At 62.9% G+C, this 42861-nt stretch carries 47 protein-coding genes and 1 pseudogene; 18 read left to right on the top strand and 30 right to left on the bottom strand.

Features of this window, described 5'->3' with window-relative positions; genetic code table 11:
* Positions 1-37 precede the first annotated feature (37 nt).
* The 14 genes from nirB to FJ973_RS16040 all read right to left on the bottom strand — a co-directional run bounded on the left by nirB (position 38) and on the right by FJ973_RS16040 (position 14990).
* Positions 38-2488, bottom strand: a complete 2451-nt coding sequence (gene nirB / locus FJ973_RS15975) for a nitrite reductase large subunit NirB (RefSeq protein ID WP_140556648.1) — start codon at positions 2486-2488, stop codon at positions 38-40.
* A 20-nt stretch (positions 2489-2508) separates the two neighbouring features.
* On the bottom strand, positions 2509-3810 hold the full coding sequence (locus tag FJ973_RS15980) for a nitrate/nitrite transporter (RefSeq protein ID WP_140556650.1): 1302 nt from the start codon (positions 3808-3810) through the stop codon (positions 2509-2511).
* Positions 3811-3878: 68 nt separating this feature from the next.
* Positions 3879-4199: a hypothetical protein gene (locus tag FJ973_RS15985; RefSeq protein ID WP_140496176.1), complete on the bottom strand. Its 321-nt coding sequence runs from the start codon at positions 4197-4199 to the stop codon at positions 3879-3881.
* Positions 4200-4409: 210 nt separating this feature from the next.
* On the bottom strand, positions 4410-5636 hold the full coding sequence (locus FJ973_RS15990) for a CmpA/NrtA family ABC transporter substrate-binding protein (protein ID WP_181170919.1): 1227 nt from the start codon (positions 5634-5636) through the stop codon (positions 4410-4412).
* Positions 5637-5638: 2 nt separating this feature from the next.
* A complete protein-coding gene (locus FJ973_RS15995) occupies positions 5639-6241 on the bottom strand; it encodes an ANTAR domain-containing response regulator (protein ID WP_140556653.1) in 603 nt (200 codons plus the stop codon).
* A gap of 126 nt (positions 6242-6367) precedes the next feature.
* A complete protein-coding gene (locus FJ973_RS16000) occupies positions 6368-6700 on the bottom strand; it encodes a hypothetical protein (protein ID WP_140556655.1) in 333 nt (110 codons plus the stop codon).
* A 112-nt stretch (positions 6701-6812) separates the two neighbouring features.
* Positions 6813-7613, bottom strand: a complete 801-nt coding sequence (locus FJ973_RS16005) for an endonuclease/exonuclease/phosphatase family protein (RefSeq protein ID WP_140549708.1) — start codon at positions 7611-7613, stop codon at positions 6813-6815.
* Positions 7614-7720: 107 nt separating this feature from the next.
* Positions 7721-9184 (bottom strand): phosphatidylserine/phosphatidylglycerophosphate/cardiolipin synthase family protein, encoded by a 1464-nt coding sequence (locus FJ973_RS16010; RefSeq protein ID WP_140496171.1) that lies wholly within the window; start codon positions 9182-9184, stop codon positions 7721-7723.
* A gap of 120 nt (positions 9185-9304) precedes the next feature.
* Positions 9305-10330: an ABC transporter ATP-binding protein gene (locus FJ973_RS16015; protein WP_140556657.1), complete on the bottom strand. Its 1026-nt coding sequence runs from the start codon at positions 10328-10330 to the stop codon at positions 9305-9307.
* A gap of 9 nt (positions 10331-10339) precedes the next feature.
* A complete protein-coding gene (locus tag FJ973_RS16020; protein ID WP_140556658.1) occupies positions 10340-11182 on the bottom strand; it encodes a carbohydrate ABC transporter permease in 843 nt (280 codons plus the stop codon).
* Complete coding sequence (locus FJ973_RS16025; RefSeq protein WP_140496454.1) at positions 11179-12099, bottom strand: sugar ABC transporter permease; 921 nt, start codon at positions 12097-12099, stop codon at positions 11179-11181. The genes FJ973_RS16020 and FJ973_RS16025 overlap by 4 nt, the downstream gene beginning before the upstream one ends.
* A gap of 23 nt (positions 12100-12122) precedes the next feature.
* A complete protein-coding gene (locus FJ973_RS16030) occupies positions 12123-13367 on the bottom strand; it encodes a sugar ABC transporter substrate-binding protein (protein WP_140496168.1) in 1245 nt (414 codons plus the stop codon).
* 79 nt (positions 13368-13446) lie between these two features.
* Positions 13447-14235, bottom strand: coding sequence for an SDR family oxidoreductase (locus tag FJ973_RS16035; RefSeq protein ID WP_140556660.1), 789 nt, complete (start codon positions 14233-14235; stop codon positions 13447-13449).
* The gene (locus FJ973_RS16040) at positions 14232-14990 is read right to left on the bottom strand and encodes a FadR/GntR family transcriptional regulator (RefSeq protein WP_140556662.1); all 759 of its coding nucleotides are present in this window, start codon (positions 14988-14990) and stop codon (positions 14232-14234) included. The genes FJ973_RS16035 and FJ973_RS16040 overlap by 4 nt, the downstream gene beginning before the upstream one ends.
* A 133-nt stretch (positions 14991-15123) precedes the next feature.
* Between FJ973_RS16040 and FJ973_RS16045 the strand changes: the two genes are divergently transcribed.
* Genes FJ973_RS16045 through FJ973_RS16060 form a run of 4 tightly spaced genes read left to right on the top strand, consistent with a single transcriptional unit; the run spans position 15124 to position 18360 of the window.
* Positions 15124-16263: a mandelate racemase/muconate lactonizing enzyme family protein gene (locus FJ973_RS16045; protein ID WP_246671676.1), complete on the top strand. Its 1140-nt coding sequence runs from the start codon at positions 15124-15126 to the stop codon at positions 16261-16263.
* 52 nt (positions 16264-16315) lie between these two features.
* Positions 16316-17182 (top strand): DUF6772 family protein, encoded by an 867-nt coding sequence (locus FJ973_RS16050; RefSeq protein ID WP_140556704.1) that lies wholly within the window; start codon positions 16316-16318, stop codon positions 17180-17182.
* Positions 17182-17517 carry a hypothetical protein gene (locus tag FJ973_RS16055; protein ID WP_140496164.1) on the top strand — a complete coding sequence of 112 codons (336 nt, stop codon included), beginning with the start codon at positions 17182-17184 and terminating at the stop codon, positions 17515-17517. The genes FJ973_RS16050 and FJ973_RS16055 overlap by 1 nt, the downstream gene beginning before the upstream one ends.
* A gap of 54 nt (positions 17518-17571) precedes the next feature.
* Positions 17572-18360 (top strand): SDR family oxidoreductase, encoded by a 789-nt coding sequence (locus FJ973_RS16060; RefSeq protein ID WP_140556663.1) that lies wholly within the window; start codon positions 17572-17574, stop codon positions 18358-18360.
* A gap of 141 nt (positions 18361-18501) precedes the next feature.
* On the opposite strand, the gene FJ973_RS16065 is transcribed toward FJ973_RS16060, so the two are convergent.
* On the bottom strand, positions 18502-18804 hold the full coding sequence (locus FJ973_RS16065; RefSeq protein ID WP_140556665.1) for a DUF982 domain-containing protein: 303 nt from the start codon (positions 18802-18804) through the stop codon (positions 18502-18504).
* 409 nt (positions 18805-19213) lie between these two features.
* Between FJ973_RS16065 and FJ973_RS31160 the strand changes: the two genes are divergently transcribed.
* Positions 19214-19399 (top strand): hypothetical protein, encoded by a 186-nt coding sequence (locus tag FJ973_RS31160; RefSeq protein ID WP_140686584.1) that lies wholly within the window; start codon positions 19214-19216, stop codon positions 19397-19399.
* Positions 19400-19491: 92 nt separating this feature from the next.
* Here the strand turns inward: FJ973_RS31160 and FJ973_RS16075 are convergent, their stop codons facing one another.
* From FJ973_RS16075 to FJ973_RS16090, 4 genes are all read right to left on the bottom strand, one after another.
* Positions 19492-19956, bottom strand: coding sequence for an Hsp20 family protein (locus FJ973_RS16075; protein WP_140496161.1), 465 nt, complete (start codon positions 19954-19956; stop codon positions 19492-19494).
* 354 nt (positions 19957-20310) lie between these two features.
* Positions 20311-22080, bottom strand: coding sequence for a thiamine pyrophosphate-dependent enzyme (locus tag FJ973_RS16080; RefSeq protein ID WP_140556669.1), 1770 nt, complete (start codon positions 22078-22080; stop codon positions 20311-20313).
* Positions 22081-22129: 49 nt separating this feature from the next.
* Complete coding sequence (locus tag FJ973_RS16085) at positions 22130-22570, bottom strand: DUF2267 domain-containing protein (RefSeq protein ID WP_140556671.1); 441 nt, start codon at positions 22568-22570, stop codon at positions 22130-22132.
* Positions 22571-22717: 147 nt separating this feature from the next.
* Positions 22718-23320 carry an alpha-ketoglutarate-dependent dioxygenase AlkB gene (locus tag FJ973_RS16090; protein ID WP_140556672.1) on the bottom strand — a complete coding sequence of 201 codons (603 nt, stop codon included), beginning with the start codon at positions 23318-23320 and terminating at the stop codon, positions 22718-22720.
* A 164-nt stretch (positions 23321-23484) separates the two neighbouring features.
* On the opposite strand from FJ973_RS16090, the gene FJ973_RS16095 reads away from it, so the two are divergent.
* From FJ973_RS16095 to FJ973_RS16115, 5 genes are all read left to right on the top strand, one after another.
* Positions 23485-25872: a phosphoketolase family protein gene (locus FJ973_RS16095; RefSeq protein ID WP_140556706.1), complete on the top strand. Its 2388-nt coding sequence runs from the start codon at positions 23485-23487 to the stop codon at positions 25870-25872.
* 18 nt (positions 25873-25890) lie between these two features.
* On the top strand, positions 25891-27081 hold the full coding sequence (locus tag FJ973_RS16100) for an acetate/propionate family kinase (RefSeq protein ID WP_318013749.1): 1191 nt from the start codon (positions 25891-25893) through the stop codon (positions 27079-27081).
* A gap of 106 nt (positions 27082-27187) precedes the next feature.
* A complete protein-coding gene (locus FJ973_RS16105) occupies positions 27188-27646 on the top strand; it encodes a DUF2231 domain-containing protein (protein ID WP_140556674.1) in 459 nt (152 codons plus the stop codon).
* A complete protein-coding gene (locus tag FJ973_RS16110) occupies positions 27633-28979 on the top strand; it encodes a sorbosone dehydrogenase family protein (RefSeq protein WP_140556675.1) in 1347 nt (448 codons plus the stop codon). Before FJ973_RS16105 ends, FJ973_RS16110 begins: the two co-directional genes overlap by 14 nt.
* Before the next feature lie 173 nt (positions 28980-29152).
* A complete protein-coding gene (locus FJ973_RS16115; RefSeq protein WP_140496155.1) occupies positions 29153-29350 on the top strand; it encodes a hypothetical protein in 198 nt (65 codons plus the stop codon).
* Between the two features lie 100 nt (positions 29351-29450).
* Here FJ973_RS16115 and FJ973_RS16120 read toward each other — a convergent pair whose 3' ends face one another.
* Positions 29451-31154 carry an HAD family hydrolase gene (locus tag FJ973_RS16120; RefSeq protein ID WP_140556677.1) on the bottom strand — a complete coding sequence of 568 codons (1704 nt, stop codon included), beginning with the start codon at positions 31152-31154 and terminating at the stop codon, positions 29451-29453.
* A 269-nt stretch (positions 31155-31423) separates the two neighbouring features.
* Here FJ973_RS16120 and FJ973_RS16125 point away from each other — a divergent pair, with 269 nt between their 5' ends.
* Positions 31424-32233: a nucleotidyltransferase family protein gene (locus tag FJ973_RS16125; RefSeq protein WP_140496153.1), complete on the top strand. Its 810-nt coding sequence runs from the start codon at positions 31424-31426 to the stop codon at positions 32231-32233.
* Positions 32226-32975 (top strand): metallophosphoesterase, encoded by a 750-nt coding sequence (locus tag FJ973_RS16130; RefSeq protein WP_140556678.1) that lies wholly within the window; start codon positions 32226-32228, stop codon positions 32973-32975. The genes FJ973_RS16125 and FJ973_RS16130 overlap by 8 nt, the downstream gene beginning before the upstream one ends.
* Positions 32976-32999: 24 nt before the next feature.
* Here the strand turns inward: FJ973_RS16130 and FJ973_RS16135 are convergent, their stop codons facing one another.
* Positions 33000-33185: a hypothetical protein gene (locus FJ973_RS16135; protein WP_140496151.1), complete on the bottom strand. Its 186-nt coding sequence runs from the start codon at positions 33183-33185 to the stop codon at positions 33000-33002.
* Positions 33186-33387: 202 nt separating this feature from the next.
* Here FJ973_RS16135 and FJ973_RS16140 point away from each other — a divergent pair, with 202 nt between their 5' ends.
* Both FJ973_RS16140 and FJ973_RS16145 read left to right on the top strand, forming a co-directional pair.
* Positions 33388-33561, top strand: a complete 174-nt coding sequence (locus tag FJ973_RS16140; protein ID WP_140496150.1) for a hypothetical protein — start codon at positions 33388-33390, stop codon at positions 33559-33561.
* Positions 33562-33682: 121 nt separating this feature from the next.
* Complete coding sequence (locus tag FJ973_RS16145) at positions 33683-34120, top strand: CBS domain-containing protein (RefSeq protein ID WP_140496149.1); 438 nt, start codon at positions 33683-33685, stop codon at positions 34118-34120.
* Between the two features lie 54 nt (positions 34121-34174).
* Here the strand turns inward: FJ973_RS16145 and FJ973_RS16150 are convergent, their stop codons facing one another.
* The 3 genes from FJ973_RS16150 to FJ973_RS16160 all read right to left on the bottom strand — a co-directional run bounded on the left by FJ973_RS16150 (position 34175) and on the right by FJ973_RS16160 (position 36705).
* The gene (locus FJ973_RS16150; protein ID WP_140556680.1) at positions 34175-35365 is read right to left on the bottom strand and encodes an NADH-quinone oxidoreductase subunit D; all 1191 of its coding nucleotides are present in this window, start codon (positions 35363-35365) and stop codon (positions 34175-34177) included.
* A gap of 77 nt (positions 35366-35442) precedes the next feature.
* Positions 35443-35829, bottom strand: a complete 387-nt coding sequence (locus FJ973_RS16155) for a hypothetical protein (RefSeq protein ID WP_140556682.1) — start codon at positions 35827-35829, stop codon at positions 35443-35445.
* Positions 35830-35991: 162 nt separating this feature from the next.
* Positions 35992-36705: an MgtC/SapB family protein gene (locus tag FJ973_RS16160; protein WP_246675889.1), complete on the bottom strand. Its 714-nt coding sequence runs from the start codon at positions 36703-36705 to the stop codon at positions 35992-35994.
* A gap of 151 nt (positions 36706-36856) precedes the next feature.
* Here FJ973_RS16160 and FJ973_RS16165 point away from each other — a divergent pair, with 151 nt between their 5' ends.
* The 3 genes from FJ973_RS16165 (at position 36857) to FJ973_RS16175 (ending at position 38557) form a co-directional block, all read left to right on the top strand.
* Positions 36857-37474, top strand: a complete 618-nt coding sequence (locus FJ973_RS16165; protein ID WP_140556684.1) for an NAD(P)H-dependent oxidoreductase — start codon at positions 36857-36859, stop codon at positions 37472-37474.
* Positions 37475-37497: 23 nt separating this feature from the next.
* Positions 37498-37872: a hypothetical protein gene (locus tag FJ973_RS30930; RefSeq protein WP_181170916.1), complete on the top strand. Its 375-nt coding sequence runs from the start codon at positions 37498-37500 to the stop codon at positions 37870-37872.
* Positions 37873-38218: 346 nt separating this feature from the next.
* Positions 38219-38557, top strand: coding sequence for a DUF427 domain-containing protein (locus FJ973_RS16175; RefSeq protein ID WP_318012459.1), 339 nt, complete (start codon positions 38219-38221; stop codon positions 38555-38557).
* A 77-nt stretch (positions 38558-38634) separates the two neighbouring features.
* On the opposite strand, the gene FJ973_RS16180 is transcribed toward FJ973_RS16175, so the two are convergent.
* From FJ973_RS16180 to FJ973_RS16190, 3 genes are read right to left on the bottom strand one after another with little or no spacing between them, the layout of a single operon-like run.
* Positions 38635-39051, bottom strand: coding sequence for an HD domain-containing protein (locus FJ973_RS16180; RefSeq protein ID WP_140496143.1), 417 nt, complete (start codon positions 39049-39051; stop codon positions 38635-38637).
* Between the two features lie 14 nt (positions 39052-39065).
* Positions 39066-40121, bottom strand: coding sequence for an ATP-dependent DNA ligase (locus FJ973_RS16185; protein ID WP_140556711.1), 1056 nt, complete (start codon positions 40119-40121; stop codon positions 39066-39068).
* Positions 40073-40489 carry a GFA family protein gene (locus FJ973_RS16190; protein ID WP_140556685.1) on the bottom strand — a complete coding sequence of 139 codons (417 nt, stop codon included), beginning with the start codon at positions 40487-40489 and terminating at the stop codon, positions 40073-40075. Before FJ973_RS16190 ends, FJ973_RS16185 begins: the two co-directional genes overlap by 49 nt.
* 237 nt (positions 40490-40726) lie before the next feature.
* Here FJ973_RS16190 and FJ973_RS16195 point away from each other — a divergent pair, with 237 nt between their 5' ends.
* A complete protein-coding gene (locus FJ973_RS16195) occupies positions 40727-41335 on the top strand; it encodes an isochorismatase family cysteine hydrolase (protein ID WP_140556686.1) in 609 nt (202 codons plus the stop codon).
* A 19-nt stretch (positions 41336-41354) separates the two neighbouring features.
* On the opposite strand, the gene FJ973_RS16200 is transcribed toward FJ973_RS16195, so the two are convergent.
* The 3 genes and pseudogenes from FJ973_RS16200 to FJ973_RS16205 form a co-directional block, all read right to left on the bottom strand.
* Positions 41355-41798: a PPC domain-containing DNA-binding protein gene (locus tag FJ973_RS16200; protein WP_140513575.1), complete on the bottom strand. Its 444-nt coding sequence runs from the start codon at positions 41796-41798 to the stop codon at positions 41355-41357.
* A gap of 145 nt (positions 41799-41943) precedes the next feature.
* Positions 41944-42108 carry a hypothetical protein gene (locus FJ973_RS30935; RefSeq protein WP_181165226.1) on the bottom strand — a complete coding sequence of 55 codons (165 nt, stop codon included), beginning with the start codon at positions 42106-42108 and terminating at the stop codon, positions 41944-41946.
* A gap of 101 nt (positions 42109-42209) precedes the next feature.
* Positions 42210-42861, bottom strand: a pseudogene (locus tag FJ973_RS16205) (EmrB/QacA family drug resistance transporter); the annotation flags it as partial.

The following is a 42861-nucleotide window of genomic DNA, read 5'->3' on the forward strand; positions in this document are numbered from 1 at the left end:
CCGGCGGGACAGAGGGTGGCTCGCGCGAACATCTCCATCACTCCGCCGCCTCCGCGAACCCGACCGAGGCCATCGGCCGGAACTCGTGCTTGTCCTTGCCTGACACGCGTTCCGACCACGGATCGACCTGGGCGAATTTCTGGGAAAAGACGAAGCGGTCGTAGAAGGCCTTGCGCTTGTCGCCATCGTCCATGATCTGGCGCTTGATCTCGGCGATGCCGACGCGCTTGGCCCATTTGTAGATGCGTTCGAGATAGCGGGCCTGCTCGCGGTACATCTGCGTCAGCGCCACGATATGCTCCAGCGCTTCGTCCTCGGTCTTGACCAGGCCAAGCACTTCGGTGCCCTTGATGTCGAGGCCTGCCGCACCCGCGAAGTGGATCTCGTAGCCACTGTCGACGCAGATGACGCCGACGTCTTTGCAGGTCGCCTCGGCGCAGTTCCTCGGACAACCCGAAACCGCCATCTTGACCTTGGCCGGCGTCCACGAGCCCCACATGAATTTCTCGATGCGGATGCCGAGACCGGTGGAATCCTGCGTGCCGAAGCGGCACCAGTCGGAACCGACGCAGGTCTTCACCGTGCGCAGACCCTTGGCATAGGCGTGGCCGGAGACGAAGCCGGCCTGGCCGAGGTCGGCCCACACCGCCGGCAGGTCTTCCTTGCGGATGCCCAGCATGTCGATGCGCTGGCCGCCAGTGACCTTCACCATGGGGATCTCGAACTTATCGACGACATCGGCGATGGCGCGCAGTTCGGCGGCATTGGTGACGCCGCCCCACATGCGCGGCACCACCGAATAGGTGCCGTCCTTCTGGATGTTGGCGTGGACGCGCTCGTTGATGAAGCGCGACTGGTAGTCGTCGGCGTATTCGTCCGGCCGGTCGCAGACGAGATAATAGTTGAGTGCCGGCCGGCATTTGGCGCAGCCGCAGGAGGTTTTCCATTCCAGTTCCTGCATGATCGCGGGAATGGTCTTCAGCCCCTTGGCCTTGATCAGCCGGCGCACCTCGTCATGGCCGAGCGTGGTGCAGGAGCACATGGGCTGTACGGCGGCCGGGTTGTACTTGTCGCCGATGGTCAGCACCATCAGTTTTTCGACCAGGCCGGTGCAGGAGCCGCAGGAGGCCGACGCCTTGGTGTGGGCGCGCACGTCGTCGAGCGAGGTCAGGTTCCTGGCCGTGATCGCGCCCGTGATCTTGCCCTTGCAGACGCCGTTGCAGCCGCAGATTTCCGCATCATCCGGCAAGGCTGCAACGGCCGCCATAGGGTCCAGCGGGGCACCCCCCTGGTAGGACTGGCCGAAGATCAACGTATCGCGCATCTGCGATATGTCTGTTTGCTTCTTCTTGAGGTCGTTGAACCAGGCGCCGTCTGCGGTCTCGCCGTAGAGCACGGTGCCGATGATGCGGTCGTCCTTGAGCACGAGGCGCTTGTAGACGCCGGCCGCCGCGTCGCGCAGCACGATCTCCTGGCGGTCCTCGCCATCGGCGAAGTCGCCGAGCGAGAACAGGTCGATGCCGGTGACCTTGAGCTTGGTCGGCGTGTCCATGTGGACAAAACCGGCCGCCTCGTCGCCGGCGAGCTGGCGGGCGGCGACGCGGGCCATCTCGTATAGGGGGGCGACCAGCCCATAGATCTGGCCGTTGACCTCGGCGCATTCGCCGAGCGCGTAGATGTCCGGGTCGTTGCTGCGCATGCCGGCATCGACGACGATGCCTCTGTTGACGGCGATGCCCGCCTCCTTCGCCAGCGCTGCGTTCGGCCGGATACCGACGGCCATCACCACCAGCGTCGCGGGGATGACGGTGCCGTCGACGAGTTCGACCTGCTCGGCCTTGCCGTTGCCCGTGATCGCCTTTGTATTGGCCTTGGTGACAACCTTGATCCCGCGCTGCTCGACGGCGCGCTGTAACAGATAGCCTGCCGCCGGATCGAGCTGGCGCTCCATCAGCGTCGGCATGACATGCAGCACGGTGACGTCCATGCCTTGCGCGTTGAGGCCCGCTGCTGCTTCCAGTCCGAGCAGTCCGCCGCCGATGACCACAGCCTTGGCGCGCGACTGGGCCGCGAGCATCATCGCCTGGACGTCGTCGAGGTCGCGATAGGTGAGAACGCCGGGCAGGTTGTGGCCGGGCACCGGGATGATGAACGGCACCGAGCCGGTGGCGATGACGAGCTTATCGTAGGGTTCGGTGACGCCGTGGTCCGACGTGACGGTCTTCGCTGCGCGGTCGATGGCGACGATCTTGTGGCCCTTGTAGAGGGTGATGTTGTTGGCGATGTACCAGCCGTCGCCATGGATGATGATTTCTTCGTAGGCCTTCTCGCCCGAGAGGACCGGTGACAGCATGATGCGGTCGTAATTGACGCGCGGTTCCGCGTTGAAGATGGTGACGCTGTAGCGGTCCGGCGCCTGTTCCAGCAGGTGCTCCAGCATGCGCCCGGGGGCCATGCCGTTGCCGATGATGACGAGTTTTTGGGTCATGTTCCTAATCCGCTCCGGTGTCACTCTGCAGCATAGGAAAGGGTCGACGCCTTGGTTGATGCGGCCCGCCCCATCCGCCTGACGCTGACATGCATCCAGGCAAAGCAGGCGACGACGAGGACGAAGAGCAGCATGAAGCAACTCGACCAGACGCCGGTGAGATCGTTCAGCGCGCCAAAGGCGATCGGCAGGATGAAGCCGCCAAGGCCGCCGATCATGCCCACGACGCCGCCAACGGCCCCGACGCTCTGCGGATAGTAAGCCGGGATATGTTTGTAGACGGCGGCCTTGCCGAGGCTCATGAAGAAGCCGAGCACGCAGGCGACGGCGATGAAGGCGAGCGGGCCGATCTCGAAATGGAAGGCGATCGGCCCGCTGATGCCGCGCACCACATAGTCTGCCGAGGGGAGAGACAGCACCAAGGTCGCGACGGCACAAACGGAGAAGGTCCAGTAGAGTACGGTACGAGCGCCGACGCGGTCGGAAAGCACTCCGCCATAGGCGCGGAAGATGCTCGCGGGAATCGAATAAGCCGCGCCGATCATGCCGGCGGTCGCCAGCCCGAAGCCGTAAACGCCGATCAGGTAGCGCGGCAGCCACAGCGACAGCGCCACGAACGCACCGAAGGAGAAGAAGTAATAGAAGGCGAAGCGCCAGACCTGCGGGTTCTTCAGCGGCGCGAATTCCTGCCAGAAGCTCCTCGCAGGCGTGGTCTTGCCGGCGCGGCGCTCGCGAATCACGGGATCGTCGCCGGTCGTGAACCAGAAGATGGCGGCCATGATGACGAGTGCTGCCGCCCAGATCAGCGCGACCGATTGCCAGCCCCAGGCGAGAAGCACGAAAGGCGCCAGGAATTTGGTGACAGCGGCGCCGACATTGCCGACACCGAAGATGCCGAGCGCCGTGCCCTGCCTGCCCGCCGGGAAGAAGCGCGAGACATAGGCGACGCCAACGGCGAAGGAGCCGCCGGCAAGCCCGACGCCGAGTGCAGCGATCAGCATCTGTCCGTAAGTGTGCGCAAAAGCGAGCAGGAAGGTCGCTACCGCCGCAGCGAGCATGGTGGCGGTGTAAACCAGCCGTCCGCCATAGCGGTCGGTCCAGACGCCGAGCACCATGCGCACGAGGGAGCCGGTGAGGATCGGCGTGCCGACGAGCAGGCCGAACTCCGTCTCGTTCAGCCCAAGTTCCTGCTTTATGCGCACGCCGATGATGGAAAAGATCGTCCACACCGCAAAGCAGACTGTGAACGCGATGGTGGACATCAGGAGCGCCTGCCGGGGGGCATTGTCCTGGCTGGGCGCGGCTGGGAGGATTGCGGTCATGTCAGGCTCCGGTTTGCGATGGAGAAGCACCGCGCGTGTTTTCTTGATCGATGGTCAGCGGCGCGGCATCAGCGCGGCGAGCTTGGCGCGTTCACTTGGGCACCTTTGCCCTCGGCCACGGCGCCAACCGGGAACAGCATCTTCGCTGCGACGAACAGCGCCGCCGCCAGCGCGCTGCTGGCGACAAAATCGCGGCGCGTGAAATCCTTGAGGGTTGTTCCAGTTCCGATCCGTTTCGTCATCGTCGTCTCCGGTTGGGCGCTGCCTGGGACCAGCACCGTCGATTGCGTGTTCGGCCAAACAAAAAAGCCGCCGGCCAGGTCTTCGCGTCCGGGAATCCGGATCGCGTCTTGACCTGAGCGGCAGCTTTGCCTGTGGGCGCCCGCCATTGGACGCCTGTTCCGTGACCCACTAAGGGTCCGGTTATTTCAATGCAGGAACCGTGCCAGTCTCGCCTTAGAAAGGAATTTCGAATGAATTCAGCTGAATAGCCGATTCACGGGCAGATCCGGCCACCAGGTGACAAGGCCAAACATTGGTCAGCTATGCGATCAGTCCGCATAAATTTTGTGCAATGCACAAGAACGGCGCGGAAATGATCACCCTGGCCGCTGCGCCCCGATATAAGCGTCGATCTGGTCCGGATCGAAGATGCGGCCGTCGAAGAAACCGTCGGGGCCGAGCACCAGGCTTGCCCCGGCCGAGCCGACGGGCGTTGCGATCTTCAACGCCCCCTCGACCTTGGCATTGGCGCCCGGCAGCGCCACGCCGAGCGGCTTCAGCGCCGCCCGATAGAGGTCGGGCCGGTAGCAGTCGCGGGCGACGGCGAGGTTTTCAGGCGTGTGCGCGATATCGCCCCAGCGCACCATCTGGGTGTAGAACCACAGCGCATGGCTCTTCCAGGGAAAGTTCGCCGCCTTGTCGAACGGAACGAAGAAGTCCTCGACGTTCCGCTCGGCGCCGCTGCCGAGGCGGAGATGTCCGGTCAGGACCGGCATCTGGATCTCGGTGAACTGGCCCAGGAAGCCGGGCTGCGCCATCAATGCCGCCAGTTCGCCTCGATTGGCCGGGTCCTGGCACCAGCGGGCGGAGTGGTGCAATGCCCTGAGCAGCGCCGCCAGCGCCTCCGGCTGCGCTTCGGCCCAGGCCTTGCGCGCGCCGATTACCTTTTCGGGACTGTTGCGCCACAAAAGCGCTTTGACGGTGACGATATGGCCGGTGCCGGCCGCGACGGACGCACTGTTCCAGGGCTCGCCGACGCAATAGCCGTCGATGCGGCCGGCGGCCAGCGCGTCGGCCATGAAGGGCGGGGGCACGATAACAATCTCGATCTCGCCGTCGGGGTCGATGCCGCAGGCGGCGAGCCAGTAGCGCAGTTCGTAATTGTGCCCGGAATGCGGATGCACGACGGCGAAGCGCAGCGGGTCGCGGCCGGCCGCCGCGCGTTCGCGGATAAACGCGCCGAGCGCCGTGCCGGCGCGGGCCGGATCGAGATCCGATACGGCGCCATGCGCCGCCATGCCTTCCCAGACGGCGTTGGAGATGGTGACGCAATTGCCGCCGAGGCCGAGCGAAAAGGGCACGATCGTCTCGGATGCCAGCGGCGTGAGCCCGAGGTTGCAGGCGAGCGGCATCGGCCCAAGCATATGGGCAAGGTCGAAATGGCCTATGGCGATGCGGTCCCGGATGTTGGCCCAGGAGGTCTCGCGGTGGAGGACGAGATCGACGCCTTCGCGCGCGGCAAAGCCCATTTCGCCGGCCGCGACCAGCACGGCGCTGTCGAACAGGGGCATGAAGCCGGCGGTGATCTGATGCGCAGCTGTCATGCTCATTCATCCTCCAGCGGCCCGAGCAGCCCGGCTGTCGTCACCAGGCTATGGGCGATGTCGCTGATCTTGCGGTTCTGGTTCATCGCCGTCTTGCGCAGCAGCGTGTAGGCCGCGTCTTCGCTCAGACCCCGCGATTTCATCAATATCCCCTTGGCGCGGTCGATGACCTTGCGGTTCTCGAGTTCGCTGCGCGCTTCCTCCAGTTCGCGTGCCATGCGCGAAAAGGCGTTGAAGCGGCTGACGGCCATGTCGAGGATCGGCTTCACGCGTTCCTGTCTGAGGCCATCGACGACATAGGCGGACACGCCGGCATCGACCGCGGCCTCGATAGAGGCCTTGTCGGAACGGTCGACGAACATGGCGATCGGGCGCTTCACCGCGCGCGACAGCTGGAACATGTTCTCCAGCATGTCGCGGTTGGGGTTTTCGAGGTCGATGACAATCACGTCGGGTTCGATCTCGGCGATGCGGCGCGCAATGCCCGCCATGTCATGGACGACGGTCACCCGCTGATGGCCGGCCTCGCGCAGTCCCGCCTCGATGATCGAGGCGCGGATACGGTTTTCGTCGATCACCAGGACGGCTAGGGAAGATAGGACCATGCCCCGCATTGTGGGCAAGGTCGCGGAATTGTGCAATGCGGCATAGCCAGTGCAGCAGAAGGGGGCGTGGCCGCAGCTTACCGCATTGCAATCAGGCCACGCAGATGCACTTCAGCGATCCTCGGGTCAGGTGCAGACACGAACCTCTTCGATCACCCTGTGATGGTGGCGCCAGTGTTTCACCAACTCGATGTGGCAGCGGTGGTGACGATGGTAGCGGCGGTATTCGCGGTCGCTGTAACGAACATCGCTGTCCTCGTCGTCGTTATAGCGATTGTCGATATAACGCTGGCGATCATAGTGGCGGCGCACGACGACCTCGCCATTGTCATAGTCGTCGTCGGGCGAATACTGGGGCTCGTCGCCGGACTGGATGGTGACGCTCGCGGCCTGCGTCGGCGCAATGACGGAAGCCGAAGCGGCCAACGCCATCATCGAGGCCAGGAAAAAGCTTCTCATGTCTCGTCCTCCTGTTGTCCAAGCCATATCAACTCGCAAAAGGAGCCGCCGTTCCGATACCGCCCTACACGCTTTCCAACGCGGTCGACATCAAGGCGTTATCGGCGCGTGGCTACAGGCGGACAAAGGCGGTCAGCGGCAGATGGTCGGAGGCGACCCGCGACAGCGGCGTGTCATGCGCTTCGACGGCCGCGATCATTCCGTGCCGGTTGGCCATGATGCGGTCGAGCGCCAGCAGCGGCAGGTTCGAGGGGAAGGTGGGAACAGCCGGAGGCAGCGGTCCAAACGTCAGATGCAGCGTGTTCAGCGCGGAGCGGTTTCCGAGGCGCCATTCGTTAAGGTCGCCGAGCAGCAGCGTCGGCTTCTCGTCGGGGCTGTTCATGATATCCAGGACGACCTGTGCCTGCTGCGACCGCGAACGGCGCAGCAGGCCCAAATGCGCCGCGATGACGCGCAGGGACTGGCTTCCGTCGAGATCGATTTCCGCCACCAGAGCGCCACGCGGTTCCAACCCGGGAAGCCTGATCTGATGCACGTCGCGCACGACGCCCTTTTTGAAAAGCAAGACGTTGCCGTGCCAGCCATGGCCCTTGCCGGTCGCCGAAATCGGCACCGGCACCAAGCCGGTTTCCAGTTCGAGCCGGGACAGGTCGAGAAGTCCGGTCCGGTCGCCGAAACGGTTGTCCGCTTCCTGCAGGGCGATGACATCCGGGTCGATCTCGCGGATGACGCGACTGGTGCGCTCGGGATCGAACTTGCGGTCGACGCCGATGCATTTGTGGACATTGTAGGAGGCGACCAGCGTTCCGGTGGCGTCCGCCTTGTTGGTCGACGTGGCATTGGCCTTCCGCATCCGCTTGTCGCGAATGGACAAAAGCATGCTTGCCGGCAGGCTGCGCCCGTTCACCCGCATCGTTTGCCCGCCATTCCTGCTGCTTGCACCATGCACCTCAAAAAATAGAACCTTTCGGCATCTGTTCCATCATCGATTTCAAGCTATCTGGCAAACACGTCCTTTTGTTAAAGATAGGGCGAGCCCAGCCACAGGATGCGATCGAACAGACGGATGACGAATGGCCGCGCCCGCAATGCTTCCAGCGTGACAGGGACGGCCGTCTCGATCGCCGCCGCGATCCGCTTTTCGACCTCGCTGGCGAAGCCGGCGTCGAGTACCTCCAGGTCGATCTCGAAATTGAGCCGTAGCGACCTGGCGTCAAGGTTGGAAGACCCGATATAGGCCCATGCGCCATCGATCGAAAGCAGCTTCGAATGGTCGAAAGGTCCTTCCGTGCGCCAGACGCGGCAATAGTGCTTCAGAACCTGGTCGAATTGCGCCGTCATCGCACGGTCGACAAGGAAAAGATTGTTCACCGCCGGCACCACGATATCGATTTCGACACCGCGTCTTGCCGCGGTCGTCAGGGCGCTGATCAGTTCGCGGTCCGGCAGGAAATAGGGCGACATGAGGCGGATCGATTTGCGCGCGACGGAGAAGGCGCCGATCAGCAGCTTGTGATTGGTCTCGACGCTGGCGTCCGGGCCGGACGCGACCGCCCGCACCAGCATGGGCGTGGCGGGCGCCGGCGACAGCGGGGCAATTCGCCAGGCATCGCCCTTCAGCGCCTCGTTGCTGGCGAAACGCCAATCTTCGGCGGCAACCGAAAAGAGGTCGGCTACCACTGGACCGGTCACGCGAAAATGCGTGTCCCTGGAACTGTTGGAGCCGGCAAACTCGGCGGAAAAGCCCTTGCGAATGTTCATGCCGCCGGTAAAGGCAACCGTGCCGTCGACCACCAGGATCTTCCGGTGGGTCCTCAGATTGGCATAGGGCAGGTGCAGGCCCATGACGATGTTGCCGTTGAAGAGCCCGGCGGTGATGTCGGCGCCGCGCAGGTGGCCCAATATGCTGGGCACGGAATAGCGGGCGCCTACGGCGTCGATCAACACGCGCACGCTGACGCCGCGGCGGACCGCCCGGGCAAGGGATTCCACGAAGAGCAGGCCGACGGGGTCATTGTCGAAAATATAGGTTTCGAGCAGGACGCTGCGTTCGGCGCCGTCGATGGCCGCACACATCGCGGTGTAGGCTTCGTCGCCTGTTTCCAGGACCGTGATGGCATTTCCCGGATGAAGCGCGCGCCGCGCCACCCTGTCGCCCAGCGTCCTGAGGCCGATGAAGCGCGGCCCGTATCGTTCGACGATCAGGGCCTCCTCGGCGGCAATGTCGCGGTCGTGCCTGGCGGACGCCAGATCGCCGGCAAGCGAGCGCTGTGCGCTGATCGAGGCGCGCCGGATGCGGTTGATGCCGGCCACGGCATAGATCAGCACGCCCAGGATCGGCGACAGCACCATCACGCCGACCCAGCCGGTGGCGGCCCGGACGTCCTCCTTGGTCATGACGGCATGGGCAATGCCAACGCTGGCGATCATCACCGAGATGATCGCCAGGATTTGAGGCCAGTGAGTCGTCAGGCTCTGCAGCATGGCCGGAACTATCCAGCGAGCGGGTACAGAAGGCAATGCGGCGGGTCATTCGCCCGTTCTCATGCTTCCGCGGGTTATCGGGTCCGCACGCCGGCTACGCGCTGGCCATTCCTGATCGCGTCAGACCGCGCGGCCCTCGCCGTCGAAGAAGTGCAGGTTCGTCGGGGCTGCGTCCAGGCCGATCTCGGCGCCGATCTCGGGCGCCGTTCCTTGATTGTGGATGACAAGACAAGTCTGGCCCGCGTCCAATTCCACGTGGATGAGCGTGACGGCGCCAGTGTATTCGGCAAGCTTTACCTTGCCGCGCAGCGTGGCGGACGAAGGCTGGGCCAGCGACAGGTGCTCGGGCCGAACGCCGATCGAGATGGCCGCCGCAGGCACGGACGCCCCGTGGGTGATTGGCCGCCCATCGGCGAGCGGCAGGATGTTCATCTTCGGGCTGCCGATGAACTGGGCGACGAAAATGGTTCGGGGGCTGTCGTAGAGCTCGCGCGGTGAGCCGACCTGTTCGATCCTTCCGTCGCGCAACACGACGATCTTGTCGGCAAGCGTCATGGCCTCGATCTGATCGTGCGTCACGTAGATCATCGTCGTCGACAGGCGCTGGTGGAGCGCCGCGATCTCGGAGCGCATGTGCACACGCAGTTCGGCGTCGAGGTTCGAAAGCGGCTCGTCGAAAAGGAAGACGTCGGGATTGGCGACGATGGCGCGGCCGATGGCCACGCGCTGGCGCTGCCCGCCCGATAGCTGACGCGGGAAACGGTCGAGCAATGGCTCGAGCTTCAGCGTCGCGGCGGCCTCCGAGACGCGCCGGGCTCGCTCGCCGGCCGGCACTTTGCGGACCTTGAGGCCGAAGCCCATATTGTCGCGGACGGTCAGGTGAGGGTAGAGCGCGTAGGACTGGAACACCATGGCCACGCCGCGCCTGGCCGCCGGAACCTCATTGACCAGACGGCCGCCAATGTGGAGTTCGCCCTCGCTGAGATGCTCGAGGCCGGAGATCAGCCGCAAGAGCGTCGACTTCCCGCATCCCGACGGGCCGACGAAGACGACGAACTCGCCATCCTCGATCTCGAGATCGACGCCACGGATGACCTCGACCGTTCCGAACCGCTTGCGGATGTCCTTGAGCAGAAGCTTTGTCATGACTCCCCCTTATCCCTTGACGCCGGAGAGGGCGAAGCTCTCGATGATCTGGCGCTGGGCGATCAGATAGATGATGAGGATGGGAACCACGGCCAGGCTGGTCGCCGCCAATTGCAGATTCCACAAGGGCAGGCCGTAGCTGTCGTTGAAGTTGGACAGCGCCAGCGGCAGCGTGAATTTTTCGAGCGAACTGAGGAAGATCAGCGGCTCGAGGAAGAGGTTCCACGAATGCAGGAAGGTGATGATAGCAACCGCGGCGAGCGCCGGCCGCGCCATGGGCAGGGCGATCTTCAACCAGACTCCGAACCGCGACAGGCCATCCATCTTGCCGGCTTCTTCGAGTTCCCTGGGCAGCGCCAGGAAGAACTGACGCATCAGGAAGGTCGCCACCACGCCCTGCGGGCCGAAGACCGGCAGAAGGATGAGCGGCCAGTGCGTGTCGATCAGGCCCATGGCGCGGATCAGGAAGAAGTTAGGGATGATGGTGACCTCTTCCGGCACCATCAGCGCCATCACCAGGAACAGCATCAACAGCCCGGCGCCGGCAAAGCGGATGCGCGCCAGCGCGTAGCCCGCGAGCGAGGCGATGGACAGGGTCAGCACCGTCACCGTCGCGGCGATGTAGAGCGAGTTTAAATACTGCCGCGCGAAGGGCTGATAGGTGAACACTTCCGCGAAGTTCTCGAAGCGCCAGACGCGGGGAATCAAGGTCGGCGCGCCGAAGATTTCGGTGGTGCTCTTGAAGCCGCCGGAAATCATCCACAGGAACGGGAACACGAAGGGCACGGCCAAAAGCAGCAGCGCCATGGTCCAGCAGATGCGATAGAGAATCTCGGTCCGGCGCTGGGTCACTCCATCTCCTTCCGCCGCAACATCACCTGCACGAGGGTGAGCGCCATCACGATGACGAACATGATCAGGGCCAGCGCGGCCGCGTAGCCGACGTTGAAGAATTTGAAGCCTTGCTGATAGATGTAGAAGGCCAGCACCAGGGTGCCGTTTTCCGGGCCGCCGCCGGTCATCTGGTAGATGTGGTCGAACACCTTGAACGAGCCGATCGTCGTCAGAACCATGATGACCAGCGTCGTCGGCGCGAGCAGCGGCCAGGTGATCATGCGAAAGACCTGCCAGCGCGAGGCGCCTTCCAGCGCCGCTGCCTCCTCGTAGTCGCGCGGTATCGATTGGAGCGCGGCGATGTAGAGGATCATGTTGAGGCCGACCATCTTGATGACTCGGGTGACGATGACGGCCGCCATCGCCCAGTTGGGCTCGCGCAACCAATTCGGGCCATCGATGCCGATCCAGGCGAGCATCTGGTTCACGGCGCCGCCTTCGCCCTGCAGCATGAATTTCCAGACGATGGCCCAGGCGATTGCCGATGTGACCACCGGCGCGAAGAAGACCGTGCGAAAGAAGACGACACCGAAGAACGGCCGCGAAAGCGCCAGCGCGAGGGAGAGCGCCAGCGCCATGTTCAGGGGAACGAGCCCCAGCGCGAAGATCACGGAATTGCGCACGACATGCCAGAAGTCGGGGTTCTCCAGCAGCGCATTCTGGAAATTGCGAAGCCCGACGAAGGTCGCCTGCTGGCTGAGCAGGTTCCACTCGGTCGTCGAATAATAGAAGATGGCGACCAGCGGCCCAAGGAAGAAGACCAGGAAGCCGATCAAGGTCGGGCTGACGAACAGCCATGCCTCGAGCATCTCCCTGGCCTTCAAGCTCAGCCACGGCGCGCTGGCAGGGCGCGCCGCATTGTCCCGGGATGCCATGCCGGCCATGAACCGAAATCCTGTCAGAGCAATGGCTGAATGGCGGCGCAGACGCCCTTCAGCGCCTCTTCGACATTGGCGTCGGCCCGCCACAGCGCGTCGACGCGCGGCGCCATCGCGGCGAATATCTGCGGCACATGCTCATGCGAAGGGTGAACGCGGCCGTTGACGATCGCTGCGGCGACGCTTTTCATCTGCTCGGGCGGGATCAGCTTGTTGGAGTTGACGAAGGCGTCGCTCTCCAGGACGCTCTTGCGGGCCGGCGGAAAGAACTGGGCCATGACAGCCACATTGTCCTTGCTGGTCATGTCGGCCACCAGTTGCGCGGCAAGCTCCTTGTTCTTGCCGGACGCAAAGACTGTCAGCGCGGCCTGGCCGATGACCGGAGCTTCGCCGGCGGGTCCCGAAGGCAAGGGGGCGATGCCCCATTTGAAGCCTGCCTCGGGCATCTTCGAGGCTCGCGAGATCTGGTTCACGGTCATCGCCGAATTGCCGGAGAAGTAGTCGCCCTGCTCTCCCGGCGGCACGATCGACCTGTCCTTGAACACCATATCATGGAGCTGCTTGATGGCAGCCACCGCTTCAGGCTTGTCGAGGCCGCACTGGCCGTCGGCCCACAGATCACCGCCGTAAGCGCGCACGGGCGGCAGCAAGGCGTGCGTCATACGCGATGCGTAACCTTCGCCATCCTTGAATTCGAAGCCCCATTTGCCGGGATTGGCCTCGGTGATCTTCTTGGCGACCTCCTGGAATTTCTGCATGTTCCACTCGCCCTTCGCGGCGAGCTGGTTGGGATCTTCGACACCTGCTTTGTCGAACATGTCCTTGTTGTAGTAGATCAGGAAAGGCGAGGTGGAGAAGGGCACGCCGTAGACCTTGCCGTCCTTCTGCCAGAGCGCCATGGCGGGCTGGGAGAAATCGTCGAAATTGTATCCCTCGGTCGCCTTGAGCGTCGGGCCGATGTCCATCAGCAGCCCGGCGTTCTCGAAGGCGGGTGCGGCATCCTCCATCATCCAGGCGATGTCGGGGGCGTTGCCCCCGGCGACCTGGAAAGTGAGCTTCTGCGTGTAGTCGGCGACCGGAACGGTCTCGAATTTCACCGTGACGCCCGGATGCTTGGCGATGAAGCCCTGGGCGATGCCGTTCAGCATCTTGAGGTGGGCCTCGCTGCCCGTCCACACGGTCACTCGGAGTTCCTGGGCCAGCGAGTGCGCCGACAGGGCGCACAGCGCCAAGGTCGATAGTGCAAGCTTTATTGCGGTCTTCATGGTTTCCTCCCGAAACGCCGATGGTCCAATCAACAACTGCGGGCGCGCAACGAACGGGCCGGCAGGCGGCGGCGACTTGTCATGCCGTTGTCCCCGGCAGCGCGCCGGGCGCGTCGCCGATCGTCCAACCGCCGTCAACGGGCAGGTCAGCCCCGGTGACGTAGCGGGCGGCGTCGCTGCACAGAAAAACGAAGGCGCCGACGAGGTCGTCGGCCTGGCCGTGGCGGCCGGCGGGAATCTTCGCGGCGACCGCTTGGCGGAAGGCGGCGTCCCGGTAGCGCTCGGCCGTTGCCTCCGTCTCGATCGCGCCGGGCGATACCACATTCATGGTGACGCCATGCGGCGCAACCTCGCGCGCCAGGGCGCGCACCGCCGTAAGTTGCGCCGCCTTCAGCGAGGCATAGACGATCGTTTCCGCGCGCGGACGCCTCGCCATCACGCTGCCGGTCGCGACCACGCGTCCCCATCCGCGCTTGGCCATGGCGGGAACGAACCGCGTGGCCAAGGTGAGCAGGGCCGTGAAGTTTGCCGCCACATGGGCCTGGATATGCGCTTCGTCGATCTCGCTCCATGCACGGCGCCGCTCGATCGCGCCGTTCGAGACGAGGATGTCGATGGGCCCGGCGCCGGCGGCTTCATCGGTAAAGGCCGACATTGACTTGCTATCGGTGAAATCGGCCTCGAGAACCGCGGTGCCCGGGCCGATAGCGGCAGCCGTTTCGCGCGCGCCGGCGGCGTCACCGAAGTGATGCAGCGCGACGCTGGCGCCATGCTGCGCCAGGGCGATCGCAACCGCGCGCCCGATGCCGGAGCTGGCGCCGGTCACCAGCGCCCGCCGTCCGGCAAGGGAAAAACGGTCCTTGCTCACGGCGACGGCTCCCCGAGCTTGCCGGCCACCTCGAACGAGGCGATGTCGGCCGCGTCGAAATGCTCGTGAATGCGCCGGTCCGCGAGATCGGTGTCGCCCGCCATGATCGCGTCGTAGATCGCCTGGTGCCGTTCGACGGTGGCCCTCCAATCCGTTTCCGTGCGGTTGGAGCGCTGGGAGAACAGTTCCGAAACCTCGCGTTGGACAGACCGCATCCCTTCCATCTGAATACGGATCATGGAGTTGCCCGTGGCCGTCGCGAGGCCGAGGTGGAACAGAATGTCGGCTTGCGTGAAATCGCCAGGGCTCCCGATGCCGGCGTGCATGTCGAGCACGGCCTGGCGCATCATTTCCAGGCCGCGCGGATCGCGGCGCTCGGCGGCCAGCCTGGCTATGCCAACCTCGATGACGCGGCGCATCTCGTTGGCTTCCTGAAGCCGCGTCAGGCTCGAACGGACCGCATAGGCGTAGATGCGCTCCATCGGCTCGCCGCTGAGTGCCTTGGCGCGGGCAACTTTTCCTTGCTGCGTCGAAACGAGGCCGGCGCTGGTCAACTGGCGCAGCGCCTCGCGTGCGATGGGCTTGGAGACGCCGAATTCCCGGGCGATCTCGCCTTCCGGCGGCAGCGCTTCGCCAGGCGCGATGCGTCCGTCGAACAACGCCGCGGCGATCGCATCCGAGACGCCGTCCGCGAGGCGGGAAGGGCTCGCGAGTTTCGCGGAGAAAATCGGCTTGCGTGCTTCGTCCAGGGGCATTCGGAATCCTTTCCGAGCTCACTAGCACGGTTTTCCCGAACATAGCAACTAAGTTTTTTGGTTGCTAAGTTTACAAGTGAAAGCTATGAAGGCGGTGCGAGAGGACCAAGGGAGAAATCTGGAGCCGATGCACGTGAGCGATCCAATCGCGGCGGGGCCGCTGAAGATTGCCGAGGTGATTGCCCATCCCCTCAGCCAGACATTGCCCCGGCCCACGGTCACGTCCTGGGGCGTCTATGAAAAGGTCTCGCTGGTCCTGGTCGAAGTGCGCACGAGCGAGGGCATTGTCGGCGTAGGCGAAACCCTGGCGCGGTTCTCGCCCAAGGCTTATGTCGAGCTGATCGAAAGCTCGCTCAAGCCGCGCCTGCTCGGCCAGGACGCGCGCAACATCGGCGCCCTATGGCAGTCCATGCGCCGCGTGCTTTCGGGCAGGGCGGGCGGCGTGCTGATCGAGGCCATCGCCGGCGTGGACATCGCGCTATGGGATATATTGGGCAAGGCGACCGGGCAGCCGATCGCGAAGCTTCTCGGCGGTGTCGGACGCGACCGCATCGACGTCTATGCCGCCGCGGTCAACTGGGTCGACGACGATGCCGCCGACGCTGAACTCGATCGTTATCTCGGCGAGGGCTTTACGCGCATCAAGGTTAAGATGGCGCGGCCCGTGCGCGAAGCCTGCAAACGGATCGAGCGCATCCGCAAGCGCGCCGGCGATGCGATCGGGCTCTGCGTCGATGCGAACTGGGCCTACAATCTGGACGAGGCGGTCGAGGTAGGTCATGCGCTTTCGGCAAACGGCTATTTCTGGTTCGAGGAGCCGCTGCAACCGGAAAACGAGCAGGGTTATGAGGAACTGCGCCGGCGCTGCGACGTGCCGCTGGCCGCGGGCGAGAGCAATTTCACGTTGGACCAGGCGCAGCGCCTGATCGCCAACCGGACGCTGTCCGTGCTGCAGCCCGACGTGGCGCGCGCGGGCGGCATCTCCGAGACGCGTCGCATGGCCGACTACGCCGCCGCGCATGATGTCCGCTACGCGCCGCATATCGGCATGTCGGGCATCGTCTGCGAGACCGCAAGCGTCCATCTGTCAGCCGCGATGCCGAACTTTGGCGTCATGGAGTGCGAGTGCGACGCCAGCCCGTTCAAGGCCAGCCTGGCCGATCTCGCGCCCGGTTGCGTCAGGCAGAAGAACGGCACGCTCGACGTCCCGCAGAAACCCGGGCTCGGCATCGAGATCGACTGGGACGCCGTCAAGAAACTGAAAGCCGGATGAGGCCGAGATGAAGAACCAGGTTCCAAACCAGGGCGCTGACCTCGCCGAGGCGATGCGGCTGGCGTTGTTGCGCGCGGACCCCGCGCTCAGCCGCTTCGACCCGCTGCCGCGGATATTGTCGTTCGACGATTTCGCGCGCGGCCATTGCGGCTGGTCGCAGCTTGTCGGCAACTATGAGAACGATCTGGACACCATGCTGCCGGGCTACGCGCAACATACCAGCGCGATGCTGTCGACGCTCGCGCACTGGGACGCCGGCTCACACGGGGGGATGGATTCATCCTATGCGTTGAAGGTTGCGACACGTCCCCTGCCGGGAGCCCGCAACGTCGCCATCAAACGCCACACATTCAGGAAGCGCGGACCGATCCGCTTCGAAATGTATTTCACCTTCAAGCCCGAAGCCAATGCGCTGAAGCTGTCCGAAACCGATGTGCGCTCCGTCGGCTTCCTGTTCGACCTGCAGGGCGGAGACCAGGATAGCAACAGCGATCGGGTCATGCCGCATCTGCGCTTTTTGAACGCGCTCGACGGCCAGCACTTGCAAAAATGGCAATACAAGCGTGAGACCGAGAAGATCATCCCGATCGGCAGCGACGACAAGACGATCAGCCACTATCACCTGTCGCCGGAGGGATGGCTCGACCTTCCCGGCGGATCGCAGCGCCTGTGCTACAACGAGATCCCCACCAAGGTGAACTGGACTTATCTGTGCTTCGATTTCGATCTGGAATCGATGACGGCGCTCGGGCTGCGCTGCAACGATCGCAGCTTCGATCTCTCGGGATTCGATTCGATCCGCATTCCGGCGATGAAGAACCTGTGGTGCATGCTCAATTTCGGCCTCTTCGCTGAAACCGACGTTGCCAAACGGGCCTTCCTCTATGTCGATTCCATCTGCATTTCCGGAGACTTCTGATGCTGCCCGAGAACATCACCGCGGTCGTCTCGCGCAACGAGCGCTGGCGCGGCGAGGCCGCCAGCGAGCCTTACGAGGCAGGATGGGCGCGCGAGGCGATCTTCTTCGTGCGCGCGTTGAAGCAACCTGTCGGCCCTGCGGCAACGGCGTGGATCGAGATCTCGCCGGATGGAATGCACTGGCTGCGCGAAGGCACCGAGTTTGTCATGCCGGCCGAGCGCGACGGCATGGCAATGGCGCGGCTTAGCCATTTTGGCAACTGGCTGCGCGTCGCGGCGCGTTTCGACAGCGGCGCGGAGTGCAGCGTGCTCGTGACACTGCACCTGAAGGCCTGAACACGCCGTGCCAAACCTTGCCGCCGGCCAACCCTTACTGTTCACGGAGACATCATGATCGATCCCTATCCGACGTTTGCCCAGGACAGTTTTGCCGGCAAGACCGTGCTGGTGACCGGTGCCGCGAGCGGCATGGGTTTCGAGACCGCCCGTGCCTTTCTCTCCAAGGGCGCCGAGGTCGTGATGTGCGACCGCGATACCGAGGGGTTGGCGAAGCGCCATGACGAATTGAGCGGAACGGCCGGGACACCACCGCACAAGGTGGTGGCCGACATGGGCGACCCCGACAGCATCGCGCGCATGTTCGACTATTGCGACGCCAAGCTGGCGCGGCTCGACAACGTCGTGACCTGCGCGGCGATCATCACTGCCAAGAGAATCGCGGAGCAGGATTGGGCGCACTGGCAGCGCGTCCTCGGCGTCAATCTGCTGGGCACCTTCTTCACCGTTCAGGGGGCGGTGCAGCGCATGCAAGGCAATGCCGGCGGGGGGAATATCGTGTGCGTGGCCTCCGACGCCGGTGTGCATGGCGGCGGCGGGCTCATCGCCGACACCGCCTATGCGGCGTCCAAGGCCGGCACGCTGTCGCTGGTGAAGTCGGTTGCGCGCGAATTGGCGGGAAAGAAGGTGCGCATCAACGCCCTCAATCCGGGGCCGACCGATTCGCCGATGCATTCCCATATCGACCAGGCTCTCAAGGACCGCATCGCGGCCAATTTGCCGATGCGCCGCATGGGCCGGCCCGACGACATGGCCGCCGCGATCCTATTCCTTTGCTCGGACGCCGCGAGCTTCGTCTATGGCGCGGCGCTCGACGTTGATGGCGGCTCGATGTTCCGCTGACCGGCACCGCCAAGCATGGTGACCGGCGTTAGCACCGGTCACCGCACCCTGCCGGCGGCACGACCTACGGAATTAGGCGCTCTCCATGACTTTGCTCGGAACCTGACATACTTGAAACCGAAGGTTCGGCGAACGTTCTCCTCAGGCGGAAATGCGGCCTCTGCCCGTCTTGATCCCCGCCATCCAGGGTATGGAGGTCGAGACGTCTTCAAGGATCCTGGCCGAGCGCGCAAAGCCGGCAAAAGCATCGCGTGCCAGCGAAGCTGGGACATGGCCGTCATAGGCGCGTTGACACGCGCGCAGGGCGGTTTCGAAAATCGGGCCTCTGCGGTTCCGGCGCCAATTCTGCAGAAACTCGAATGCATCTTCGAGGCACGCTACTTCCTCGATCATGAAATCCCCGTTCTTCACCAGAACAGGCTGCTCGAACATTTTGTCATTCATGAACTTCCTCCATTGGCTGGATGCTTTTGAGGGGTTGGCCCCAACCCCTTCATTGGGGCAGTTCATCGTTTCACGAGACGCCGAACTGCTCTAACTGTTTGTTTCTACGTAATTTCCAAGGAAAAAGCGGTATGCGCTTTTCCCGGGATTGCTCTAGGCTGCTTCAGGTTCCGGCAGGGAAAATGCCCCGCCACCGCCTGCCCTCGGCGGGATCGCCGCGCAGACCGGGCTCGGAGGTGGATCGTCATCATCGTCTTCACCTCGGATGCCCGCGATCCAGCGGGACCAACTCCCTCGACGGAAGCGGCCGAAAGACCGCCGCTGGGACCGAGACGCCGCCCTGTGCGGCGGATGCCCTTGCTCGCGCTCATCCAGTGCCTTCAGCGCGCGAAGGATCTCATCCACATTCATGACCGAGCCGTCATCCAGCCTGCGCAGCGACGGAGCGTCGTCAACCGCATGCGCGTCCGAGGCCCATGAGGCAAGCAAGGCACGCTTCGCCTCAAGGCTCATGGTTGAGCAGTTGAGAACGTCGCCGGGGTTTTTCGGCACCGGCGAGACGTCGATGCGGGTCGGTTTTCTTGTGCCGGCTTGAAGAAAGATATCAGCTTCGCTTCTCATCTCCGTTCTCCGCAATCTTGGCTTCCCGGCGTTGCCGGGAGGCGGACCGCAGGTTGTTGCGACATTCTAGGCCGCCTTGCGCGACACATCCTGGCTTATCGACTTCGTTGTATTTTCAGGGTCGCGGACGCCAATCTCGATGCGACGCGGCTTGAGTTCCTCGGGCACCTCACGCACGAGCTCGATGGCGAGCAAACCGCAGTTCAGCGTCGCAGCCTTCACCCTTACGTGGTCGGCCAGCCTGAAGGCCTGTCTGAAATTACCTATCGCAAGGCCTTGGTGGAGAACTTGCCGCTGCTCTGGATCGGGCTTCTTGCGTCCGGTAACGCACAGTTCGGCGCCGTTCTGCACGAGTTCGAGCTCGTCCAGGTCGTAGCCTGCTACCGCCATGGTGATGCGGTAATTGTTCTCATTCTTCTTTTCAATGTTGTAGGGAGGCCAGTCCGAGCGAATGCTGCTGTCGAGCATGTCGAAAAGACGGTCGAAGCCGACCGTCGTGCGGTAAAGGGGTGCAAAATCCACGCTTCTCATATCCATATCCTCCGAAAAGCAACATGGGACGCCGCAGGTGTCGCGACGCCTTTTTCATCGAGCCGAAGCCTCGACGCGAAACGATCTGGGAACGGCCAGAAATCTCTTCAAGAGGGGTCCCAAAAATTTTTTGATGCTAAGTTGCCATGCAAGAACAGTGGCTTGCGGTAGTTTTGCCGCACGACCCTTTCACTCTTGCAACAGCAGGATCTGCCCCGAAGCGGTACATGGCCCGAGACTTCCGCGATGGTCGGGGCGCCGATACCGATCCCACGGACTCGGTAGAAGTATCCCTATGCAGTGTCGCCGCGCACGTCGCCATCCGTCGCGGACGTGGGGCGAGATCGGCTGTGCCTACGCTTCCTCGGAAACTTCGTTCATCATGGACTTCAGCGGCTCCTCGCCGACATTGTCCTCGATCTGGTCGTGTCCAGGCGTGTCCGGCAGCGCCTTGCGGAAATTCCTCGCATAATCCGGCGGCATCCTGGGCGGCATCATTGGCTCATAGGCGTCCACGACGGCCTCGATGATCACCGGTCCCTGCGTGGCGAAGGCCGCCTCAAGCACGCCCTCGACCTCTTCCGGCCGCGAGACGCTGTAGCCGATGCCGCCCATGGCCTCGGCGGCCATGGCGAAATCGATGGGCTGCAGCTCGCAGCCGAATTGCGGATTGCCAAGGAACATCATCTGCTCCCAGGCGATCTGGTTCAGCATGCCGTTCTTGAGCACGAGGACCTTGAGGGGAATGCCGTGCCGTACCGCAGTCGAGAATTCGCCGAGTTGCATGGCAAGCCCACCATCCCCAACCACTGCGAAGATAGGGCGCCCCGGAAAGGCAATGCCGGCGGCAATCGCATAGGGAAGGCCGCAGGCCATAGAGGCGAGCGCTCCAGAAACCCCGAATGCCTGTCCGGCCTTCATGTCGATGTGCCTGGCAGCCATCTCGGTATTCTGTCCTGAATCGGCTGCCAGGATCGCGTTCTCAGGCATACGCCTGCCGAATGCCTTGACCACGAGTTGCGGCTTCAGCGGCACATCCGGCTTGGCTTCGGATAATGCCATTGCATCGCGCCAGCGGGTCATTTCCTGCCGCGCCTTTCCCAGGAAGGAGCGGTCGCTCTTGCGCTCGAGGCGTTCGTTGAGAAGACGCAAGGTTTCGGCGGCATCGCTTACGAGCCCTGCCTCGACGGGATACCGCAGGCCGATCCTCTGCGCGTCACGGTCGATCTGGACGCCGCGCGCCTTGCCGGGTTCAGGATAGTATTCGATGTAGGGGAAGGTCGATCCGACGATCAGCAGGGCGTCGCATTCGCTCAGCGCATCCTGCGAGGCGCGGGTGCCGAGAATGCCGATGCCGCCGGTCGTATTCGGATGGTCGTCGGGCAGCACGGCTTTGCCGAGCAGCGCCTTGGCGACGGGCGCCGCGAGCAGGTCCGACGCGCGTTCAAGTTCTTCGCGCGCGCCGAGTGCGCCGCGCCCGGCCAGGATAGCGACTTTTTTCGCCGCATTGAGAATCTCAACCGCCTGGTCGAGCTGGTCGGCAGCCGGAAGCCGGCTGCCTTCGAACCATCGATCGGGGGTGTGCGAGGGCCGGTTTCGCTTCGAGCGGTCTGCCTCGGGCAACTCGTTTTCCTGTACATCGCTGGCAATCGACAGATGGGCGACGCCGCGCCGGGCAAGAGCCGAGCGGCAGGCGAGACTGGCCAGGTTTTCCATATGGGCGGCATCGGAGACCTGCGCGTTGAAGATCGCGACGTCGTTGAAGGCGCGGGTCAGGTCGACGTCCTGCTGCGTAAAAGTCTCGATAAGGTCGTGGAACTGCATGCCGGTGATGGCAAGCACGGGAGCCTGGTCGAGCTTGGCGTCATAGAGGCCGGTAAGGAGGTGTGTGCCCCCCGGTCCCGAGGTGGCCAGGCAGACGCCCAACCTGCCGGTCCATTTGGCATAGGCGCACGCCATGAATGCGGCAGATTCTTCGTGCCTGACCTGGACGAACCGGATGCGGTCCTGACGGGTGCGCAACGCCTCCATGATGCCGTTTATGCCGTCGCCCGGCAGGCCGAAGACGACCTCCACTTTCCAGTTGATCAGCGTGTCGACGAGGATTTCGGCGGCATTGGGCATGGCGGATTTCCTTTATTGAGCACGCCGCCCTCTCGAACCGAGAGGAGGTTCAGTGTTTCGTATCGGGATCGGGACAGAGCTGCCGTACGTCCTCAGGCAGCGAGGCGCGGACCTTTCTGATCTGACCAGGGTCGATATGATGAAAGAGGACCTTGAAGACCGATTGAACCGCGGCTTTCGGGTCGACGGGACGCCTATCGTTCATGCCCTGCTCAACGGGGCCGAGAAACTCTTCAAGAGAACGGCTCTTTTGCGGCAGGCGTGACGGCTCGAACTGCTCATAGTAGGTGCCGCGCACGAGCAGCGGCAACTGCGCTCCAAGATGCGAAGCCATGTCGACCGGCAGCCGGTCCCTGACGGTGCGCAGGACGACGCCGAGCAGGTGCCAAGCGAACTGGCGATCCTGTCCGTGGTCGGCCATGATCTCGTCCAGCCAGACGTTGGTGGTTTGGGTGGTCTTGTCGAAAATCTCGAGTCCGGTAGCGCTCATCGCCGCCTCCTCAATCGAATCGCTCACCCGCAAAACCCGTCGGCAAAACCATCGGTGGCAGGGAAAGTTTCATGCCGGGCCGAAATTTCTTCGCTTCGGCAGTTCACGCGAGATGCTGCACCGGCTGTCGCAGTCGCTGTCCGACGATCACAACGGCCGGAGCGTCCGCAACGTGATCGAATAGCGATGCTCTTTCATCGGCGGTATGCTGTGCTCCCACTCGGTCCGGGAGGCGCCCGCCATCAGATATGCGGATCTCGGCTCGACCGTGACGGTTTCGCGGTCCCATTTCGCACCGTTCCTGCGGCGCAGGCGGAAACTGCAAGCAGCCAACAGCGACACTCCGGCGACAATGCCGAAGTGCGGCTTGTCGCGATGCCATCCGATGCCGGCGCCCGGCCGATATTCGTTGATCAGGACCTGCACGAAATCGGCGGCAGGCAGGCCGGCAAAGCCGGCTACCTTGTCCCTCAAGGGCAGCAAGAAACCTGGTATGGGCGGCGCCTCCATCACCTGGCGCCGCTCATAGTCGTAGCGCAGGCCGAAGCCTGCCACGCGCCTATTGGCGAGATAGCCGTGGAAATCGAATGGCTGGAAGGACAGGCTCTCGAGCTCCCGCACCAGTTCAGCTTCCTGCGCCGGCGTGATCAGTTCGGGCCGGTAACGAAATCCTTCCGGCAAGCTGTCGGGCGCACCAAAGAGGTCGTCCTGGCGAGGATCCGTGGGATTGCTGGTTCCGGGCGATGGCATCGCCTTTAGATGGTGAAATCCGCGGCTGAGGCAAGATTTCCCCGGCCGGCCGCGTGGGGCGGCTCGCATTTGATGGGAACCTCGACTTCGCTGTCGGATTATTCAATGCGGGCGGGACGCATCGTATTACAACCAGCTTTGCCAAGGAGAAACTCGTGCGGGCAATGCGTAGCCGGCCTGAACAAGGAGAGCTCGATCTTATCGACCGTTATTGGCGGGCGGCGAATTTTCTGTCGGTCGGGCAGATCTATCTGATCGACAATCCGCTGCTGAAGGAGCCGTTGCGGCCGGAGCACATCAAACCTCGCCTGCTTGGCCACTGGGGTACTACGCCCGGCCTGAATTTCATCTACGTCCATCTCAATCGCATCATCAGGCAGCGTGCTGCCGACGTGATCTACATTTGCGGCCCAGGCCACGGTGGACCGGGGATGGTCGCCAATACCTATCTCGAAGGGACCTACAGTGAAATCTATCCCGAGGTCAGCCGCGACGAGGATGGGCTGCGCAAGCTCTTTCGCCAATTCTCCTTTCCGGGCGGCATCCCGAGCCATGCCGCCGCGGAAACGCCGGGGTCGATCCATGAGGGCGGCGAACTCGGCTATGCGCTGGCTCACGCCTATGGCGCCGCGTTTGACAATCCGGACCTCGTCGTGGCCTGCGTGATCGGCGACGGCGAGGCGGAAACGGGGGCGCTGGCAGCCTCCTGGCATTCGAACAAATTCCTCAATCCGGTCCATGACGGCGCTGTCCTGCCGATCCTTCATCTCAACGGCTACAAGATCGCGAATCCGACGGTGCTCGCCCGGATCGAGGTGCAAGAGTTGCGGAGCCTGCTGGCTGGATATGGCTATGAACCTTTTTTCGTCGAAGGCGACGAACCGCGGGCGATGCACCGGCTGATGGCCGAAACGCTCGATACGGTCTTCGATCGGATCGATGAAATCCAGAAGGAAGCGCGCGAGACCGGCAGAGTGGATCATCGGCCCCGCTGGCCGATGATCGTGCTGAGAAGCCCGAAGGGGTGGACCGGTCCGAAGGAGCTGGATGGCAAGAAGGTCGAGGGGTTCTGGCGCGCGCACCAGGTGCCGATCACCGACCCGCGAAACGATGCAGGCCATCTCGCAGCTCTGGAAAGTTGGATGCGGGGCTATCGGCCCGAGACGCTTTTCGATGAAGCGGGCAGGTTTCGAAACGAGCTACAGGCCCTGGCGCCGGACGGCGAGCGGCGCATGGGCAGCAATCCACATGCCAATGGAGGGATGCTCAAGCAGGAGTTGCGATTGCCGGATTTCCGCCACTTCCGGGTCGCGGTCCCGAAACCCGGCGGCGCAAGGGCCGAGGCGACGAAGCTCATGGGAGCGTTCATCGAGGAGGTCATACGGCTGAATGCCGATGCCCGCAATTTCAGGCTCATGGGACCGGACGAGACATCGTCAAACAGGCTGGACGCCGTGTTCGACGCGACCGAGCGCGTCTGGATGGAAAAGATCGAGCCTTATGACGAGCATCTGGGGCGCGACGGCCGCGTCATGGAGGTGCTGAGCGAACATCTTTGCCAAGGCTGGCTGGAAGGATACCTGCTGACCGGCCGGCACGGCCTCTTCTCATGCTACGAGGCGTTCATCCACATAGTCGATTCCATGTTCAACCAGCACGCCAAATGGCTGAAGGTCTCGCGCGAACTTGCCTGGCGGCGGCCAATCGCGTCGCTCAACTATCTGTTGACCTCCCATGTGTGGAGGCAGGACCACAATGGCTTCAGCCATCAGGATCCCGGCTTCGTCGATCTCGTCGCCAACAAGAAGGCGGACATCGTGCGCATCTACTTCCCGCCGGATGCCAATACGCTGCTCTGGGTCACGGATCACTGCCTGCGAACCTACAATCGGGTCAACGTGATCGTTGCCGGCAAGCAGCCGGCTTCCCAGTGGCTGCCAATGGACGACGCCATACGTCATTGCGAGGCCGGCATCGGGATCTGGGATTGGGCGGGAACCGAGCGTGGAGAAGAGGATCCCGACGTGGTGATGGCCTGCGCGGGAGACGTGCCGACGCTGGAGACGCTCGCGGCTGTCGACCTTCTTCGCCAGGCGATACCGGATCTCGCCATACGCGTCGTCAACGTAATGGACCTGATGGCGCTGCAACCCAAGGAGCAGCACCCCCACGGCCTGGCGGACGCGGAATTCGACAGGCTGTTCACGACCGGCAGACCGGTGGTCTTCGCCTACCACGGCTATCCCTATCTCATTCACCGGCTGACCTACAAACGGGCCAATCACGACAACTTCCACGTTCGCGGCTACAAAGAAGAGGGCACGACGACCACGCCCTTCGACATGGCGGTGCTCAACGAACTGGACCGTTTTCACCTAGCCATCGAGGCGATCGACCGGGTGCCGGGGCTGAGCGCCAGGGCAGCCGATGCGAGGGCCCGATTTGCCGACGGCCTGAACGAGCACACGCGCTATGTTCGCGAACATGGCGAGGACATGCCCGAGATCCGGAACTGGGCCTGGCGCGACAAAGCGGGCGCGGCGGATGGTTAAGGCTGTGCCCGCCGGGGAGTGCCGCTCGTGACCAGCGCAATACTCGCCCTCAATGCAGGCTCGTCCAGCCTGAAGTTCGGCCTGTTCGAAGCCGGATCACAGGAGGGGCCGGTGCTCACGGTGAGCGGTGCGTGCGAAGACTTGGATGACGAGCCAAGCCTCGTCGCCAAGGACGCGTCGGGCAAATCCATCTTCAAACGCGCCGTCAAGCCCGCAAGCCCGCCCGTAGAGGTTCTCCTGCGGGACTTGTTCGATGTCCTCGATCCGTATCTTGCGCAGGCTCCGCTGAGCGCGGTCGGCCATCGCATCGTCCATGGTGGCAAGCGGTTTTCGACTCCGGTCCTGCTGACCGGCGAGATCGTCGAGGCGCTCGACGCGCTGACGCCGATGGCACCGCTCCACCAGCCGGCCGGCCTGGCGCCGGTTCGTGCGATCTCCAAACTGCTGCCCGGCCTACCCCAGATCGGTTGCTTCGACACCGCCTTTCACCGCACGCTGGAGCCGCCCGTCAACCGCTATGCGCTGCCGCGCGAGTTCGAGGAAAGCGGGATCCGCCGTTACGGCTTCCACGGCCTTTCCTACGAATTCGTCGCAGGCCAGCTGCAGGCGCTTTCGCCCGGACTCCGGGGCAAGCGTTGCGTGGTCGCGCATCTCGGCAGCGGATGCAGCCTGTGCGCCATGCGCGAAGGCAGAAGTCTCGACACCACCATGGGGTTCACCGCGCTTGACGGGTTGATGATGGCCACGCGGCCGGGCGCCATCGACCCCGGCGTGCTTCTCTACCTTCAGCAGGCGCGCGGCATGTCCGTGAAAGAGTTGGAGACCTTGCTCTATCACAAGTCCGGCCTGCTCGGCGCTTCGGGAGTGTCGGCAGATGTGCGGACCTTGCTTGGCAGCAAGGATCCTCGTGCGGCGGAGGCGATCGATCTCTTCACGTTTCGGATCGCCCGCGAGATCGCGGCGATGGGAGCCACGCTCCAGGGTATCGAGGCGCTGGTGTTCACGGGAGGGATCGGAGAGCATTCCTGGCAGATCCGTGAAGCGGTTTGCGAGCGCCTGCGATGGCTGGACGTGTTGCTCGACGCGAATGCAAACCGGTCGGGAAAAGAGCGGATCACCGGCGAGGGCAGCGCGGTCGATGTTTACGCAATCGCCACTAACGAAGAATTGATCATCGCCCGCCAGGTGCTGGCGACCGTGCCGATCTGACCGCTGAACTCGGTCCGCGGCGACCCGCCGGGACCATGAGGCAGGAACCTCCGGCCTTGGGGATTGTTTATGGGCCAACCGAGAGTTGATATGGAAGGACTTCCTCATGGCAAGGGAGAATCCGGCTTCCACGGCCAGCATCGCCGGCCATCCCATCCATCCGATGCTCGTGCCCATTCCCATCGCCTGCTTCGTCGGCGCATTGCTGACGGACCTGAACTACTGGCGGACGGCGGAGATGATGTGGGCGAATTTCTCCGCCTGGCTGCTGACGGTCGGCGTGATCGTGGGCGTGCTGGCCGCCATTGCCGGCCTCACCGACTTCCTGGGCGATCGCCGGGTGCGCGCACATAAAACCGCGTGGCTGCACATGCTGGGCAATGCGGTGGCGGTCATACTGTCCTTCTTCAACATGCTCATACATACCCGTGATGCCTGGACCTCGGTGATGCCGACAGGCCTTATCCTGTCGGCGCTGGTGGTACTCATCCTGATATTCACCGGCTGGCTGGGCTGGGCCCTTGTCTACCGCCACCACGTGGGAGTGGCCGATGAAACCGTTTGATCGATCCGGCAAGCGACGCGCTTATGGTACAGGGCTTGCGTTCCTTTGCTTTGCGACGCTCGGCGCCGCGGGCTGCAGCAACGATGCCGCCGACCCAAGCACTCAGATAGGCCCCAACCCGAATTTGCCGGAGATAAAGCAATATCTGTTCCCGCCGATGCATCTTGCATCCGTGGTCGGCTGGAAGAAGGATGAAACGCCGACGGTAGCGCAGGGCCTGCAGATCCATGCGCTGGCGACCGGGCTTCAGCATCCGCGCTCGCTCTACATCCTGCCGAACGGCGATGTGCTGGTCGTCGAATCGAAGGCCCCGCCGGAACCGCCAGCCAAACGGCCGAAGGATATCGTGATGGGCCTGATCGAATCGCTTGTCACCTCGGGCGGCGATACGGGACCGAGCAACCGCATCACCTTGCTGCGTGACAGCAATGGCGACGGCGTGCCTGACGTCCGGGATGTGTTCCTCGATCACCTGAATTCGCCCTTCGGCGTCGCCCTGGTGGGAAACGACCTCTATGTTGCCAACACCGACGCGATCATGCGCTACCCCTACAAGCCAGGCGACACCAAGATCACCGCGCCGGGTGTCAGGTTGACGGAATTGCCGGGCGGTCCGATCGATCATCATTGGACCAAAAGCCTCGTCGCCAGCCCGGACGGTTCGTTGCTCTATGTCGGCGTCGGTTCGAACAGCAACATCACCGAAAACGGCATCGGCGCGGAAAAGGATCGTGCCGCGATCTGGCAGGTGGACAGGGCCACCGGACGATCGCGCATTTTTGCCAGCGGATTGCGCAATCCGAACGGCTTGAGCTTCGAGCCGCAGACCGGAGCACTCTGGACTGTCGTCAACGAGCGCGATGAACTTGGGCCAAATCTGGTTCCAGACTACATGACATCGGTGAAGGATGGCGGCTTCTACGGCTGGCCGTACAGCTATTACGGCCAGCATGTCGATCCCCGGGTAATGCCGCAGCGCCCCGATCTGGTCGCCAAGGCGATCGTTCCCGACTATGCGCTGAGCTCGCATGTGGCACCGTTGGGCATGGCCTTCTACACCGGAACCAGCCTGCCGCAGACATATCGAGGCGGCGCCTTTGTCGGCGAGCACGGCAGCTGGGACCGTCCCGGGCTGAATGGCTACAAAGTCGTCTTCGTGCCATTCAGCGGTGGCCGTCCGAGTGGCATGGCTCAAGACGTCGTCACAGGTTTCCTCAACGACCAGGAGGAGGCGCGTGGTCGGCCGGTCGGCGTTGCCATCGACAAAACCGGAGCGCTGCTGATCGCGGACGATGTCGGAAACACAGTGTGGCGCGTCACACCCTCGGGGTGATGATCGCTGCTTCAGGCCTGTCGCTCTCCCGCGGGTCGGCATCAAGCTCGGTCCGCCTTTGTCCCTTTGGCAGGATGTCACGAAATATTACGTGAGGGAACGTCGGCGCCGAAATCTGCATTCTCCGGGGGAGACGACCGTCGTCTCGAAGTTGGATTGAAAGGAGAATTACCATGCCCAATCAAGGTGGTAGCCACGAGCAACATGTGAAGGCGGGCCAGCAGAGCCACAAGAACACGGAAAACAAGAACCGCCAGCAGCAACAGGCCGCAGGCAACAATGAGCGGCAACAGGGCGACGGCTCCAACATGCGGGGCGGCTCGCACGAACAACATGTAAGAGCGGGCCAACAGAGCCACAAAAACCGCTAGGGCATTTCAGCCAGGCGCGCTGACGCTCGCTCCGTATCATGACATGAGAAAGGTCCATCCCGAGGAATCGGGATGGGCTTGTGTCTACCCCGGCTCAAGGTCAGTCCGCGGGAGCAGTGTAACGGCGGCCAATGGCCTCGGCGATGGCCGCGCGGCTCTCCTGCATGTCCGTGCCGGTATCCGTTTCTATGTCCGCCACCTCGTCGGCGAGGTTCTTGTCCTTGATCTTGCTGCGGAACCATTTCGAATAGTCGCCGGCGCGCAGGTGATGTTCCCAGGTGCGATCGTCGATGCCTTCTGCGATGTGAAGGAACATCATCAGGTTCTGCGCTTTCAGGTTAAGCGCTCCGTCCGGCCCCCGGAAATAGAAGCTGTTGTCGCCAAGGTCGCCCTCGGCATATTTGCGCATGTGCCGCTTGCGAACCTGGCGGGGCCGTTCGACCTTGACCGTCCTGATCGGCTCGCCCGATGATCGGTTCCAAAACAGGACTTCGTCCTTTGGCGGCGGCACGGCGCCGTCGGGAACGTCTATGCCGGTGGCGGCACAGAAGCTTGCGACGATCTTGTCGGCTTCCGGTCCAAGCGCCAGAACGGTTTCGACGCCAGCCAGGACGTCGCGCGAAACCAGATCGGGGTGCACGGTGATCAGGATGGTCGCGGGGAGGCTCTTGGGCAGCGCGAAAGACGCGCCGTCACGGGCCTGGGGCAAAAGATGATGCGCCTCATCGATGATCAGCCAATGCGGTCGGCCGGTGCGCGCGCGAATGCTAGCCATATCCGGCAGCAGCTTGGCAAAATTGCCGGGCCGTTCGGCGGTCTTCAGCCCCAGCATGTTAACAGCGACATTGTTGGTTGGCTTGGACAGAAGATCGAAGACCTCACGCGAGATCGGCGGGGTCTTGGCGTCGCCAACCACCACCACATTCTCGAGTTCCTGATAGTCGCCTTCGGGGTCGAGAACGCAAAACTGAAAGCCCTTCTCGACAAAGCGCTCGGTCAACGCGGTGGCAAGCGTGGATTTGCCGATGCCGGACGTGCCGGCCAGCAGCACGCCGCCGCCATGCGGTGAAAGGTGCACCTGCGCGCCCGCTATGTCGGTTCCCACTTCCACGTGTTGGCGAGCCGTCTCCACGAAGCCGGCATCGCGCGATATGAGCTGTTCAATCAGTTCCACCACGCCGGCACCTCGAGGGCTGGCTGTGACGAAATCCGCCGTCTCCTTAACGGTCGGCAATGCGTTGGCCACGGCGACGCCGAAGCCGACGGCGCGCAGGAATGCATGGTCGTTCTCGGCATCGCCGACACCGACGACGTTGTGGGCGGAAAACCCCAATTCCTCGAGTGCGCAGGCAAGGCCGGTGGCCTTGTTGACCCCGCTTGGCAGCACCATCACCGCGCCCTTGTTGAAGATGATCTCGAGCTCAAGTCCAAGCTCCTTGATTTCCGACAGCACGGCGGCTTCCTGTGGTTCCCAGGTGGCCACGACGCAGCGTCCGACCGACAGGGGCGCGACCCCGCGACGCTTCAGCCTGTCGACGAATTCAGCCGGGGGCGCCGGCGCCAAAAGCCGTTCCTTCTTCGAAGCGGGCGTATAGATCAACGCGCCGTTTTCGGCGACCACCCTGTCGAAGATGTCGAGTGCCGGAAAGACCCGCTCGAGATCGGCAAGCTCGCGGCCGGTCACCATGATCAGCTTGCGGCCCGTCTGCTTCAGCCGTTCGAGCGCAGCATAGGTCGCATCGGAGACGACCCCGTCTTCGGCGAGCGTGCCGTCATAGTCCGTCGCTAGGGCAAGAACATACATCCTGGATATCGTCTGCGCTTGAAACCAGACACCCCGATCGCCCGAAGGCAGCTTCGGCTGTTCGGGCTAACGATGCCGAATGGCGATGGTTCCATGCAGGGAAACGGCCCTTGCAACCATATTGAAACCCAGGACTCCGCGGGTAATTTTGCCCGTGGCGCCCGATTTCCTTCAGGCCGCAACGCGACCGTGGCGGAACCAGGCAGGGTTCCCGCTGTTAACAACGCGGGCGATCAATCGGTTGCCGATGTGTGGGAGCCATGCGTGCCATGATCAACGATCCGTTGCCGGGAACTGTTCCGGCATCCCTTCCCGCGATCGACGCAAAGGCCGCCCCGACGCTCAAGAACGCCGAGGCGGAGGTGTTCTATACCGAAGCCATTCGCGAACTCGCCGCCACCGACATTCCTTTCCTTGTCGCCGGAACCTACGCGGTAAGCGCCTACACCGGCGTCATCCGTCAGACCAAGGATCTCGATATCTTCTGCAAGGCAGGCGACTTCTCGCGCATCCTGGCCCATTTCAAGCAGCTCGGCTACGCGGTCGAAATCGAGGACGACCGGTGGCTTGGAAAGGTCTTCAAGGGCACGCATTTCTTCGACATCATATTCGCCTCGGCGAATGGAACGATGCCGGTAAGCGACCAGTGGATGGAGCATGCCCGCCAAACCGAACTGCTGGGAAGCCGGGTGAGGATCGTCGGCCCGACCGAGCTCATATGGTCCAAATGCTTCATCCAGGACCGAGGGCGTCATGACGGGGCGGACATCGCCCATACGATCCTCAAGGCGCAGGACCAGATCGACTGGCACAGGCTGCTCTCCTACCTGGAAGTCCACTGGGAAGTGCTGCTGATGCAGATTCTCAGTTTCAGATGGATCTATCCGAGCGAGCGCGACCGCATCCCCACATGGCTGCTTGACGAACTGCTCGACCGCCTTGCCAAGCAGCGCCAATTGCCTTCCCCCAGAATGAAGATCTGCCGCGGGCGCCTGCTTTCGCAGACCGACTACGAAATCGACGTCAAGGAATGGGGCTTCGCCGGCGTCGGCGGTACAGGAGAATTTCGTGATGGCTGAACGGACCGAAGACGCTCCGGCGATGGAGGGCACCGCCACGATCAAGGTGGCGGCCGTTGGCGACCTGCATGTGAAGGAGGACGCCCAGACATCGTATCGCGATCTCTTCGGCGAAATGTCGCGCGAGGCCGATATCCTCGTTCTTCCAGGCGATCTGACCAATCTGGGCAAGCCCCGCGAAGCCGAGATCCTCGCCGAAGACCTGCGCGCCTGCTCTATCCCGGTGGTCGGCGTGCTCGGCAACCATGATTATGAATCCGGCGCGGTCGAGGACGTCGCGGAAATCCTGCGTCAAGCGGGCGTCCATCTCCTCGACGGGCAGACGACCGAAATAGAGGAGGTCGGTTTTGTCGGCGTGAAAGGGTTCGTCGGGGGGTTCGGTTCACGCATGCTCGGCTCCTTCGGCGAGCCGGCCATCAAGTCGATGGTCGCCGAGAGCGTCAGCGAGGCCATGCGGCTTGAGAACGCGATGCGCCAGGTTCGCGCAAAACGCACGCTTGTCATTTTGCACTACGCTCCGATCGTCGAGACCATCGCCGGCGAACCCCTGGAGATATTTCCGTTTCTGGGCTCGTCGCGGCTGGCGAAAACGATCGACCGGTTCCAGGTCAGTGCTGTCGTGCACGGCCATGCGCATCGGGGAAGCTATGAGGGCCGCACGCCCGGCGGGGCGAGGGTCTACAACGTCGCCATGCACGTTTCCAAACCGACCGGCCGACCCTATGCCTTGCTTGAAATCTGACGGAGTCGGACGCCGTCCCGACGGTCAGCTTACCGCTTTGATAGATTTTGCCAGTTCTTCGAGCTTGTGCGGATCGTTGCCGTGACGGCGCACGAGCTCGCGTGCCTGATTGGACGGCAGATCGGCTGTCGCCACCAGTTGCCGGACCTGTTCACTGTCGACCGCGACTTGGGGCAAGTTGCTGCCGGAAATTCTCTCGTCACCAGCCATCGTCTTTCTCCTCGATCGATGCCGAGACAACGGATTGGAAAACCGTCCGGTTCCGAAAGACGGGGCTGAAGTCGACCGGCGGATCCGATCGGCAGCGCGCCGTCTCGATCCGTGGCGGCAAGGCCGGAGGCGACCGCGAATTGGCGATGGAACAAATGACGCCGGCCAGGAGTTGCGTCCCGAATGAAGGGAGGTGATCCCGATGCCAAACCCAGGAAAACCAGATCCCAATCGCGACGTGCCGATGCCGGCGCCGACCTGGAAGCCCGAACCGATCGAGGAGCCTGATCCGGAACAACTCCCGGACGAGACGCCTCTGCCCAATCCCGACGAGAACGAAGAATCGCCGATGCATGCCGGGAGCCGCGTCGTCTGAACGTGCGACGCATGAGATCCCGATCCCGTGGCAATGGAACGTCTTGGGCCGGCGCCATTGTCCCCCCATCGTGTTTCCATCGCAGCAACGGCAAGGGGCGCTTCAACCAAAGGAGAACATCATGAAAGTTGGCAACTGCATGACGCAAGGCGTTCAGGTCGCCAGTCCGGACCAGACCCTGCGGGAGGCCGCCGCCGCCATGGCCAGCCTCGATGCCGGCGCTCTGCCCGTAGGCGAGGACGACCGGCTGGTCGGAATGATCACTGATCGCGACATCGCCGTCCGTGGCGTCGCCCAGGGTAGGGGCCCGGATACGCGGATACGCGAAGTGATGAGTGCCGAGATCAGGTACTGTTACGACGACGAGGAGATCGAGGACGTGCTCCAGCAGATGGGGGACCTTCAGGTTAGACGGCTGCCGGTGATCAGCCGTGAAAAACGGCTGGTTGGCATCATCTCGCTTGGCGATCTCACGAAAAACGGCGAGGCAGCACGAGCCGGCGAAGCGCTGAACGGCATCTCACAGGCAGGCGGCGCGCATTCGCAGACGGCACACTGACCATCGATGACATTGCGAGAGCGCTGCCCGCGTCCCGCGGGCGGCGACGGCGGTTCAGCGATCGATCTCTCCAAAGACGATGTCGAGGGAGCCGATGATCGCCGAGACGTCGGCGATCATGTGCCCCCGGGACAGATAGTCCATCGCCTGCAGATGTGCGAAGGACGGCGCGCGAATCTTGCACCGGTAAGGAACATTGCCCCCATCCGAAACCAGATAGACGCCGAACTCGCCTTTCGGCGCCTCGACGGCGGCATAGACCTCGCCCTCGGGCACGTGATGGCCTTCCGTGTAAAGCTTGAAATGGTGAATGGTCGCTTCCATGGAGCGTTTCATCTCCGCGCGGCGTGGCGGCGTGATCTTCCGGTTGGGAATTGCGACCGGTCCTTGGCCTTGCGGCGACCGTAGCTTGTCAAGACATTGCCTCATGATCCGGACCGACTGGCGCATCTCCTCCATTCGTACGAGGTAGCGGTCATAGCAGTCGCCGTTCTTGCCGATGGGAATATCGAAATCCATCTGCGGGTAGCATTCGTAAGGCTGCGCCTTGCGCAAATCCCATGCCGCGCCCGACCCACGCACCATTACGCCCGAAAATCCCCAAGCCCAGGCATCGTCGAGACCGATGACGCCGACGTCGACATTGCGCTGCTTGAATATGCGGTTTTCGGTGAGCAGTTCTTCGAGATTGTCGCAGACCTTGAGGAACGGATCGCAGAAATCCCAGATATCGTCCAACAGGTCCGGGGGAAGATCCTGATGTACGCCGCCGATCCTGAAATAGTTGGCATGCATGCGGGCGCCCGATGCCCGTTCATAAAACACCATCAGTTTCTCGCGTTCGGCGAAACCCCAGAGCGGCGGCGTGAGGGCGCCGATATCCATCGCCTGCGTGGTGACATTGAGCAGATGGGACAGCAGCCGGCCGATCTCGCAATACAGCACGCGAATGAGCTGGCCGCGCTGTGGAGCCGAGATCCCGAGCAGCTTCTCCGCCGCCAGGCAGAAGGCGTGCTCCTGATTCATCGGCGCCACATAGTCAAGCCTGTCGAAATAGGGCAGGGCCTGTAGGTAGTTCTTGTACTCGATCAACTTCTCCGTGCCTCGATGCAGCAGCCCGATATGCGGATCGACGCGTTCGACGACTTCGCCGTCGAGTTCGAGCACCAGCCGCAGGACGCCATGCGCCGCAGGGTGCTGCGGCCCGAAGTTTATCGTGAAATTGCGGACCGTCGCGTCAGCCATGACGCCCTCCTTCGACCGTTGCCGCCTGGCACCGGGAATGGGACATCCGCCGAAGCACCGGGTTCTGCCCCACGCCGTCAGGTCGTGGTCTGGATGATCAGCGTCAGCGTGCCGTCGCCGTCAATGTTGGCCGCCACCACTTCGGAGGCATCAAGTCCATTCGCGGCCAGGACCGAGGAAGCTTCCGGCGATGCGCTGACCGAACGCTGCAGGACGTGAAGGTCTTCCTGGCTGGTCTGGGCAACCACTGTCTCGACCTTGGCCTTGAGGTCGGGTGGCAAGTCCGCCAATGCGACGATGGCTATGTTGGTGAATGTCTGTCCGGTGATGCCCTGGTCGGGGCCGGTCTGACCTGGCACGGCTTCCGGTACCGGTGCGTCCGGGGGAAGGGGTGCGTTTTGGGACTGAGCATGGGCAGGCAAAGCCAGAGTGAGTGCCGCCAGGATGATGATTGCCTTGTTCATGATATCTTCCTTCCTTGTTCGAGGAGGGTCGATCGGGATGACGCGCGACAGGGACAGCAAGCCATCGCCTCGAACAGTGTTGCGTGTTCAAAGCGCGAAGTCCGGATTTGTTCCGGCTCCGGTCGAATCCAAGGCAGGGACGAGGACGCATCGCTGCCCTGCCTATGGTCGGGGACCTTTATCGCTGATCGCGTCAAACCGTTCGATGTCGTAGCGCGGACTGATCCGCGCCAGTATCTCGACGGAGGGTTTGGCCGCGTCGGGCTGTTTCCAGCTCAGCTCGAAGGAGAACACGAACCGGCCGCGCTCGATGTCGTGCTGCATTCCGAGAAAGCGCCAGCGATAGCCCAGCGGTTGAACCAGTGCGTCGAGGTCAGGCGGAACGCCGTTCGCCGACGAGATCGCCAGGATCGCATGATGGGTTCGTGGGATCCACAGATCGACCTGCTTCAGCACCTGAAGCGTTATCAACGTCAAAACCGTCCCCGCTGTGCCAAGCGCCAGTTGTCCGCCGCCGAAGGCGAGGCCGATTGCGGTCATGACCCACAAGGTGGCGGCCGTGGTGACACCTGTCACGAAGTCGCCGCGGCGGAGAATGGCTCCGCCGCCAATGAAGCCGACGCCCGTCAGCACGCCCAGCGGAAAACGCAGCACGTCCATCACACTGAACGAATCCGCATCCTTGCCACCCACCTCGAGCAGGATATTGGCCTGCATCATCGCGATCGCGGCCGCCAGGCCGACCAGGATGGTTGTTCTGAGCCCGGCGGTGTGGCCGCGGGCTTCCCTGTTCATTCCGATGATCACGCCGGCAACAAAAGCAAGAGCCAGGCGCAGGGCTAGGTCGGTCAAGGTTGGATGAAGCGGCATGGTCATAGCGGGGACGACTCACGCAATGGGCTCGTTCTCCAACACCGCGGAGCGTTCGATGGTTCCCAAGGGTGGAAGGTGAAGCTTCTTGTCGGGTTTCAGGCAACCCACGACGTCCCGGTGCGTTTGGCACAGAACGCACTCGGGAGATCTTTCCATGCCGCTCACCGCCTTTGCGCTCAATTGCACCTTGAAGGCCTCCGACGACGCCGAGAAATCGTCCACGGACCGCCTGCTGGCGGATCTGCTGGCGGCAATGGTGCCGCATGGGGTCCGCGGCGAGATTGTTCGCGCCCTCGACCATGACGTCAAACCCGGCGTGCTGTCGGACATGGGCGAGGGAGACGGTTGGCCGCAGCTCCGCAGGAAGATCCTCGACGCCGACATCTTCGTGCTGGGCCTGCCCATCTGGCTCGGCCAGCCGTCGAGTGTCGCCAAGCGCATCCTGGAGCGCATGGATGCGTTTCTATCGGAGACCGACAAACAAGGCCGGATGCCGGCCGCCGGCAAGGTCGCGATCGTGGCGATCGTCGGCAATGAAGACGGCGCTCACGCCTGTCACGCGGCGTGCTTTCAGGCGCTAAACGACGTCGGCTTCACGATTCCTGCCAATGGCGGCGTGTATTGGGTTGGGCAGGCTATGGGCGACGTCAACTATGTCGACCTGCCCGGAACGCCGGAAGCCGTGGTCGAGATGATCGAAATGGCGGCTTCGAATGCGGCCCATCTGGCCAGCGTGCTGAAGGAAAGGCAGTATCGCGGCGTCGGAAAGTGAAGAGATTTTCGTGGCGGCACGGAGTGCCCGTTGCCCTGACACCATCGGCCACTCGATGGTTGCCGGGCGCCAGCAAGATCAGTGTCGGCGCCCTTGGGGTCAGGGCTCGTCAAAGGCCCGGCTCGCCTGGCCAGATCGCGCGATATGGCACCTTCCTCTTCGTCGTCGGGCAATGCCTCGTCGCTGTTCTGGTAGGCGTTGTCATCGTCCTCCTCCGGCAGGTCGCCTTCCTTCTCGACGTCGACGACGGCGTCGACGTTGTCGGACACCTTGTCTGGAAGAACCCTGCCGCCCTTGATTGCATCCCAGTCCGCCTGCTGGATTGCCGGGGCTTCAGTTTCGTCCCGTTGTTCGGATCGTTGCTTCTTGCGCGGTTCCATCTCATGTCTCCGATATGAACGGGTGCCTCATGTGGCCCCTTTGTCGCCAGTTGCATCTCTTTCCGCCGCCAGAACTCGGCTATCCTGATGGATCGTGGAATCGGAAAGGCTAACGGATAACCGCCGACCCGGCCCGTTGTTCCTCTCAGTGGGATCGGTTGGTGTTCCGCCTTGGGCTTGGGATGCAGCATCGCGGGGTAGCCGCCGCATTCGCGCAACCAATCCCGCATTACCTCGTTTTGCCTTTGAGACCGGCCCTTGAACTTTACCAATTGGAAATCTCAGAGACACTCAAATGAACCCTTCAGCCGAGCCCCGATCACCGTCGGGAAACAATCTCCATATTCAGCCTTTCCATGGAACGGTGACTGTCAGATTCTCCGACGCCATAATCGCCTCCACCGAACATGCGCTGCAGGTCCAGGAAACGGGGAGGGATCCTGTGTTCTACATCCCGTTCCAGGACATCTATTTCGACCTGCTCGAGAAAACCGATACCACCTCGATATCGCCAAAAGGCACTGCGAGCTATTGGCGCGTGCATGCCGTTGGCGGATCGGCGGATGATTTCATGTGGGCGTATGAAGAGCCCGAGGCGCCTGTCCGGGTGCTTGCTCGCCACGCCGCCTTCGATCCCGGCAAGGCTCGCATAGACGCCGATCCCGCTGAAGACGAGCGCCACACGCCTCACATAGTGGAATAGCAGGACAGCGGCAGGATTTATCCAAGGGAACCGATTCCATTGGGTTGTCGTGCGATGACACCGGGCCCAGGTCGCCTTCACGCTGCGCGGTCTTCCTCGAGAATGCGCAGGCCCTCCTCAAATTTCGCGAGGGGAATCCCGGCCCGCCGCGCTTGCCACAGGTTGTCGGCCAGATCCGCACGCTTGACCGGCCGCGCCAGGGGATTTGACGCAGCCCGGCGCACGAAAGCGATTTCGTTCTCGCCAGGCCTCTTCGTCAGTGCATCGACCGCGGCGACAATCGAGGGACCAAAGCCTGCGGATTTCAGCCTCGTCCTTGTCCAGCCCTCCCCTTTTTCGAGGACGTCATGCAGATATGCCACGATCTTCTGGTCAAGGGTTTCGACCGTGTCGACCACGCGCCTGCAGTGTTCGATATAGGGTTGCCCGGTCTTGTCGGTCTGCGATCGATGCGCGTCCTCGGCAATCTTGGCCGCCCGGTAGAGCATGCTCATTGCCAGCCCTTTCTTCATTGGATCTGTTCAAAGCGGCATTGCCGCGGCGCCTTGTCCGGCCGCCATCGCAGCAGTTTCGTTCCATGGCGAAACCGATTGCCGGTGACATGATCGAAACGGACTTCGACCACCAGCTTCGGCCGCACGGGCTCCCACTCCCCGCTGCGTTCGGTGCTCCAGCGGCTCGGTCCGCCGGGAGCCTTGCCGGTAAAGCCGGGTCCGCCTCTCAGGTTCTCGAGCTTCGCGGTAATTTCTGCCCTGTCGTCCTTGCCGATCGTCGACGTAAACCCGACATGGTCGAGCTTGCCGTGGTCGTCATAGAGTCCGAGCAGTAGGGATCCGACCTGGCTGCTGCCCGTCAGGTAGCGGAACCCGCCGACGACACAGTCCGCGGTGCGCAGCCGCTTCACCTTGATCATGGTGCGCTCGCCCGGCCGATAAGGGTCCGTCAGCAGTTTGGCGATAACTCCATCGGTGGAGCCGTGGCCGGCCTCGCCCAGCCAGCGCCTGGCGGTGGTCACGTCGGTGGTGCGCGGCGACAACCGCAACGAGGAAACGCCCGACCTCGTGACGAAGCGCTCGATCGCGGCCCGTCGTTCCGTCAAGCTCTTGTCGAGCATGATCCCGCCGTCCGGATCGGCGAGAATATCGAACAGGACGAGATGGGCCGGGGTTTTCACGCTCAGCATGCGAATCCTGCTTTCGGCAGGGTGAAGCCGCATCTGCAAGGCCTCGAAGGAGGGATCGCCATTCACCTCGATGACTATCTCGCCGTCGAGAATGAAAGACTGGGTATCGAGATCGCGCAACAGTGTCGTTATTTCCGGAAAATACCGGCCGAGCGGCTTGCCGGACTTGGCCCTGAGATCGACGCTTGCGGTGCCTTTGAAGGCTAGGCAGCGGAATCCGTCCCACTTCGGCTCATACTGCCAGAGACCGTCGTCGCCCGGCAGTGCGTCGGCCGCCTTGGCCTCCATGGGGCGGGTATCCAAAGGCAGCGGAAAAGCAGCGGCCACGGCTTCTACCACCGCTCTTCGGCGTCGTGGTGCGGCAGGTCCACACCGCAGCATGTCCATCCGAGCCGTTGCGCGGATCCGTAATTGTAGCGTGGCTCGAGATCGGCGGGATCGTCGAAGGTTCCGACATGCAGGGCGATCTCATCCGGCGATGCATCGTAGGCCAACGCGACGGGCGATCCGCAGTCGCGGCAGAAGCTTCTTTGTGCGATGGGTGATGACCTGCGGCAGAAAGGCTTGTTGGAAAGCCATTCCAAGCTGGCTGATGGTACCCACGCCAGGACTGCGAACGCACTGCCGGTCGAGCGTCGGCACATGTCGCAGTGGCAATAGTGAGTGCGCGGCCTGGAGATGGTGCGATAGCGGACGTTGCCGCACAGGCATCCCCCGGTTCGTTCTCTCATTTCTTGCTGCGCGACCATTGGCCGATCTCTCGAACCTCGATGCTGGTCAACGTTCCACCGATGATGTGGTTTCCGAAAGCCCGACGGGAACGAGTTTCGCTGCCTCGCGTTTGGTCGGCACTCGAGAAACTGGGACTAGCGCAAGGACGTCGACTTGAACGGAACCCCTATCCGGCTGGCATGTGCGTTCAGGTATCCGTCCCTGGCCGCCTTGTGCCGGCTCGACGCCGAAGACGACAAAGCGGGTCGCTGCTGATGTCGGTTCCGGGTCTGGCATATGGACCTCTGGGCGATCATTGCGCCCATCTGTGTGTCGACATGCAGCGGCTGTTCGCCGAGCCGTCGGAGTGGGCGACACCCTGGATCACCCGTGTCCTTCCCCGGATCGTCAGCCTTGCCGAAAGATATCCTTCACAAACGTTCTTCACTCGCTTCCTTCCGGCGCGAAGCCCGGGGCAGGGCGCCGGCACCTGGAAGCGATACTATGAACGCTGGGCATCGATGACCATCGACAGGATCGGCGAGGAGATGATCGAACTCCTGCCGCCGCTGGCGGCATGCTGCCCGCCGGCGATCGTTGTCGACAAGCATATCTATTCACCGTGGCCCGAAGGGCATCTGCACACGCTGCTTTCATCCCGCCGGATCGACACTCTGGTCATCACCGGCGGCGAGACCGACGTCTGCGTTCTGGCGACAGTGCTTGGCGCGATCGATATCGGCTACCGCGTGGTTCTGGTGACGGATGCCCTCTGCAGCTCTTCGGATGCAACACACGACGCGCTGATGACCGTCTATCATCAGCGGTTCGCGCAGCAGGTCGAAACGGTCGAGATGGAGACGGTTCTTTCCAACTGGACCTGATCTCGAAGCAATGTCCAGGTCAGGCGCTCAGGTCGATCAAGGCGATGCCGAGATCGGCGTGTTTCCTGCGGCGCAGATGAGCGGGGGACTCGACCAGTGTGACCTCCAGGGTCGGTCGCACGACGCCGCCCAGCAGATGTCCGCCCCGCGTCGCTCCGTCGCTCAGTCCGAGCACGGCATGCAGGTGGAGGCTGGGCTTGCCGTCATCGCCCAGGGCAATGTCGCCGATCGCGCTGAGAACCTCGCACTGCTCGTTGACCGGTATCTTGCGATAGTCCTTTGCCTCGAAATCGAACCAACCGACCGCTGCTCGCTCGAACGCGCCGAGCGCGGTCAGCGATGCGCCGTCGATCTGTTCTTCGCTGGCAAAGGCAGTGAGCACGCCAATCGCCTCTTCGCCAGGCTCGAGCACCACCACGAAGGTCCTCTGTCCCGCGACTTTCGAAACCAGTTTCGATTTCATTGCCGTTGTCCTGTGGCCAAGGTGCAGAAACCTTGGCGGTGAATTTTCAGGCCGGCCCACTTATTCGAACGAACCGTTCGCGTCCCGGTTCCATATTGCGGCAGGCGCGCGGCGTCGAAGCGACCGGCAGTATCCGCCCGAACGCCTACCCCTCAGCCTTGAAGTTCTTGGCTTCCTTTTTCACCTCTTTCCTGTCGTTGTCGTGCTTGCGGATGAGATCTTTCGCCTGCTTGGGCGAGACGTCGGTCGTTTCGGCCAGATGCACGGCTTCGCGATCTTCGTCTTGTGGCCGGATCTTTTCCTTGGCCATCGGTCTGTCTCCTTTTTTCCGTGTCATGGGACGTAACCAGACAAGCGCCGCCCGGTTCCATGAAACTGCCTTGCTCGAAGGAGCGCCTGCCTCGGTAGAAGCTATTTCGCGGAGGAACTCGACTTGGGAGAGCGCAGCAAAAGTGCGAGCGGCACGAGCAGGGCGGTCGCGATCGCGGAGTAGCGAAACAAGTCCACGTAAGCCAGAAGCGTCGCCTGCCGGCCTATCGTCTGGCCAATCCAGCCGACCGCCTGGACTTTCGCCTCGACCGCGGGCGAGCCCTGAGCGACGAAATAGTCAGTCATGCGCCGAAGCATCTGCTGATAGACAGGCGAGGACTGCGCCGTGTTGCCGATCAGATGGGTCTGATGCAGTTGTGCGTTCTGCGCCACGACGGTGTTGGAGAGCGATACGCCGACGCTGCCGCCGATATTGCGGGCGACATTGATCAGCGCCGAGGCCTGGTTGGTCTTTTGCGGCGGCAGGCCGACATAGGCGGCCGTCGAAATGGGGATGAACAGGAAGGGAAGCCCTACCGTGATGAAAATGCGGGCATAGGTGAAATAGCTGAAACCGGCATTCGGCGACAGTGAAGTCAGGTGCCACAATCCCACGGCAACCGCCGACATGCCGATCATGATCAGGTATTTCGGCTGCACGAAGCCGGAGGCGAAGCCGGAAATCGGCATCAGCATCAGCATGGCGATGCCGCCAGGCATCATCGAAAGTCCCGAAAGCGTCGCGGTGTAGGCG

The sequence above is a fragment of the Mesorhizobium sp. B2-1-3 genome, assembly GCF_006442495.1.
In the GTDB taxonomy this organism is placed as follows: Bacteria; Pseudomonadota; Alphaproteobacteria; order Rhizobiales; family Rhizobiaceae; genus Mesorhizobium.

Coding starts and splice junctions, on each gene's coding strand:
- FJ973_RS16015 (WP_140556657.1), bottom strand. CDS start 10,330: ATGACAAAGCTTCTGCTCAAGGACATCCGCAAGCGGTTCGGAACGGTC.
- FJ973_RS16005 (WP_140549708.1), bottom strand. CDS start 7,613: ATGCGGGTGAACGGGCGCAGCCTGCCGGCAAGCATGCTTTTGTCCATT.
- FJ973_RS16090 (WP_140556672.1), bottom strand. CDS start 23,320: ATGCCATCGCCCGGAACCAGCAATCCCACGGATCCTCGCCAGGACGAC.
- FJ973_RS16050 (WP_140556704.1), top strand. CDS start 16,316: ATGCGGCTGGCGTTGTTGCGCGCGGACCCCGCGCTCAGCCGCTTCGAC.
- FJ973_RS31160 (WP_140686584.1), top strand. CDS start 19,214: ATGACCGAGCCGTCATCCAGCCTGCGCAGCGACGGAGCGTCGTCAACC.
- FJ973_RS16065 (WP_140556665.1), bottom strand. CDS start 18,804: ATGAATGACAAAATGTTCGAGCAGCCTGTTCTGGTGAAGAACGGGGAT.
- FJ973_RS16085 (WP_140556671.1), bottom strand. CDS start 22,570: ATGAGCGCTACCGGACTCGAGATTTTCGACAAGACCACCCAAACCACC.
- FJ973_RS16055 (WP_140496164.1), top strand. CDS start 17,182: ATGCTGCCCGAGAACATCACCGCGGTCGTCTCGCGCAACGAGCGCTGG.
- FJ973_RS16125 (WP_140496153.1), top strand. CDS start 31,424: ATGATCAACGATCCGTTGCCGGGAACTGTTCCGGCATCCCTTCCCGCG.
- FJ973_RS16185 (WP_140556711.1), bottom strand. CDS start 40,121: ATGCTGCGGTGTGGACCTGCCGCACCACGACGCCGAAGAGCGGTGGTA.
- FJ973_RS16135 (WP_140496151.1), bottom strand. CDS start 33,185: ATGGCTGGTGACGAGAGAATTTCCGGCAGCAACTTGCCCCAAGTCGCG.
- FJ973_RS16130 (WP_140556678.1), top strand. CDS start 32,226: ATGGCTGAACGGACCGAAGACGCTCCGGCGATGGAGGGCACCGCCACG.
- FJ973_RS16080 (WP_140556669.1), bottom strand. CDS start 22,080: ATGCCCAATGCCGCCGAAATCCTCGTCGACACGCTGATCAACTGGAAA.
- FJ973_RS16115 (WP_140496155.1), top strand. CDS start 29,153: ATGCCCAATCAAGGTGGTAGCCACGAGCAACATGTGAAGGCGGGCCAG.
- FJ973_RS16025 (WP_140496454.1), bottom strand. CDS start 12,099: ATGGCATCCCGGGACAATGCGGCGCGCCCTGCCAGCGCGCCGTGGCTG.
- FJ973_RS16200 (WP_140513575.1), bottom strand. CDS start 41,798: ATGAAATCGAAACTGGTTTCGAAAGTCGCGGGACAGAGGACCTTCGTG.
- FJ973_RS16075 (WP_140496161.1), bottom strand. CDS start 19,956: ATGAGAAGCGTGGATTTTGCACCCCTTTACCGCACGACGGTCGGCTTC.
- FJ973_RS16195 (WP_140556686.1), top strand. CDS start 40,727: ATGTCGGTTCCGGGTCTGGCATATGGACCTCTGGGCGATCATTGCGCC.
- FJ973_RS15995 (WP_140556653.1), bottom strand. CDS start 6,241: ATGGTCCTATCTTCCCTAGCCGTCCTGGTGATCGACGAAAACCGTATC.
- FJ973_RS16030 (WP_140496168.1), bottom strand. CDS start 13,367: ATGAAGACCGCAATAAAGCTTGCACTATCGACCTTGGCGCTGTGCGCC.
- FJ973_RS16110 (WP_140556675.1), top strand. CDS start 27,633: ATGAAACCGTTTGATCGATCCGGCAAGCGACGCGCTTATGGTACAGGG.
- FJ973_RS16150 (WP_140556680.1), bottom strand. CDS start 35,365: ATGGCTGACGCGACGGTCCGCAATTTCACGATAAACTTCGGGCCGCAG.
- FJ973_RS16190 (WP_140556685.1), bottom strand. CDS start 40,489: ATGGTCGCGCAGCAAGAAATGAGAGAACGAACCGGGGGATGCCTGTGC.
- FJ973_RS16060 (WP_140556663.1), top strand. CDS start 17,572: ATGATCGATCCCTATCCGACGTTTGCCCAGGACAGTTTTGCCGGCAAG.
- FJ973_RS16000 (WP_140556655.1), bottom strand. CDS start 6,700: ATGAGAAGCTTTTTCCTGGCCTCGATGATGGCGTTGGCCGCTTCGGCT.
- FJ973_RS30935 (WP_181165226.1), bottom strand. CDS start 42,108: ATGGCCAAGGAAAAGATCCGGCCACAAGACGAAGATCGCGAAGCCGTG.
- FJ973_RS16140 (WP_140496150.1), top strand. CDS start 33,388: ATGCCAAACCCAGGAAAACCAGATCCCAATCGCGACGTGCCGATGCCG.
- FJ973_RS16120 (WP_140556677.1), bottom strand. CDS start 31,154: ATGTATGTTCTTGCCCTAGCGACGGACTATGACGGCACGCTCGCCGAA.
- FJ973_RS16145 (WP_140496149.1), top strand. CDS start 33,683: ATGAAAGTTGGCAACTGCATGACGCAAGGCGTTCAGGTCGCCAGTCCG.
- FJ973_RS16010 (WP_140496171.1), bottom strand. CDS start 9,184: ATGCTGCAGAGCCTGACGACTCACTGGCCTCAAATCCTGGCGATCATC.
- FJ973_RS16105 (WP_140556674.1), top strand. CDS start 27,188: ATGGCAAGGGAGAATCCGGCTTCCACGGCCAGCATCGCCGGCCATCCC.
- nirB (WP_140556648.1), bottom strand. CDS start 2,488: ATGACCCAAAAACTCGTCATCATCGGCAACGGCATGGCCCCCGGGCGC.
- FJ973_RS16095 (WP_140556706.1), top strand. CDS start 23,485: ATGCGTAGCCGGCCTGAACAAGGAGAGCTCGATCTTATCGACCGTTAT.
- FJ973_RS15980 (WP_140556650.1), bottom strand. CDS start 3,810: ATGACCGCAATCCTCCCAGCCGCGCCCAGCCAGGACAATGCCCCCCGG.
- FJ973_RS16180 (WP_140496143.1), bottom strand. CDS start 39,051: ATGAGCATGCTCTACCGGGCGGCCAAGATTGCCGAGGACGCGCATCGA.
- FJ973_RS16040 (WP_140556662.1), bottom strand. CDS start 14,990: ATGCCCCTGGACGAAGCACGCAAGCCGATTTTCTCCGCGAAACTCGCG.
- FJ973_RS15985 (WP_140496176.1), bottom strand. CDS start 4,199: ATGGCGGGCGCCCACAGGCAAAGCTGCCGCTCAGGTCAAGACGCGATC.
- FJ973_RS16160 (WP_246675889.1), bottom strand. CDS start 36,705: ATGACCATGCCGCTTCATCCAACCTTGACCGACCTAGCCCTGCGCCTG.
- FJ973_RS16155 (WP_140556682.1), bottom strand. CDS start 35,829: ATGAACAAGGCAATCATCATCCTGGCGGCACTCACTCTGGCTTTGCCT.
- FJ973_RS15990 (WP_181170919.1), bottom strand. CDS start 5,636: ATGACAGCTGCGCATCAGATCACCGCCGGCTTCATGCCCCTGTTCGAC.
- FJ973_RS16165 (WP_140556684.1), top strand. CDS start 36,857: ATGCCGCTCACCGCCTTTGCGCTCAATTGCACCTTGAAGGCCTCCGAC.